This window comes from Paenibacillus sp. E194 (assembly GCF_000935845.1).
In the GTDB taxonomy this organism is placed as follows: Bacteria; Bacillota; Bacilli; order Paenibacillales; family Paenibacillaceae; genus Paenibacillus_B; species Paenibacillus_B alvei_B.
In genome coordinates, this window is record NZ_JMDX01000011.1 from 1 (window position 1) to 49,180 (window position 49,180).

At 47.2% G+C, this 49,180-nt stretch carries 42 protein-coding genes and 2 pseudogenes; 17 read left to right on the plus strand and 27 right to left on the minus strand.

The genetic code is table 11. The annotated features are described in order from the left end of the window. The 11 genes and pseudogenes from AZ66_RS02830 to AZ66_RS02870 form a co-directional block, all read right to left on the minus strand. A partial coding sequence (locus tag AZ66_RS02830; RefSeq protein WP_044353501.1) for a non-ribosomal peptide synthetase occupies window positions 1-3,670 on the minus strand: 3,670 nt, incomplete at its 3' end. Window positions 3,671-3,685: 15 nt separating this feature from the next. Next, window positions 3,686-4,639 carry an isochorismatase family protein gene (locus tag AZ66_RS02835; protein WP_044353502.1) on the minus strand — a complete coding sequence of 318 codons (954 nt, stop codon included), beginning with the start codon at window positions 4,637-4,639 and terminating at the stop codon, window positions 3,686-3,688. A 96-nt stretch (window positions 4,640-4,735) separates the two neighbouring features. Then, on the minus strand, window positions 4,736-4,873 hold the full coding sequence (locus AZ66_RS31195; protein WP_156159879.1) for a hypothetical protein: 138 nt from the start codon (window positions 4,871-4,873) through the stop codon (window positions 4,736-4,738). A 71-nt stretch (window positions 4,874-4,944) separates the two neighbouring features. Continuing rightward, complete coding sequence (locus AZ66_RS02840) at window positions 4,945-6,570, minus strand: (2,3-dihydroxybenzoyl)adenylate synthase (protein ID WP_044353503.1); 1,626 nt, start codon at window positions 6,568-6,570, stop codon at window positions 4,945-4,947. 3 nt (window positions 6,571-6,573) lie between these two features. Further along, window positions 6,574-7,833, minus strand: coding sequence for an isochorismate synthase DhbC (dhbC, locus tag AZ66_RS02845; RefSeq protein ID WP_044353504.1), 1,260 nt, complete (start codon window positions 7,831-7,833; stop codon window positions 6,574-6,576). Between the two features lie 45 nt (window positions 7,834-7,878). Continuing rightward, window positions 7,879-8,664, minus strand: a complete 786-nt coding sequence (locus AZ66_RS02850; protein ID WP_044353505.1) for a 2,3-dihydro-2,3-dihydroxybenzoate dehydrogenase — start codon at window positions 8,662-8,664, stop codon at window positions 7,879-7,881. 15 nt (window positions 8,665-8,679) lie between these two features. Then, complete coding sequence (locus tag AZ66_RS02855) at window positions 8,680-9,531, minus strand: alpha/beta hydrolase (RefSeq protein WP_044353531.1); 852 nt, start codon at window positions 9,529-9,531, stop codon at window positions 8,680-8,682. A 21-nt stretch (window positions 9,532-9,552) separates the two neighbouring features. Beyond that, window positions 9,553-10,587 carry an ABC transporter substrate-binding protein gene (locus tag AZ66_RS02860; protein WP_044353506.1) on the minus strand — a complete coding sequence of 345 codons (1,035 nt, stop codon included), beginning with the start codon at window positions 10,585-10,587 and terminating at the stop codon, window positions 9,553-9,555. Window positions 10,588-10,635: 48 nt separating this feature from the next. Then, complete coding sequence (locus AZ66_RS02865; protein WP_044353507.1) at window positions 10,636-11,853, minus strand: helix-turn-helix domain-containing protein; 1,218 nt, start codon at window positions 11,851-11,853, stop codon at window positions 10,636-10,638. A gap of 159 nt (window positions 11,854-12,012) precedes the next feature. Then, window positions 12,013-12,270: pseudogene (locus AZ66_RS31200) on the minus strand (transposase); the annotation flags it as partial. Window positions 12,271-12,655: 385 nt separating this feature from the next. Beyond that, window positions 12,656-13,072 carry a hypothetical protein gene (locus AZ66_RS02870; RefSeq protein ID WP_052648355.1) on the minus strand — a complete coding sequence of 139 codons (417 nt, stop codon included), beginning with the start codon at window positions 13,070-13,072 and terminating at the stop codon, window positions 12,656-12,658. 550 nt (window positions 13,073-13,622) lie between these two features. On the opposite strand from AZ66_RS02870, the gene AZ66_RS02875 reads away from it, so the two are divergent. Beyond that, complete coding sequence (locus AZ66_RS02875; protein WP_044353508.1) at window positions 13,623-14,321, plus strand: aspartate/glutamate racemase family protein; 699 nt, start codon at window positions 13,623-13,625, stop codon at window positions 14,319-14,321. 724 nt (window positions 14,322-15,045) lie between these two features. Here AZ66_RS02875 and AZ66_RS33690 read toward each other — a convergent pair. Next, the gene (locus tag AZ66_RS33690) at window positions 15,046-15,387 is read right to left on the minus strand and encodes a PH domain-containing protein (protein WP_044353509.1); all 342 of its coding nucleotides are present in this window, start codon (window positions 15,385-15,387) and stop codon (window positions 15,046-15,048) included. Window positions 15,388-15,443: 56 nt separating this feature from the next. Between AZ66_RS33690 and AZ66_RS02885 the strand changes: the two genes are divergently transcribed. The 3 genes from AZ66_RS02885 (at window position 15,444) to AZ66_RS02895 (ending at window position 17,374) form a co-directional block, all read left to right on the plus strand. Further along, window positions 15,444-16,001 carry a BsuPI-related putative proteinase inhibitor gene (locus AZ66_RS02885; RefSeq protein WP_044353510.1) on the plus strand — a complete coding sequence of 186 codons (558 nt, stop codon included), beginning with the start codon at window positions 15,444-15,446 and terminating at the stop codon, window positions 15,999-16,001. Window positions 16,002-16,274: 273 nt separating this feature from the next. Continuing rightward, window positions 16,275-17,150 (plus strand): ComEC/Rec2 family competence protein, encoded by an 876-nt coding sequence (locus AZ66_RS02890; RefSeq protein WP_044353511.1) that lies wholly within the window; start codon window positions 16,275-16,277, stop codon window positions 17,148-17,150. Window positions 17,151-17,155: 5 nt separating this feature from the next. Further along, entirely contained in the window at window positions 17,156-17,374 is a 219-nt protein-coding gene (locus AZ66_RS02895) for a DUF3006 domain-containing protein (RefSeq protein WP_021262216.1), read from the plus strand. 507 nt (window positions 17,375-17,881) lie between these two features. Here AZ66_RS02895 and AZ66_RS31765 read toward each other — a convergent pair. From AZ66_RS31765 to AZ66_RS02930, 8 genes are all read right to left on the minus strand, one after another. After that, window positions 17,882-17,998: a sporulation protein YjcZ gene (locus AZ66_RS31765; RefSeq protein ID WP_197081645.1), complete on the minus strand. Its 117-nt coding sequence runs from the start codon at window positions 17,996-17,998 to the stop codon at window positions 17,882-17,884. A 249-nt stretch (window positions 17,999-18,247) separates the two neighbouring features. Then, a complete protein-coding gene (locus tag AZ66_RS02900) occupies window positions 18,248-19,141 on the minus strand; it encodes a carbohydrate ABC transporter permease (protein ID WP_442950267.1) in 894 nt (297 codons plus the stop codon). A 111-nt stretch (window positions 19,142-19,252) separates the two neighbouring features. After that, window positions 19,253-20,134: a carbohydrate ABC transporter permease gene (locus tag AZ66_RS02905; protein WP_044353512.1), complete on the minus strand. Its 882-nt coding sequence runs from the start codon at window positions 20,132-20,134 to the stop codon at window positions 19,253-19,255. Between the two features lie 83 nt (window positions 20,135-20,217). Next, window positions 20,218-21,561, minus strand: coding sequence for an extracellular solute-binding protein (locus AZ66_RS02910; RefSeq protein ID WP_044353513.1), 1,344 nt, complete (start codon window positions 21,559-21,561; stop codon window positions 20,218-20,220). 193 nt (window positions 21,562-21,754) lie between these two features. Further along, window positions 21,755-23,272, minus strand: coding sequence for a response regulator transcription factor (locus tag AZ66_RS02915; RefSeq protein ID WP_044353514.1), 1,518 nt, complete (start codon window positions 23,270-23,272; stop codon window positions 21,755-21,757). A gap of 31 nt (window positions 23,273-23,303) precedes the next feature. Beyond that, entirely contained in the window at window positions 23,304-25,046 is a 1,743-nt protein-coding gene (locus tag AZ66_RS02920; protein WP_052648356.1) for a cache domain-containing sensor histidine kinase, read from the minus strand. Window positions 25,047-25,345: 299 nt separating this feature from the next. Then, on the minus strand, window positions 25,346-28,672 hold the full coding sequence (locus tag AZ66_RS02925; RefSeq protein WP_231586709.1) for a DUF5704 domain-containing protein: 3,327 nt from the start codon (window positions 28,670-28,672) through the stop codon (window positions 25,346-25,348). A gap of 378 nt (window positions 28,673-29,050) precedes the next feature. After that, a complete protein-coding gene (locus AZ66_RS02930) occupies window positions 29,051-30,274 on the minus strand; it encodes an S-layer homology domain-containing protein (RefSeq protein ID WP_044353515.1) in 1,224 nt (407 codons plus the stop codon). A 470-nt stretch (window positions 30,275-30,744) separates the two neighbouring features. On the opposite strand from AZ66_RS02930, the gene AZ66_RS02935 reads away from it, so the two are divergent. Further along, window positions 30,745-31,296 carry a GNAT family N-acetyltransferase gene (locus AZ66_RS02935; RefSeq protein ID WP_044353516.1) on the plus strand — a complete coding sequence of 184 codons (552 nt, stop codon included), beginning with the start codon at window positions 30,745-30,747 and terminating at the stop codon, window positions 31,294-31,296. Window positions 31,297-31,483: 187 nt separating this feature from the next. Here the strand turns inward: AZ66_RS02935 and AZ66_RS02940 are convergent, their stop codons facing one another. From AZ66_RS02940 to AZ66_RS02950, 3 genes are all read right to left on the minus strand, one after another. After that, on the minus strand, window positions 31,484-31,807 hold the full coding sequence (locus AZ66_RS02940; protein ID WP_044353517.1) for an antibiotic biosynthesis monooxygenase family protein: 324 nt from the start codon (window positions 31,805-31,807) through the stop codon (window positions 31,484-31,486). A gap of 160 nt (window positions 31,808-31,967) precedes the next feature. Beyond that, window positions 31,968-32,615, minus strand: coding sequence for an NUDIX hydrolase (locus AZ66_RS02945; protein WP_044353518.1), 648 nt, complete (start codon window positions 32,613-32,615; stop codon window positions 31,968-31,970). A gap of 29 nt (window positions 32,616-32,644) precedes the next feature. After that, complete coding sequence (locus tag AZ66_RS02950) at window positions 32,645-33,211, minus strand: AAA family ATPase (protein WP_231586710.1); 567 nt, start codon at window positions 33,209-33,211, stop codon at window positions 32,645-32,647. A gap of 280 nt (window positions 33,212-33,491) precedes the next feature. On the opposite strand from AZ66_RS02950, the pseudogene AZ66_RS02955 reads away from it, so the two are divergent. The 4 genes and pseudogenes from AZ66_RS02955 (at window position 33,492) to hemH (ending at window position 37,477) form a co-directional block, all read left to right on the plus strand. Beyond that, window positions 33,492-34,585 (plus strand): annotated as a pseudogene (locus AZ66_RS02955) (FecCD family ABC transporter permease). Further along, on the plus strand, window positions 34,582-35,454 hold the full coding sequence (locus AZ66_RS02960; protein WP_052648357.1) for a heme ABC transporter ATP-binding protein: 873 nt from the start codon (window positions 34,582-34,584) through the stop codon (window positions 35,452-35,454). The pseudogene AZ66_RS02955 and the gene AZ66_RS02960 overlap by 4 nt, the downstream one beginning before the upstream one ends. Next, window positions 35,451-36,476 carry an ABC transporter substrate-binding protein gene (locus AZ66_RS02965; protein WP_044353520.1) on the plus strand — a complete coding sequence of 342 codons (1,026 nt, stop codon included), beginning with the start codon at window positions 35,451-35,453 and terminating at the stop codon, window positions 36,474-36,476. The genes AZ66_RS02960 and AZ66_RS02965 overlap by 4 nt, the downstream gene beginning before the upstream one ends. Next, the gene (gene hemH / locus AZ66_RS02970) at window positions 36,476-37,477 is read left to right on the plus strand and encodes a ferrochelatase (RefSeq protein ID WP_052648358.1); all 1,002 of its coding nucleotides are present in this window, start codon (window positions 36,476-36,478) and stop codon (window positions 37,475-37,477) included. Before AZ66_RS02965 ends, hemH begins: the two co-directional genes overlap by 1 nt. A 313-nt stretch (window positions 37,478-37,790) precedes the next feature. Here the strand turns inward: hemH and AZ66_RS02975 are convergent, their stop codons facing one another. Continuing rightward, window positions 37,791-38,198, minus strand: coding sequence for an NUDIX hydrolase (locus AZ66_RS02975; protein ID WP_044353537.1), 408 nt, complete (start codon window positions 38,196-38,198; stop codon window positions 37,791-37,793). A 338-nt stretch (window positions 38,199-38,536) separates the two neighbouring features. Here AZ66_RS02975 and AZ66_RS02980 point away from each other — a divergent pair, with 338 nt between their 5' ends. The 5 genes from AZ66_RS02980 (at window position 38,537) to AZ66_RS03000 (ending at window position 42,779) form a co-directional block, all read left to right on the plus strand. After that, entirely contained in the window at window positions 38,537-39,118 is a 582-nt protein-coding gene (locus AZ66_RS02980) for a TetR/AcrR family transcriptional regulator (protein WP_052648360.1), read from the plus strand. A gap of 107 nt (window positions 39,119-39,225) precedes the next feature. Beyond that, window positions 39,226-40,050 carry a transporter substrate-binding domain-containing protein gene (locus AZ66_RS02985; RefSeq protein ID WP_044353521.1) on the plus strand — a complete coding sequence of 275 codons (825 nt, stop codon included), beginning with the start codon at window positions 39,226-39,228 and terminating at the stop codon, window positions 40,048-40,050. A 23-nt stretch (window positions 40,051-40,073) separates the two neighbouring features. Continuing rightward, complete coding sequence (locus tag AZ66_RS02990; protein ID WP_021262238.1) at window positions 40,074-40,718, plus strand: amino acid ABC transporter permease; 645 nt, start codon at window positions 40,074-40,076, stop codon at window positions 40,716-40,718. Between the two features lie 15 nt (window positions 40,719-40,733). Further along, the gene (locus tag AZ66_RS02995) at window positions 40,734-41,495 is read left to right on the plus strand and encodes an amino acid ABC transporter ATP-binding protein (RefSeq protein WP_044353522.1); all 762 of its coding nucleotides are present in this window, start codon (window positions 40,734-40,736) and stop codon (window positions 41,493-41,495) included. A gap of 69 nt (window positions 41,496-41,564) precedes the next feature. Further along, the gene (locus AZ66_RS03000) at window positions 41,565-42,779 is read left to right on the plus strand and encodes a M24 family metallopeptidase (RefSeq protein ID WP_044353523.1); all 1,215 of its coding nucleotides are present in this window, start codon (window positions 41,565-41,567) and stop codon (window positions 42,777-42,779) included. Window positions 42,780-43,108: 329 nt separating this feature from the next. On the opposite strand, the gene AZ66_RS03005 is transcribed toward AZ66_RS03000, so the two are convergent. Further along, window positions 43,109-44,500 (minus strand): TraB/GumN family protein, encoded by a 1,392-nt coding sequence (locus AZ66_RS03005; protein WP_044353524.1) that lies wholly within the window; start codon window positions 44,498-44,500, stop codon window positions 43,109-43,111. A gap of 190 nt (window positions 44,501-44,690) precedes the next feature. Between AZ66_RS03005 and AZ66_RS03010 the strand changes: the two genes are divergently transcribed. The 3 genes from AZ66_RS03010 (at window position 44,691) to AZ66_RS29590 (ending at window position 47,482) form a co-directional block, all read left to right on the plus strand. Then, window positions 44,691-45,401, plus strand: a complete 711-nt coding sequence (locus tag AZ66_RS03010) for a LytR/AlgR family response regulator transcription factor (protein WP_044353525.1) — start codon at window positions 44,691-44,693, stop codon at window positions 45,399-45,401. Continuing rightward, entirely contained in the window at window positions 45,398-46,699 is a 1,302-nt protein-coding gene (locus AZ66_RS03015) for a sensor histidine kinase (protein WP_044353526.1), read from the plus strand. Before AZ66_RS03010 ends, AZ66_RS03015 begins: the two co-directional genes overlap by 4 nt. A gap of 159 nt (window positions 46,700-46,858) precedes the next feature. Further along, window positions 46,859-47,482: a hypothetical protein gene (locus AZ66_RS29590; protein WP_052648359.1), complete on the plus strand. Its 624-nt coding sequence runs from the start codon at window positions 46,859-46,861 to the stop codon at window positions 47,480-47,482. A 121-nt stretch (window positions 47,483-47,603) separates the two neighbouring features. Here AZ66_RS29590 and AZ66_RS03030 read toward each other — a convergent pair whose 3' ends face one another. Further along, complete coding sequence (locus AZ66_RS03030) at window positions 47,604-48,458, minus strand: hypothetical protein (RefSeq protein ID WP_044353529.1); 855 nt, start codon at window positions 48,456-48,458, stop codon at window positions 47,604-47,606. A gap of 466 nt (window positions 48,459-48,924) precedes the next feature. Then, a partial coding sequence (locus tag AZ66_RS03035) for a DUF1266 domain-containing protein (RefSeq protein WP_044353530.1) occupies window positions 48,925-49,180 on the minus strand: 256 nt, incomplete at its 5' end.

The following is a 49,180-nucleotide window of genomic DNA, read 5'->3' on the forward strand; positions in this document are numbered from 1 at the left end:
GAACGGGAAGCCGTATCCACGCTGGCGCCTCGCCCCGGCAACGAGCCTCGTACGCAATCGACAAATCACGAGTCATTGGCGTGAGTGACCAGCCATCGCCTGCAATATGATGCAGCAGCAGCAAGAGCACCTGCTCGTTCGCCGCCGTCCGGAACAAGTGAACCCGCAGCGACGGCTCCTCAGAGAGACGGAAGCTGTATCGTGCCGCTTCCGCTAGCCTGTCGTTCAGCCCCTGCTCACTTACGTCCAGCACCTCGAATGGTATTTGTACATCCTTTGAATTTAGTATCAGTTGACTTGAAGTACCATTCTCATCCGGGAAAATCGTGCGCAGTGTCTCATGGCGATCCACCACATCAAAAACAGCTGCCTGCAGCGCCTCGACATTCAACTCACCCGACATTCGGGCAACGAGCGGAATATTGTAAGTAGGCGTTGCCCCCTCCAGCCGGTATAGAAACCATAGTCGCTGCTGGGCAAAAGAAAGCGGCAGCCGCTCAGGCCGCTTGCCTAAGCTCGCACGAATGGCTGGTCTCTGCTCCTGTGCAGGTTCGAGACGCCGCACAAGTGACGCTGCAGTTGGCGCTTCGAACAGGCTTCCGATATTCAGCTCAACGCCGAATGCCTCTCGTATACGCACCATAACACGTCCCGCGAGCAAGGAATGACCGCCGAGAGCGAAGAAATCATCATCGATGCTTACGCGGGGAAGCCCCAGCACCTCTGCGAATAATGCGCATATGATTTCCTCTTGCGGTGTACGCGGTTCGCGTCCCAATGCTGCCGCAGCGCGATCCGGCGCAGGCAGAGCTTTGCGGTCGATTTTACGGTTCGGTGTAAGCGGCATCGCATCAAGAACAACGAAAGCGGACGGCACCATGTAATCCGGAAGCTTCTGTGCTGCATATTGACGCAGTTCCGCAGGTTCTAGTCCAGACGATGATGATGGAACCACATAAGCCGCCAAACGCTGTTCACCCGCATGATCCTCATAAAGGGTAACCGCTGCTTGTGAAATGTCAGGATGGGCACCCAGCAGCGACTCGATTTCACCGGTTTCGATCCGGAATCCGCGCAGCTTCACTTGGTGATCCGTACGTCCCAAATAATCGATCGTGCCGTCTGCCAACCAACGCACCATATCTCCTGTACGATACATTCGCGTACCAGGAGGACCGAATGGATCGGCAACGAAGCGCTCAGCAGTCAAATCCGCACGTCCCAAGTATCCGCGCGCAAGTCCGGCGCCTGCAATATACAATTCTCCCGCTACCCCGGGAGGCACTGGCTCCAATGAACTGTCGAGCACATACAGCCTTGTATTCTGAATTGGCCGCCCGATAGACGGCTTGTTCATTGGACTATGATCAAGCAGCCCCGCAGTCGAATAAATTGTCGTTTCCGTCGGGCCATATTGATTGTTAACCTCGCCGTTCAACTCCTGCAGCGCCAGCTTCAACACGAGCGGCATTGCCTCGCCGCCCGTAATCATCTTGAGCCCGGCAAATCGTTCTGGCCTGCTGTCGGCAAGCGCCTGCCACAGTGTCGGCGTCGCCTGCATGATCGTTGCACCTGTTCCTGCAATCCTGCTTGCCAGTGCGGACGGATCCAGAATCGTTTCTTTGCGGGCAATATCGAGTACAGATCCGGATATAAGCGGCAGCAGCAGCTCCATTACGGATATGTCAAATGATATTGTTGTGACGGACAGCATCCGATCCTGTTCGCTCAGCGCCAACCGGGCCTTCATGTCATGCAGCAGATTAGCCAAGCCGCCAAAGGTAAGCATGACCCCCTTCGGCTTCCCAGTGGAGCCGGAAGTGTAAATGACATATGAAATATGCGATGCTGAAATTGCCTTGATCCTGTCCTCATCCGTAGGATTGTGAGCAGGTGATTGCGCCAGCGCAGCTATCGTTGCCGATTCATCCAGCACGATGGTCTTCCTGCTGCAAGGGGGCAAGCTCGCGGATGTCTCCTTCGTCGCAATCAGACAGACCGGATCAGCATCCTCCAGCATAAAGGCAAGCCGTTCGATTGGATAGTCCGGATCAAGCGGCAAATAAGCGGCTCCTGTCTTGTGGATAGCCAATATAGCGATGACCGCTTCCACCGAGCGTGGGAGAGACAGCGCCACAATACGATCGGGCCCGACACCGCAGGAAATAAGGTAATGGGCAAGCTGATTTGCCTTCGCATTCAACTCCCCATATCGAAGCTGTTCATCCTCGCACACGACCGCAACTGCTTCGGGAGCGCGCTCCACCTGTTCCTCAAACAACTCTGGCACACTTATGCTCGGCACATCATGTGCAGTATCGTTCCACTCCTCAATCACCTGTCGGCGTTCTTCAGACGTAATCACCGGAAGCTGTCCAATAGGCAGATTCGATCCGGCATGCGCAATTCCATCCAATAGATGCAGGAAGCGCTGTTGATGGGCATATAACTCGTCCAAGCTGTAGATTTCGGGATTCGCGTCGAAGTCGAGACGCAGACCGCTGCCATCCGCATGGCTGTAAACGTTAATCGTCAAATCATCGACAGGCCCTGCGGAAAGGTTGCTAACTTTGCCGCGATAGCCTGCGAAGCTGACATCCTCGACAAAAGGCATGACATTAATGAGCGGGCCGATTAACCTGCGATTGTCGCCAAGCAGCTTCAAGTCTCTGCGCAAATCCTGATGGCGATACCCTTGATGGCGCCGAATCATGCGGATCTCCCGTGTCACCTCACGCAGCAGGTCGCCAAGGCTTCTCTCCGGACTTACCTCCACACGCAGCGGAAGCAAATTCATGACCATACCAGGAACGCGCAATGCGGCTGATCCTAGTCGGCACATTACAGGCAGACCAAGAATGATCTCCTCTTCCTGTGTCAACCGATGCACATATATCGCGGTCGCTGCTGCGAGAACATCCGGCCAGCTTGTTCCCGCTTCAGCTGCAATCGACTGCCATCCGCTCACGGTGGCAGCCGGAATATGCGCAGTGCGGCGCACGAAGCGGCGGGCCGTTCGCTGCGCATGTCCTCCTAGACTAACTGCTTCCGGCCTATCGGAGAAGCGCTCCAGCCAGAATTCCCGGTCACGATTCATCTGTTCCGATGAACGATATGCCGCATCCTCCTCCAAAATGGATTGCAAGGAACCGAACGTTCCTGCTCCATTTGGAAGATCGTAGGTTAAAGCTGTATAGTTTTGCGCCACACGCTGCATCAGCAATGCTGCACCGAATCCGTCAATGACAATATGGTGAATGCGCTGATACCAGAGGTACCGCTCGGTCTCGATCTTAAATAACGCCTCCGTGAAGAGAGGCCCCGTATGCAAATCAACGGGCTTCTCCATATCGCGGTTCATCCACGCTCGGGCTGTGCCTTCCGGATCAACCTCTCTGCTTAGATCAATCATGTGCAGCACCCAGTCGTCTGTGGGGACGATCTTCTGCAATGGACCGTCTGCATCCTCTCCAAAACGGACATGCAGCGCCTCCGCCTCTGTCACCGCCTGGCGAAGAGCCGCTTCGAAGCGGGCTGGATCTATCGGCCCGCGGATGTCTACACATTCAGCGGTGTTGAAAATAGGGTTGTCTGGATCGAGCTGCTGCGCAAACCAGATTCCAGCCTGTGCTCCCGATAGCGGCCATCGCCCCTTCTCCTGATCGTGCATGATGATGACCTCCTTTTATATCGAGTAATAATCATAATTAGGCACCGAGTTACTGCTGAGCTTGGCGGACAAGAGCTCCCACCAGCTTGCTACCGTCGGCCGTTCCGCCAATTCCACGAAGCTTACCGCAATGCTGCTGCGCTTCCAACGTTCCACTAAGCTCATAATCCGAATCGAGTCCAGCCCCCATTGCATGATTAGATTATCTTGATCACCAATCGCAGACGGCTCCTCCTGCAGCAGCTGCGCAACCGCGTCGCGCACAGATTGCAGTGTTACCGAACAACCCGCTTCTGCTCCAGCTGTTTCCTCTGCTTGTTGCTCGGCAGCATTCCTGTTAAGAGCTTTCAGAACCCGTTCCGTCGTTGCTACTACTGCACAACGCTCAGCCGCATAGGTTAACGCCATGCGATGCTTATCGAGCGAAAAATCAGCAACCGCATCTGCAATGAGGAAGGGCTGGACATCCTGCATAAATGCCTCGCACGAGGTCATCAGGCAACCAATGTGCGCGTAAATCCCACATACGAGCAGCTGATCCCGTCCGCGTTCCCGTAATATTTCAAGCAAATTCGTTTTCTGAAAGGCACTGTAGCGCCATTTTGTCACGAGAATATCGTTCACCCGCGGCGCCAGCTCGTCTACGAACTTTTTCTGGTATGGCCCATCATTAATGCCCGCCCCCCAGAAGTCTTGCAGCAATCCACGCTGCTCAGGAGTCTGCCCCCCTGGCTGCGCCGAATACACGACAGGTATGCAAAGCTCCGAACAGCGTTCGCGCAGCTCCTTAATATTCGCAATCAATTCAACCAGCGGCGATTCACCCGCCTGATAGGCATCGACGAAATACTGCTGCATGTCATGGATAAGCAGTACGGCACGGCTTGGATCCGGACTCCAGTCGACTCTGTTCTCTGGCAGCTCTGCCTCATTTGGCATGTGATATGGAAGGATAGTAGGAAGACCCATTGTTTCTCCTCTTTTCACTAGTTTTTATGGATAAACTCTGCAACAACACGAGACATTTTCATGAACACGAAACCTCATCACTTACTTTTCACATACTCACAAGAACTTCTTCCAGCGGCTCTTAGACACTTTAGACAATTCTTTAGGCGATTCTTCAAGCGATTCTTCAAGCGTTTCTTCAAGCGATTCTTCAAGCGTTTCTTCAAGCACTTCTTCAAGCACTTCTTCAAGCACTTCTTCTATTGCTACTTCAGTTACTACTTCTAATGCTTCGTTACATCTCTAAATGCATCTTCGCTTATCACTTACTTCTTGCTCAATGCTTCCTGCTTCGCAGCGATCAGCTCCCGCAGCATCTTCTTGCTCACCTTGCCGACTCCTGTCTGTGGAAAGGATTCGACGAACTCTACGCGGTCTGGAATTTTATATAATGCAAGCCCTCTGTCTCTTAGAAAAGCCTTCAACTCGCTGCCCGTTATGGCAGCTTCATATCGAATGACGAATGCGCATGTGCGTTCGCCCAAGAATTCATCCGGCATGGACACAACAGCGGCATCATGCACACCAGGATGGGCAAGCAAATGATTCTCGATTTCCTCGGCTGCCACCTTATCTCCACCGCGATTGATCTGATCCTTCGCCCGCCCTTCAATCACTAAATATCCAGCCGGAGTCATTCTGGCCATATCACCTGTGCGATAAAAGCCGTCAGACGTAAAGGATCTTGCGTTGTGCTGCTCGGCTTGGTAGTATCCGCGAATGGTGTACGGCCCTCGCGTCAGCAAATGTCCCACCTCGCCCGGAGCCACTTCGTCATCCTCATCATCGACGATGCGGATTTCATCATATGGAGACATCGGGCGGCCCTGCGTAGTAATTATCGTCTCCTCCGGGTCGTCGAACCTCGTATAGTTCACCAAGCCCTCTGCCATCCCATACACCTGCTGCAATGTGCAGCCAATCGTCGTTCGCACCCGCTTGGCAGCTTCTGCGCTGAACTTGGCGCCCCCAACCTGCAGCACTTCCAAGTGAGTGAGGTCGTAGCGGCGCGATTCCGCGGCATCCAGCCAAATTAAGGCGAGCGGCGGCACAACGGCTGCAATGGTGACGCCTTCCTCGGCAATAAGCGGGAAAGCCTCATCAGGGCTTGCTCCGCGGGCAAGCACGATCCGCCCTCCAGCATATAGCGTGCCAAGCACGCCGGGAGAGCTCAGCGGATAATTATGCGCGATCGGCAGCACCGCCAGATATACGCTGTGCTCATTCAACGCGCAAACTTCTGCGCTCATGCAAAGGCTATATATGTAATCGTCGTGCGTCCGTGGAATGAGCTTCGGTAAGCCCGTTGTCCCGCCAGATAATTGGAGGAAAGCGACATCCCCGGAGCTCGGCCCCTTAATCTCGCCAATGCTAGGCTCGGCATACAGATCATCCAGCGCTGTATATTCGCCTGGCTCACCTACAACAATAACGCGGCGTGAATCTGGTAGCGTGTCCTTCACCTGTGCGGCGAGCTCGCGATAATCGAACCCCGCATCCTTATCAGGGATCACATACGCGGCAGCCTGTGTGAACTCACATAAGTAGCCGATCTCGTTCCTGCGGTGCACTGGCAAGGAGAAGACAGGCAGTGCTCCGATGCGAAACAGCGCAAATATGACTTCAAAAAATTGCGGAATATTCGGAAGCTGGACAATAACTCGATCCTGCGCCCTAATTCCCAAACGATAGAACCCAGCGGCCAGGCGATCCGCCTGCTCATCAAGTTCCGCATAGCTGACTCGCCGATCGCCGCTCACAATTGCGACGCGATCTCCATATTGGGCTGCACGATGACGAAGCATCGTGCCGAATGTCTCTCCCTGCCAGCATCCTTCCTGTCTATAACGTGCAGCAAACTCTTCCGGCCATGTCGGGCATCCTGCCAGCATCGTTCATCCCCCCTGCATCATCATCGGTTGTTGTTCATTCAGCCCCATCGCTTGCAGCAGTGTGCGAAGCTTGGCGGACGTCTCGGCTAGCTCCGCTTCCGCGGTCGAACCGACTACGATTCCCGCTCCCGCAAAGAGGCGCAGCGAGCTGCCCTCCACTTCCGCGCAGCGAATTGTAACGGCCCATTCTCCGTCTCCATTCGCATCGCACCAGCCGACCGCCCCCGTGAAGAAGCCGCGCTCGAACGGTTCAATCTCCCGGATCAAGTTCCGAGCTGCCTCCGTAGGCGTCCCGCAAATGGCAGGCGTCGGATGCAGCGCTAGAGCAAGCTCTAAGGAGGATATGTCCTGATCCGCAAGCTCCCCGTTTATTTCCGTAGACAGATGCCACATCGTCTTCGTAGAAACAAGGGACGGGCCTTCCGGCACATGAAGCTTGCTGCAATACGGACGGAGAGCGGATACGACCGCCTCAATGACGACCGCGTGCTCATGCAGATCCTTGTCCGATCTTAGAAGCTGGGCGGCACGACGCTCATCCTCGTTCGGATCATCGCTGCGTGCTGCTGAACCAGCCAACGGGTTCACCTTAATGTGCATTCCCCGCTTCGTTACGAGCAGTTCGGGGCTTGCTCCAATTAACGTTTGGGCTGTTCCGTTGGCAGCAACCACACCCTTGTCCTTGCTTGCATGCGGGTGCTCCATCGTTAATGGCACTGCAAACGTATATCCACGAGTGTTTTGACTGAGCAATCGATGCAGCAAGCGCTGCACGTCCACCTCATTCGTTAATGTCACTTCCAAGGATCGGGACAACACCACCTTCTGGAGTTCGCCCGTCTGCAACCGCTCAAGAACCTGGTTAACGCCTTGTTTATACTGTTCTGGCTCCGGGATTGCTCGTACACAATAACTGTCCTGTTCTGGTTCCTGTTGCAAATAATCATGTGCATCTATGCGCAATGGCTCGTACCGATGCACTTCCTTCGGTACATATAGACACACAGGTTCCTCCATGTGAAAAGGAATTGCACCGACAACGACCGGGCAATCACGATCCCCCTGCCGAGCTGCATCCAGCAGCTTCGACACGGCCTGAGGCAAGCTCTCTTCATCCACAGCCTGCCAATCCACCAGCCGCGCCCACTCCCCGTGCGTCAGCAATGCTCCTTGAGGCGATGAGAAAAGAAAGGACGAACCCACCTGATATTGTTCCAGAAGCCGTATCCCCTCAGCTGCGGGAACAGCATCGTACTTTAACATATTCAATCGACTCCTTCCGCAATTTCTGCTCTCCTGACTTCTGCATTAACATCCCAATGTCGCACCGCCGTCGATACACATGTCATGCATTGTGATGTGTCTTGCCTGTTCGGATGACAGAAACACGACAGCATCGGCAATATCCGATGGCTGCGCGATTCTGCCCAGCGGTATCCCGAGGCGGAACGATTCAGGCGAACCAGCAATCATGGCTTCGGCACCGTTCTGTCCATTCCACAGTGAGCGCTGCATCTCCGTATCCGTGGAGCCTGGCGACACAATATTGCAGCGAATCTGATGACGAGCATATTCCAAGCCCAAGCACTTCGTGAACATCGTTGTGGCTGCTTTCGATGCCGCATAGGCGGACATGTGCGTGCGCGGTACACCGGAGGCATTGGAGCCTACGGTCACAATCGCTCCCGATCTGCGCTTCGCCATACGTGTTATGACAGCGCGCGTCATATAGAATACGCCATTGACATTGACACTGAAGGTCGACTGCCAATCTTCATCGCTCAGCGTCTCAATCGGGCCAAGCCGCAGTATGCCTGCCACATTAACAAGCACGCCGATCGGGCCAAGCTCTTCTTCTATCCGCCCCACCGTTCGATTCACGGCCGTACTGTCGGATACGTCGACTGGATAAGCAGCGGCATGATATCCGCCAGCATCAAGTTCGGCTGCGAGGCTGGTGCAACCAGCCTCATTCCGATCAACGACAGCCACGATTGCACCTTGAACGGCAAGCGCGCGCGCCACCGCCTCTCCGATCCCCTGTGCCGCGCCTGTGACAACGGCCACCTTGCCTTCAATTCCTGAATATTTCATCCTGCCAACCTCTCTTTATTTGTCCGGGTGTAGTGCGAATCGCAGCGCCCGGCTCACCAATATCGGAAGTACTGACACATGGCCTTCCTGCTCGAATTCCTTGTATTCTGCCTCTACCCCGATGTCGGCCGATATGGCCGACAGACGGTGCGCCAGCTCGTTCGCACGCTCGCAGTTACGGCATACATGCGTTTTTTCAAGCTCTCCTACACCAAGAAGCACCTGTGCAGGAAATAAGCGTTCTCTCATTCGTGCTTGCGCGATAAAGTTCCGCTCCAGCTCTTGCATGTAGTCTGGATTCCAATGGAGCGATGGACTGCCCGCGATGTAATATTGGAATGCCTCTGGCTTGCTGAACAGCGTATAGATCGTGAACAATCCGCCCAGCGAGTGACCGAACAGCACCTGACGATTGCGGTCAATCTGGAACTCACTCTCGATCTGCGGCTTCAGCTCCTCCTCGATGAATTGCAGGAAAGCCCCCGCCCCGCCTTGCTCGGGGAGTGGTGTACCGTCTGAGCGCTGCTTGAAGTCCGAGGCTGGCAGCGGTGTGAAGTCGTAGAAGCGATCCGGTGCATATGGCCCGTTCGTCTCATAACCGATTCCTACCACAATCGCGGGAAGCACTTCTGTCTTATCCGGTCTGCGGCATTGCAGCCGCAGCGCTTCCACCATCATGCCGAATACAGAATTGCCATCCAGCAAGTAAATAACCGGATAACCGCTTGGCGGAGGCGATCCTAGAGGCTGAGCCACCATTATTCGATACGAGCGCCGCTCTGCGCGTGAACGAAGCACCCACTGTTCTGCAAGTGGAATCTCGATCCTGCGGCGAGAAAGGTCGGTAAGCGTCGGCGTTGTTTTCATTTGTTCCAACCCCTTTGCCCCCTATTCCGTCAACAGGCGAACCGTATCGTCAACGATTTTTTCGTATGCAATCAAGCCGCTTCCGAGCCAGTACTGGTTGTTCACTTCATAGACATGACCCTGTTTGGCCGCAGGCATGCTCTTCCAAATTGGACTGTCCATCATCTCTTTCATGCGGTCGCTTCCTTGATCGTAAGCGTTGATGACGAAAATATAGTCCGCGTCCATTTCAGGGAGGACTTCTAGCGAGAGATTCGCGCTGTTCTCATTGGCCACCAGCTTCGTAATACCAAGTCCCAAATCCTGATGGAGCACATATCCGCACAAATACTTGCCGCCCATCAGACTAATTCCTCTCGGTGCAAACCGAATAATGGCGACCTTCTTGTTCTCAACAGCCTTGCTCAGCTTCTCCTTGGCGTCCGTTACCTTCTGCCGATAGGCCTGTAATGCAGCATCAGCCTCAGTGGATTTGCCGAGCAGGTCTCCTATCGTGACGAGCGATTTCTCGATATTTCCGGACGCATTTTTAAAAACATACGTCGGCGCGATTTTTGCATATTTTTCATAGGTACTTGCATCCTTGGCGTAGGTTTCCGTATGCAAGATGATCAAGTCAGGGTTATAGGACAGTAACACCTCAGGTGAAGGCAGTCCCCCTGACAAGTCCAGCTTCGGAATATCCTTCAGTTCCTCTTGCAGGTATTCATGCCCTTTCTTCCCGTTAAACCATTGCGCTATTGGCTTTACACCCAGCTTCAGCAACGAGTCCTCCATATTCGGAGCAAATATGCGTTTCGGTGTGGAAGGAAGCTTGATCTCATGTCCAAGCTCGTCCGTTACCGTCCGCTCTTCGGTTGTCGCAGTATTCTTCCCCGCTGCTGCGGCTGACACATTGGACGTGGCTTCTTTCGGGCTCTGAGATTCGGATGCGGCATTGCCATCCTCCTTTTTTGCCCCGCAGCCTGCAAGCAAACTTCCGATAAGTACGCAGCACAATAGTGCTGTTAGTCTAAATTTCCAACCTTTTGTCCCTGCATTCCGTCGATTTAGCACGATCCCTCTCCTCCAATGATAACGATTCTCAATCGACTCTGAGTATACTCACGTTGCGAAGGATTCACCATAGCCATAATCCTGAAATGTGTTTGGACAATTTCCAGTAAAGAGCAGTAAAGCCTCATCCAGCATCCGTGCTATCGCAATAGCTGAATATTCGAACCAAGGATCTGCGGTTATCGGGTGTACATGCCCGTTCCGTACCGCTTGAAGCTGCCTCCATTCGGATAAATGCTGCAGCGACAGCCAATATTTGCGGGATGAAGCCTCTGGGCACACGGCAAGTAAAATCCTTTCAGGATTCAGCTCACGAAGCTCATCCATCGAGATCGGGGAATGGCCTTGCAGCCCTCTTTCGCAAGCAGCCTTGAGATGCAAGTCATCGTACAGCACTTCCTCCAAACCTCGATTCTGGTATACAAATAGTTGAGTCTGGTAGATTCGCAGCGCCATAACGCGATCGTCTCCCAGCTGCTGCGCCGCTTGCGCGCGTCCGGCTTGTGCGTTTTTTTCATAATGATCGATCCATTGCTGCGCAAGCTCTTCCTTGTTCAAAAAGAGGGCAATTCCCATAAGCTGCTCTCTCCAGCCCGCTTTACTCGATACATTGTGAACAGGAGCGATCCCATTCAGTTTGCTGCTCTCGCGCATTTGGAGCTGATCTGAAGCAATGATGACGTCCGGCCGTGCCCGGCACAGCTTATCCAAATTAATTTCAAACGTGAATTTATGATAAGGATCAGTTAAAAGAAGATGCATTTTAATTTTGTCGCTGTAGAGGTTGTAATAATAAGGAGACCACTTGGGATCGAGAGGCGCTGCCTCCGGGATGAGTTGGAGCGCAAGCAAGTGGCCTATTGTCGAAGATGAGCATACGGCGATGCTCCTCTTGGAATCTTTGGCGAAATCGGATGGAGACAAGCCGACCTCCTTTTTGAACTTGCGGCTAAAATAGAATTCGTCTCGGTAGCCTACCTTCTGCGCAATGTCTCGCAACTTTGCGTCTGATTCCGTCAGCAAGCGCTTCGCATGCATAATGCGCACATCCGTCAAAAATTCCATAGCACTCTGACCGAACTTTCGTTTAAATAAATCCACGAAATATTTGGGGCTAATATTCGCCATCTCCGCCAATTGTCCAATCGTGAGCGGCTCATTATAATGGCGCTCCATGAACGCTTTGATCTCCTGCAAATCCGTCTTCTGCATGTGGCCCATCACGTTCGAGCCGTTATCTGTATGCGCTGTTTCTGTTGCACGCATAAATATCCCTCCTCTTGAAATGCGATGAAGTTGATGAATAGGTGATTCCACAAAAATAACACTTGATAATGATTCTCATTTTCATCAATAAACTAGCATACCTTTTTAGGGAAGTCAACGAAAATATGGAAATACAAAAAAGGACCCAACAATCGGAGATCACTGCATAAGCCTCAATTTTATTGAGGTGAAAGCCCAAAAAAATGGAACAAAGAGTCTCCTGAGAGAAAAAAAGCAGTCTATCCTCACCCGAGGAGTAGGCTGCTTTTGCTCTATTAGCTTTACCATCCGCTTTGCATTTACAACAAACGCGGTGAGGTAGGCTTGTATTCGCATACGAAAGAGACCTCGATATTTTGCCGTGTCCATACCGTGGAATCTTTTCATTTCTGCATTTTTATGTTCAATGATTGGTCTGCGCTTGATTCGTTCCTTGAACGCATCGATTAATTCGAACTCGATTTGTCCTTGAAATGTTCGGTGATGATTCGAAACGAGTCTTCCGGTACAAGTTTATATAACTCTGCATGAAATGATGCGGTTAATTGTCTGGCCAGCTGCAGCAAATCCTTTCATCTCGCTTTCCCTTTTCTCCCAGTATACAACAAACCCAGCACCGGCGCGGTACTGGGTTGATTTTTACATAAACTGTATTCTTTTGGCGGGAATCTCCATAAGAGGGTCACTTTTTTCAAAGTGTCCTTCTTATGGGTCAAAGTTCAATGCTTCCCTCAGCGGCTCATTTTATTATTTCTGAATAGTCACTTTAAGCAGCATGCAATCCCTGCTGCTGTTTAACAAATCAGGCTATTCTAACTATATTTATGCATGCATTGTCATACACTGTTTCACCAAATTCACCTACTAGAGTTAAGATATTTGGCCCTGTTTTTGTATTTACAATCGCTGATCCTGATAAATTTCCACTTACTCCAGGAGGGAAATTCGAATTAGATGAAAGAGAAGAGTTTAACACCTCGTTATTCAAGCTGAGTATAGTTGTCACCTCATTGTAATCCTTAGGAATAGTCACGCCAATCGAATAACTCACAAAATAGACAGCATTAGGCGAAAGATGAATATCTCCCGTCCCCTCTATGAGAGTAATTCCCTTTCCATTCTTGGCTGTTATCTCATGGAATGCTATAGGCACACCCGCTTTTAAAAGTTGACTTGCACTACTAAACGCAGAGAGACTATTCGCTGTTACGTTATCCATTCAAATGCATCTCCTTTCACAAGAGCTAGTACATCCTATGTTCAAAGAGTCGGACAAGTTCTAGTACATTTCTATTAAATTTTGCAGAAAGGGTTGCACACAGCCCTGAATCCCCTTAATCATAACTCTTCCTTGCATTACGTCCGTGCTGCTCTATTAGATGAATGAGCAATTTGGGATACTTAGAGGAAGTTACATATTCTGCTTTCCATACCTTATAGATACGTTCAACACTAAATAAAGCGGTTCAACATCTCCCAGGAACTTCTCCGTTTCATTTCCTCATTGGTACGTCCAAAACCCTAAAAATGCCACCGCTTCACCCATTCTACCAAACAGACACTTTTACAAATAATCCATATTTTTTTCCTAATTCTAAACATACAAAACTATTATTGAATTGATTCCTTTTAATATCAACGACTTGCCCCTTACTCTTTATTGATTGCTCTTTTCAAGATTATAATATAGTACGCCGTCTTATTCGGAAGAGTAAATGCGGTTATGTATCGCTAGAATAAATCGGGAAAAGTATGAATGGAGGGGCAATATGAAAGTAATTGGTCTGCTTGGCGGGATGAGTTGGGAATCTTCGGTTGAATATTATCGGATAATAAATGAAGAGGTGAAAAGAAAACTAGGAGGGCTGCATTCGGCGAAATGCCTTCTATACAGCGTCGATTTTGATGAAATTGAACAGTACCAGGCAAAAGGAGATTGGGAAAAGGCTGGTGAAGTATTAGCTAACGCTGCTCGTTCATTGGAGAAAGGAGGAGCCGATTTTATCGTTATTTGTACGAATACGATGCACAAAGTTATAGATGATATCCGATCCAAAATCAATATCCCCATTGTACATATAGCAGATGCAACGGCAAATCGAATTAAAGAAAAAGGTCTTCGAACCATTGGGTTGCTTGGAACCAAATATACGATGGAGCAAGATTTTTATAAATCACGCTTAGAGCTGAATGGGATAAAAGTTATTGTACCAAATGCCGATGAAAGAGAACTTATCAATAAGATTATTTATGAAGAATTATGTTTGGGAAAAATTCATCAAGAATCAAGGGACTACTATAAAAAAGTGATCCAGGGGTTAATTGAATTAGGAGCCGAAGGAATTATATTAGGTTGTACAGAGATTGGCTTATTGGTAAAGCCGGAGGATTCCAAAGCTCCTGTATTTGACACAACCTATATACATGCTGTTGAAGCTGTAAATTTATCTCTAAATAAGGGACAATAAAAGACAATAAAATAGCCATATCCCTGGAATGTTATGAACAGGTGGAAGCCTTTCTCAAAGTAGCAACTCTTAATCGGATATGAAGTCCATTCTTCATTGATGGAATTACCTAAGCCTTAGTCAATTGACTAGGGCTTTATGTGTTTATTACAAACATCTCTTTAACCAATATTCTAGAAGGATGCCTAAACTTAGTTCAGGAATACTGAAACTGCAAAACGCATATTTGAATCTTCTTAGGTACGTTAACCCTCCCTTCTCATGGCTCGCTACATGGAAAGAACATCGTGATTTCAATTCCTCACAGGTACGTTCAAAACCATGCGGAAATAAAATCGCCCCGTTGGACGCTTCTGATTTCAATTCCTCATAGGTACGTTCAAAACAAGAATACATGTCAGAAATGGAAGTTGCTAATCTAGTATTTCAATTCCTCATAGGTACGTTCAAAACCCAATAAAACATGTGGTTAAGCCGATTTTAACAAAAGAAATCCACATACTCAAACCGTATATCTCTATATCGAAAACAAGAGAAATCAGATTTCCCTTTCAATTACGCCCTATTTCGCTCGTTTACAGCCTAATACGACTTGTCGTCGATCCCCCGGGATTTTTACGCTATTGGGGGTCGACGACAAACACGTTAAATGAGTCGCTTTGCATTCTTCTTTACAGTTTTTATGTAATCGATGTTCACCTTTAATCTATAACGATTTAGGCCATTACATCCGCTCCATAATATTTCGCTGAACATCTTTTACTCTCTTAACGTTGATTGAATTCAGATATAGCGTATTATGAGCTTTTGTTTCGATCTTAAGCCGACCAGATATACCTCCATCAACCGACACAGACAGAATATCATGGTATAGGATTTGCTTGAACCCGTAACTCGCAACGATCTTATAAGCAAAATAAACTCTCTTATCCGTTACCACGAGTATTCCTGGGCCTTCATCTAGATTCACATTTTCCACGTTCAGAACTTGTTCATCATCCTTGAAATAGCTTTCTGTTTCTTTAATCAGTTTTTCATGAACTCGAATATGTAGTTTGCGATTCAATACTTCAATGCAACAATCTCTCCCACACTCACGTTATGTAGAATGAGGTGATGTGAATGAAAAAATCAATCATGCTGCCACTGGTATGGGCAAGCACGCTTATTTTTCTAGTCGGCAGTACGCAAAGCGCATATGCGGTCAATCAGCAGCAGTTGCAATCGAAGCATCAAGTTCAACAAATCAAGCCGTCGCCCGCCAAGGGCAAGGATAAAAAGGAATCGAAGCAGAAGCCTACATTGCAAACCACTTTATCAGCCGATAAGAAGAAAGATCGCCTGTTCATTCATATGAAACTCCGCAACACGTCTGGCAAAGATATTACTCTCTCTTACAGCTCACATAAATACGAAATCATCGTCAACAACGAAAACAATGAAGAAGTGTTCAACTGGTCTGACAACAAAGCATTCACGCAAGAACTGACCATCCATGATTTGAAAAAGGATGGAGAGCTATCGTTCACAGAGGAGTGGAATCTCAAGGACAAGGCAAAAAAGAAGGTGCCAAAAGGACGGTACACGGTTCAGGTAAAGATGTTAGTAGACGTCCCTTCTGATACTGCTTCCTCAGCTTCTCCGAAATTGATTGCCAGTACGATCGTTGAGCTAAAATAAACCTTATCAATGATTCGAAGTTCTAATTTCCCAAAATAGGAGAAAAATAAAAGCACCTTCTGATGAGTGTTCTTATCGCAAGATAAAACATAATCTTGAAGGTGTTTTTGTGCTTTGCTGGATCTAAATTTCTTCCCATTTTCCACTTGTCGGCATTCCTCGTTAACTTTTCATGTTATACGGAGGCAACAAGAACAAGATAGAGACCAACATCAACCATCCTCATCCCCCATTGCAATATGATAATATTGTTAATAGGAGAAGGAGGCATCTATGAAGAAACTATACATACCTTTCCTGCTTTTGGTCGTATTGCTGACAGCTTGCACACCAACAAGTACGGAAACTCAAGGAAACATCCAGCAAGAGAAGCCCAAGACGCAATCGTCAGACGTATTGAAGGTATACTATCTGGACGTTGGACAGGGAGATTCAACCTTAATTCGCACGCCCAAAGGACAGCATGTCTTAATTGATGGTGGGGACAACAGTCAAGGTGAAAACGTGGTCAATTATTTGAAACAGTACGGGGTTAAACAACTTGATGCAGTCATAGCCACTCACCCTGACGCCGATCATATTGGTGGATTGGATACCGTGCTTAATGCGATTCCAGCCAAATCCGTATATGCGCCCAGAGTATCACACACAACGAAGACCTATGAGGATTTCCTTTTAGCGGTCAAAAAGCAAAAGCTCAAGATCAAATCCGCAAAAGCAGGGGTCGAACTCCCGCTAGATGGCGTAAAAGCTGAGTTCCTTGGCCCAGTCGGAGACTACGGGAAGGACTTGAATGCATGGAGCGCAGTTCTCAAGGTTACATACAAAAATACATCGTACTTATTCTCTGGGGACGCTGAGCGCAAAAGCGAAAACGACATGGTCAACAGCGGTGCGAATTTAAAAGCAGATGTATACAAAGTCGGCCACCATGGGTCGGATACGTCTACCTCAGCTGAGTTCCTAAAAGCAATTCATCCAACGTATGCGGTAATCAGCGTTGGCAAGGATAACAAATATAATCATCCGAAAGATGTCATCATGAAACGCCTCAAGAAAGCCAATGTCAAAGTGTTCAGAACTGATAAAGAAGGTACTGTCATTTCTATAAGTGACGGAAAATCAATAACATTTGAGAAGGCGAGGTAACAACATTGATTCAAGGGGTAATCGACCAGATTGAATGTGATATCGTAACCATTGAAGTAGAAGATGGACATACCATCGAATATCCGAAGCATCTGCTCCCCGCAGAAGCTGAGGTTGGAGATGTTGTTCATATTGTCGGAAATGTAATCACGATTGACAAACAAGCTACAGAAGAACGCAGAAAAGAAGTCGGCCAGCTGATGGATGAGTTATTTGAAGACTAATCTTATGCTTTCACAATAGAAAACGAACTGCGATAACCTGCAAGCATCCTTAGCCTGGGATAGATATTCCCCTGCTACGGATGCTTTTTCTTTTTCCATGACTACGACACATAATCTCTCACAGGACTGTAAGCGGTATAAATTGTGCTCTCGTTCGTAAAAAGCTAAGAAATGATTGATCACCGCCACATAAATGGGTGTAGCTTACACATCCATTTTACTCAGTCGATTTCGGACTTGCCAGCATACTCTAGTAAAGTAGTTAGTAAACCTGTCAAAAGGCAGCAGTACAAGCGGTACAGATCAATACAAGCACAAGCAATACAAGCAATACAGATCAATACATGCAGCTACAGATACTACGGGATGCAGCGGCTTCAGGGTTTCCCCCGTATTGAACGAGAGCTACTCCCAACTAATAAAAATAGCCTTGCTTCATCAGCAAGGCATAACACACGATGATGTCGATCATTGGAGTCGGTAACGATATTGATTAGTAATACCATATTATATAAAGCAAGAGCTCAAGATGATAACCAACAAGATAAACAGGACTAAGATTGCGCCTGTGCTCGTGAAGCCTCCAAATCCACAGCTTCCACCGCTTCCAGCAAATTCACCCATTGAGATGACCTCCTTTCGCTAGGTACACAACATAGTATGATGCAGCACAAGGATAGACACGGCGCTTTGCCCATGCGGAAATAATTAGGCATTCACACAAGACAAGCAGCGTTTGTCCCTTAGCAAGACTCATTTACACTTTTCTACTGCAACCAAGAAGCAAGAACAAATACCGCCAACGAAATTCGTTGGCGGTACTGTTGTGTATATTGCAAGTAAGCATAGCTGCCTTCCCGACTCTACCCACTGTTACCCCTTCACTGCCCCCGCCAGCATCCCCTTCATAATCTGCTCTTGGAAGATCAGGTACATAATGATCGTCGGAACGACCGACAGGCTGAGTGCTGCAAGGGTCAGACTATAGTCCGTGCCGTAGCCGTCCGCGAAGATGGAGAGGCTGAGCGGCAATGTCTTCAACAGCGGATTGCTAATGAAGACGAGCGGGAATGCGAAGTCGTTCCAGAAGCGCAGGAAGCCAAGTACAGCTACGGTTGCGAGCGCCGGCATCGACAGCGGCAGAATAACCCGCAAGAAGATCCCTGTATATCCCGCACCATCGATCAATGCGGCTTCCTCCAGCTCTTTCGGGAAGGAGGTCATATACGCGGACAGGACAAATATTGCAACTGGCAGTTCAAATGCTGTATAAGGCAGTACAAGCGCCGCATAGGTGTCGAGAATGGACATTTGCTTCATCATAATGAACAGTGGAACCAGTGTACTGTGAATCGGAATGAGCATCCCGAGCAGGAACAATCCCATGATGTACGGCTTCCACTTGAACTTGAATCGTGACAATACGAACGCTGCAAGTGCGCCGATCAGCAGGGTGGACACGAGTGAAAGTACCGTAACAGCCAGAGAATTGCCGAAGGCAACATTCATGCTCGCTACATCCCATGCTCGCACGAAGTTATCCCATCTCCACTCGCTTGGCATGCCAAATGGAGAGGAGAAAAACTCTTCGTTGCTCTTGAAGCTGCTGATGAACAGCCATAGCAATGGATACAGTGTCAATAATGCATACAGGGTTAGCAGCAACCAGACCAGTCCGGCTACCCCTTGCTTCCACACCCGGTTAGAATCGCGTCTCCTTGTAGAGGAAGACATGCGGCCAAGCTGTTGAACGGGTTGATTCCCCATGTTCCTCTCCTCCTATCTTCTTGGACCTATAAGTGGTAACCATCGAAGCATGATCGTGTCTGATCGAAATCCGCTCCTATGTTACTCATCATGTTCGAGTCCTTCCTCTACTTAGAGCGCATCCTTCTTCCGATTCATCAGCAATTGACTGACTACAATCAGGATTAAGCTTAGAATGACAATAGATGTCGATACGGCACTCCCATACCCATATCGGAAAATATTGAACGTGTTATTGTACATATACGTGGCCAGAAGCTCGGTTGAGTGTGCCGGACCGCCGTGCGTCATGATAAAGATGAGATCGAATGCCTTCAAACTTCCCGAGATGCAAAGAATAACAGCCACCTTAATCATGCCCCAAATCATCGGCAGTGTAATGAGGGACAGCTTCTTCCACCCTTCAGCACCATCCAGCTTGGCCGCATCATTCACTTCGCTCGGAATATTTTGCAATGCTGCGATAAATAAGATTAGATACGGCCCGATATTGCTCCATATAATCGGCGGCCCAATCGACAGCATTGCCACCTTCGGATCGGATAGCCAGCCGAGCTTCCAAGAAGACAGTCCAAGCGAATCCAGAAGGAAGTTCAATATCCCGATCTGAGGATGATAGATATATCCCCATACTAAGCCTATTACGACCGAGGACAGCACCATCGGCATGAATACCGAAGCGCGGATGAACTTCTCGAACCAGCGATTGCGCACGAGCAGCAGCGCCAGCAGCAAGGCAATTGGCACTTGACCGAGTACAGAATAACCCACGATATACAGATTGTTGCGGAATGAGCCCCAGAAGATTGGATCGCTTAGAACTTCTATATAATTTTTCAAACCAATGAACTTCATATCGCCCATGCCTTTCCAGCTAAACAGGCCATAATACGATGACCAGATCACCGGAATGACGACGAACACCAAATAAATAAGAAGCGCGGGCAGCAAGCCAAGCATGATAAACATCCGCGCTCGCGATGCAGCGGTCATAGTCATCTATCCTTTTCTTTTGTTAGGCTGCATGATCCCAATACATAAGTAGGGTCAATAATGGCCTTACATCCAAACACAAACTACTCCTTCAACCCTTGTTCCTGCGCATCCTGAATCTTCTTCGCGATATCTTCCGCCTTCCCGCCGAGAAGCAGCTCCTGCAAGCCATTGTTGACGACCTCTGTTGCTCCAGACGTTAATTTCGCATCATAGACAGGTGTGCGCTTCACTTGATTCACGAGCTCATACAGCTTGGCGAACAATGCGTTCACTTTGCTCTTATCGAGATCTACCTTGAAGCTGACGAGCTGGTTCGCCTCTAATGTTGTCTTCTGAGCTTCCGGACCAGCCAGCGCCAAGATAAGTTCCTCTGCTACCTTCTTCTTATCGCCCTCTACTTTGCTGCTCAATGCAGGTCCAACCCCGATCGCGCCGGACACCGAGTTCGGATCTCCCTTACCCCCCGGAATGGAAGGCAGCACAGCTACGCCTGTAGCGTCTAGTATCTCTTGAGGCGCCGTTGCGACTAGGTTCGTTACCGCCCATCCGCCTTCAATGATCATCGCAGCCTTTCCCTGCGAATACAATTGTTCCATCTGTGTCGTATCGATTGCATTGAAGCCATCCTGGAATGCACCTAACGTAGCAAGCTCCTGCAAATGCTCGAGCGCCTTCACGAATTCAGGATCTGTGAACTTCGCTCCGTCTTGTGCAACCGCCTTGTTGAACCATTCTGTGCCCGTCACGCGATCTGCCAGCGAGCTGAGAATACTGGATTGTGCAAGCCATGGAGCCTTATTGCCGAGCGCGATTGGAATGATGCCTTTAGATTTAAGCGTTTTAACCGAGTTCAGCAGTTCATCCCAAGTCTTCGGTACAGTCAGACCATTATCCGCTAATATTTTCTCGTTGTAATACAAAATAGACGTTGGAGACAATCCCATTGGCGCACTGTATATTTTCCCGTCAAACGTGAAGTCATCGAAGGAGTTCGGCATGTAGCCGTCTTTCCAATCCTTATTCGCATCAAGCAATCCATCAAGCGGCTGAATCAAGCCTGCAGCTGAGAACTCTTTGGCAATCGTGCCAGGATGCATAATGAATACGTCCGGCATTTCATTTGCAGCGGCAACCGCTTTCAATCGTTGGCGGTACGCATCCGGTGGAATTGCTTGAATCTGCAAGTCTACATTCGTGTTATCCTTCTTGAACTGTTCAATAATCCCCCGCATCGCCTTGGCGCGCAAATCTTCCCCAGTGAAGTTATGCCATAGGGTAAGCTGAATCTTACTCTTCGGATCTACTTTGGCCCCTGAGCTCGAATCTGATGGGGATGTCGATCCACCTCCGCAGCCTGCCAGCACCAATGTAAGCGCCATCACAAGCATAACCATTTGGCTCCAACGCATTTTGTTTTTCAACATGTGCAGCCCTCCTCATGACTTCAGTTCATTTTTCACAAACGTATTTGCTCAACAGTACCATTGGCCCTCTATCCACGCTGTACACTATCTGTCGAAGTATTGCACTTTTATGATCTATATCTCTTAGGTATCACTATAAAAGAAAGACATTGGTAAAGCAGGTGATATTCTTCGGTGAAAGGGGAGACTTTTTTCAGTTGTCCTGACGATACTGAGAGGGGGACACTCCCATATGCTTTTTGAACAGCTTGCAAAAATACTTCACATCCTCGTAGCCACAATCGCTTGCTACCTGACTTATTTTCCGCTCCGATCCCGATAGCAGTTCCTTCGCAAGGCCCATTCGCTCCAATGTTACGAAGTCAATATAATTCATGCCGGCTTCCCGCTTGAACACCTCACTGAAATGATTCGGATTCACATGTACATATGCAGCCACCTGTTGTAATGAGAGACTCTCATGCAAATGTTCTCGAATATAGAACATCGCACGCTGAATATAGGAATTCGCGCGATTCCGATCATCGTATTGCTGATAGCGTTCCATGATGGCGCAGCAGGCGCGATACAATCCCGCTTCTACTTCCTGATTCGGCAGAAGACGATGGCGAAATTCACTGAGCGTACGTTCTCCGGGCACCATTCGCTCCAGCCAGCGGCAGGCTGACACCAATATAGACTGCAGATAGGCCAGCAGCGATTCAGGTGTTGTCTGTTCGTCTAAGACTTGCGCCTTCACAATCTCTTGAATCCAGTGTGCCAGCGTCGCCCGATTGCCTTGCGTTAATATCGTGGCGAGTTCATTCTCTTCCTCCCGTGTACATACCGTTCTACCGCCTGTTCGATGCTGAATGTCTTTATACTGGATGACCCTTCTATCGCTAACGATATGCGCATAGGCCAATGCTCGCTCGGCTTCCACGTAGGATTGCCGTATCTTCTCATAGTGAGGAACAATAGATCCGAATGCCGCGAAGATCGAGCATTTCAGAAGATTCTCACAATTGGCGAACGTCGTTGACAGCATTCTCGTCTGCTCATACTCCGTATTCTGCTTCCATAATAGAACCATGTGATAAGGACGAAGCGAGATATCACAATGCAATGCTTCGCCTATAATATTTGAAGCTGCAAACAGCAGCAGTTGTTCGTCCTTCCAACCAGATACAGTAAGGAAAATAACCTGATATGCTCTGCTCTCCTCCTTAAGCTCCAGCAACTCCAATACTTGTCCGCGCGCAAGTTGTTCTTCCGGCATTCCTTCCGTCAACAGCTGTTCCAGCAGCTGCTTCTTGAGCAGATGGACATTCAAATGTCCGATCCGATCGTGCTGCTGTCTTGCTTCCCATCTCTGCTTCGCCTTCAAGACCGCCTCCATGATCTCCTCTGGACGGCTCGTCTTCAAGATGTAATCCTGCGCTCCTACGCGCATCGCTTGCTGTGCATAGGCAAAGTCATCATACCCAGACAGCATGATTACCTCTGTTGCTGGATATTGATTTCTCACTAAGGACGCCAGCTCTAACCCACTCATCGCCCCCATTCGAATGTCCGTCATCACGATATGGGGCTGATCATTATGAATCTGCTGCCATGCCTCTTCTCCCGATGCAGCAGGCTGCAAAGCGGTGATCCCGATCGCAGACCAATCAATGACTTGATGAATGCCTGTACGAATAATAATCTCGTCATCCACGATTAGCAGCTTCATTGTCTTTCAACCTCCTTTGCGATTAAAGGAATTATAAAGGATACGGTCGTCCCCCACCTTCTACGCTATGAATCTGCAACCCAGATGCCTCCCCATAATGCAGCTTGAGCCTCTGATTCACATTGCGCAGTCCATAGCTGTGTTCTGGCTTGCGTGTCTGGTCTAGTGGAAGTTCAATCTGCTGAAGGAGTGCGTCCAACTGTTCCTGCGGCATCCCTTGTCCGGAATCTTCAACGGTGAAGTGTATATGATCATTTGCAGTGTGTTGTGCAATTACGGTAATCCGGCCTTTTGATCGCTTGCCAAGTATTCCATGAATGATTGCATTCTCGATCAGCGGCTGAAGAAGAAGCTTCAGCATCCACTGCGATTCAAGCTCAGGACTAATATGGAACGTGATGTCGAATTGATCCGGATATCGAATCTGCTGAATCGATGCATAGTGCTGCGCATGAAGCACCTCCTGCGTGACCTGACAGTACTCGCTCCCCTTATTCAAGCTGAAGCGCAAGAAATCGCTTAATGCCCCGACCATCTGCGCGATTGTGGCATCCTTGTTCATGAGCGCCATCCAATGGATGGATGCCAATGTGTTGTACAGGAAGTGAGGGTTGATCTGCGCCTGCAGCGCCTGCATATCGGCTTCTTTCTTCATAGATTCATGCCGCTTCACCTCTTCCATCAGCACATGGACACGTTCTCCAAGCTTGTTATAGCTATGCACGAGCATGCCAATTTCATCGGATGAGGTAATCGGGAGCGCAATGACATCCTCCTCGGGACGAAACCCCTTCAAGGAGACTGCCACCGTCTGCAGCGGCCTCGTTACCCGCATGATTAAGAACAGCACGATACCCGCGATGATAACCATCGCTAGTCCAATCGTAATGGCCGTCACCGTTACGACATATTGATTCTGCGCCTGATACTGCTCATATGGAATCACTGCCAGCAGACGCCAGTCTACATGCGGAACTGTCGTGTACACGATTGTTTTCTTGTCTTTCCCTTCCCCATAGGTGACAAATCCCTGTCCCTCTTGCATTCCTGCTACATCCCAGTTCGGAAGCAGTTCCGTCACGGACTGCGACAAACCATCCCGAATCGTACCTGAGAGAATTCGATTGTCCCGATCTACAAGCAGCAAGCTCTCTCCACTGCCTAGAGCCGGCTTCATCATAAAATCAGCAATCGCTGCTTCGCTTATGCTGATGGATAGCATCCCCTTAGGCTGATAAGTCGTAGTGCTCCCTATCGGCCGTACGAAGGAAATAACCTTCTCTGCTCCGTTCGTTGTCACGTTCGTGTAGAGAGAGCTCCACCATTTATCCTTTACCTGTTGTTGGATGTTCGTGTTCTTGTTGTCTGTGAAGAGTCCGTTGTTGAAAATCGTCGTGTTGGATAGCGTATGATTGCCGTTGTTTGGATAGATGGAGATATTGGAGATGTACGATTTGGAAAAAGCAAAGTTCGATAAGAATCCCATCAGTTTAATTTGCAGCCCGCTGCCCTGAGTCGTAGACGCGAGATAACGCTGGATGTCCTCCTGTGCAATCAGGAAAATGGACATATTCTCAACGTCCTGCACGATGAACTCCAGATTTGTCTTGATCTGATCCAGCAGCCCCAGACTGGACTGCTTTGTTCGTTCTTCGGCCTCCATCGCTGCAATGCTGTACAATACAAATCCCAGTGACAACAATGGCACAAGGATGGCACCTAGCAGCATAATCGATAACTTGCGCTTCAATGACTTGCCTAACCAACGCTGCATAATGAAGCATTCCTCCTAATATCGACATTTCAGTTAGGTAAAATTATACAAGGTATGGCAAACTAAAATATACCACAGCCGCTCTACTATACAATCCATCAATTTCCTGCAGATTAAATAGCCGAGAAGACAATCTTCGGGTACCGAAAAGAAAATAACCCGCAAGAGGAGCCCTCTATTTTGCAGAGCGTCCGTCTTACGGGGTCTTTGTCTTTCAACTAATTGTCGTTGAACGATGATTAGCGAGCTAGAGATGAAGTCAGTCACAACTCGTCGTGCATTCCAGAAACACCGCCGAATTAATGCGTTCCTGTTATTCCAAAATCATCTACCGAAGATTGATCCGCTCGGTAGAACATGACATCCCCATCCTTTAGTTGGAACGTAACGCCGTACGGATCTGTGAATTGCGGGTGGGAACCCTCCCGCTTCCATTGATTCGTGAGCGGTGCTTTTATGTATTGCAAATGCGGCTTGTCCTTCTGTCCATCCCGTACCGTCTCAATATCAAAGTTCACGATGAGGAACCCATCGCGCAGGAAGAATGGCGCCTTGTCGTTAAAGCTGAACTGTTTTGATAAATCAAAGCCCTTCGGCACGATATACAGCTTCGCGGGCAGATTGTATTCACCATACCACTGTTGAATCGACGAAAATGCACGTGCTTCCGAGACACCAGTTGGCACATTTGTCGGCCCCATAAATGTCCGGACATGGTACGGCAGGAAGAGATCACTGTAGCTGCCAATTGTCGTCGGCTTCTTCGCTGCCCTTGCCCATTCCTCGATGTAAGCTTGACGGCTTGTCGACATGCTGCTGGCGAACAGCTCATAGAAGGCACCCGCTGCATCCAAGATGCGCTGCTCTGGCACATTGCGAAGTCGCGCATTAAGCTCCATACTCCGTCTCACCTTGTCCTCTGCCGATCCAATTCGGATAAATTTCCGTTCATCAGTATGGTAGTAGACGTCTACTTCCTGCCGCTTCTGCCCCTTGCTGTCCGTGAAGTAGAAGGTAGGCTTAAGATGGATGCCATCTCCTGAGCCGAACATATTCCCCTTCGTCTTCAGGTCGAACTTGAACGCATATCCCGTCTTCACAGCTACATTTTTAAATGACGAATCTGGGTGGCTTCCTTTGCGGACAGGAAGCTCATAAGGAAAGGCATTGCCGCGCGCTTCTCCGTCAATCCCTTTGCTCCCCACCCAATAGGAGTTTCCAGTAGGCTCACTGCTTCCCTTCTGCTTGCGGAATACCGTCTCCCAATTGAAGTCCATAATGTCCGTCACGTGGAAATCGTACACCCTGCCAATGACCTCGACCGCGATTTCATGGGTCGCTACATGGTTCTCCCAATTCGTATTGGCTGTTGGCTGATGCGTGAAGGAATCCGGCGTATTTTCCGCAATCGTGCGGTATAAGACCGAATAATCCCCCTCATCGACCCAGACAGGCAGGAAGAATGTCGTATCTAATTGGTTAACCGGTATGTCCGTCCACGTGCGCTTCGGGATAAATTTGCTGCGATCTGCGGTATAGACATCGAATGGGAACCATACCTGCTTTATTCGGAAATATTTCGCATAATCACGGTCGCCGTATCCTGGATAATTCACATGCTGCCCGTTCGTAGGCATTCGGACGGTAAATGGCCGCTCCAGTATCAAGGCGGCACGATTATAGTTGGGTGTTGTCTTCTGGTTATGTTCACGATCGTCCGTAATCGAGGAATAATTCACAACAGGTGTATGTACGGTAACGGTATTGATGCCGTTGATTGAGAAATGCTTGTCACTGCCGCCATTTATGTTGCCGGGAACAAGATTGTAGTAGATCATGCCTGAGCTTGGGGTGTTGGCCGCATTGACGAGCTTGCTGCTAATAAGCATACCGCTCCGATAGAGAACATTTTGACCAATGATCGTAGGTGAAGGGATACTTACAGGTGTCGTTCCATGTTTCGTCGTCCAGCTATTGCTCATAATCGTTGTGCCGTTGAAGGTCACAAGATCATTTCGTACTTCTGGCTCTCCCGTTTGTGATTCGGCCCTGCTTTTGAGTTGTGATTCATCATTTGGCACGCTCGGCCTTGTATACATTCCTGGTACTGTTGCTGGTGTAAATGAAATTGTACCACTATCCTTCGGCTTGACGTGAGCCGATACATCCGTGTTGTGATTCGTTGAAAGAGAAGGGGCTGAGTACCCTGATGTCTGCAGCGTCACTGTCCCATTAGGCAGTGCGTAATTGTTCATGTTTGCTCGTTGAATTCCGTACACTTCGATGTTGTTGATCTTCCAATACGAATAGTCACGTTGGAAGGAAAAGCTGTAGGTCTTAGATTCTGTATCTCTCATCGTCAAATCCGGTTGCGGCGTACACACACGCTGCCCTCGATTGTTCGTCGTGCACACATCTGGTTGCTTCTGCTTCCACTCCAGCGCATAGGTAACCTCTACCTGGCACTGATAGTTCACTTTGCCTGACATTTTAGCAAACGTATGTTGGAATAGATACGGATTCGCAAACACATTGGCATATAAGTTCTCAGAGGTTGGAATCCCTCTGAGTACATCGAATTTCTCACTGCCACGGTTGTCTGCTTTGATCATTCCTGTTACAGCTGGATTCATCTTATTTCCGGTTACTGTGCTTCCCGATGAAGGAGCCGCAATCGTATACTTGCATTGCCCTGTCCCTCCACCAGGGTTCCCTCCGCTGTTATCGTCGGTACAGGAGTTCCCCGTTCCCACGGTCATAGAGAAATCTGCCTTTTCATCTAACGCTTGAGTGGAGTCAGCAAAATGAGCAGTCATGGTTGATGTTCCAGTAGATGCCACAGCTGTAACCAGACCTGAATTGTTGATGGTCATCACACTAGCATTTGAGCTTGTCCACGTTAGTTTTGCATGGTTTTTCAGCTCCCAAGTGGTGCCATCAACTTTCGTTAATTTGGCAACCAATTGTGTAGTCCCACCAGGGTCAACACATTTGTTCCCCGTAATCTCTAGTCCCGATGTTCCATCGGCATATGTAGCGATAAGTAATTTGTCTTTGTATCGGAATGTAACTGAGTTGAAGTCAACAAAGAATTTAGAGAAGTACCAGACCTGCTTGGCCCCTGGATTTGCCCAGTATTTATTGTAGGTATCGTTATTGAAGGTTTGCTCGAAAAAGATTGTGATTTGGTCTAAATCTAATAGCCTAGCTACCTTGCCCCCTACTGTACTAGGATCAGTTTTACCAGTGGATCCATGTACATCATATATATTAGTAGTTCTATCTATGTTAACGTTTGAAGCAGTAACATCTTTCAGTTCTTTAGAAATTGCAGATGTTTTTATCCAATCTCCAAGCATCGGATCATTAGATTCGTTAATCTTGAATGGCTGATTTCGCGGAATATCCGCTTCTAAATATGGATCCGTACAACCAGGATACCTTGGCAATAGATGACCATTTATATTTTCTTTTGGAACATTAGCATCACACCCTCTGCTATCTGCAACACTAACTCGACCAGCACCAGCACGCCAATGCTTACCATCCCAGTTACCAGGATCATTGATAGACCAACGATCCCAATAATATACACCACCGAAGTTAGTATTTCTTTCAGATGTCACCTTCAATCGAGTCCCTTGCAAGGTATCTTTTAATCCATCTGTACTTTCATATTTTGATTTACCTGGTGTAAAACCATTTACAGTTCTAAGAACAAGCTTTGTTTCTTTATCAATCCACTCTAGTTTTTTTAAAACTTTTCCAGGCTTCGAAGGCACAATAATTGGATTTGTTTCAAGAGATGATTTAGACGAGAACAAATATCCTTTAAAATCATACTCATCAGCGGAGGCATTGAAAGAGAATAAGATTTCCTCGGTTACTTCCCCAGCAGCAAAAATACGAGTGTAATCAAGTAATGATATAGATAAGTTAAGAAAAAGTGTGAATAGAACTGTTATTGATGTTATTTTGACATTCCACTTCAAACCATCACACCTCTACTTCAAACAAAGTGATGTTGACAAATTACTAGAATATAATGGAGCATTAAAAGGGATAGTTTCAGCCATGATAAATAATTTTCCATTTGTTTTGAAGTTATCTTTTGGTATTACTAAACCATACACATTCTTGTTTAGATCGAGTGATTTAATGGCAATGGACTGATTGATAATTTTAAATTCACCAGTATACCCTACTATTGAGAGAGATAAACGATTAACAGGATATGCCTTTGGTTTCTTATTAACTACTAACTGTGAGTCAATAAGAACTACATAAACCTTCATTTCATCGGTCATTTTAATCTGCTTACCTGCTAAATCTAAGACCAGCTTATCTTTATTAGGCAGTAGTTTTCGATTTGGATCCTTTGGATCGTTCCAGTCAATTGCTGTAAGACTATTAACTTGACCGACCACTGAATTATTGGGGGCTGCCACGGTTAGACTCTTTGTTTTCCAAGAATAAATACCGAAGTTCCCTTTCGTATACTTTTCATTCTCCGGAGAATTAAAAATCTCTTCAGCGACCGTGAAAATATTCGTTTTGTGCCAGTACATCTCGGCTGCCGCGACAGCATATTTATCGACGGCTAAATTGTCGCCTTTCTTTGCGGACAGCAATCGTTCAATAACGGTAATCGCTTGTGCTCGCGTTGTGCTCCCCTTAGGTGTTAATTCTCCCGGCGCCGTACCGGACATAATGCCATTTTTCGTTGCGAGGTACATCCACTGCTTATCCTCTACTTGTCCTATGCCCAATGCTCTCACTGCCATCTTCGACATTTCTTCACGCGTCAACGTTTGGGTCCAATTCGTATCTTCCAAGTCACCAGCCTTATATATCCCCGCTGCTTCAGCTGCATGTACATAGGACTCATACCATTTCCCATTCGATTCACGTACTTCAAGTCCCAGAGCAGAGATGGTCATCTTTACGAATTCCGCACGAGATACATTCTTATTAGGAAGAAAATTGCCATCGGGATAACCTTCCACATATCCCTTATTGATCGCTTGCATAATACTGTGTTCTGCCCAGTGTCCGGAAATGTCCAAAACCTTCGACGTTGTTGCACGATTTGAACTATTATCATTACCGCTTGAGGTGATATTGGGTTTGTCTACTTGTGGAGATGCATTCACTGTGACGGGATTTATGGAAGCTTGCGCGGTTAAAAGCAATAAGGCTGCCGTTCCTATTAACAATGACTTTTTCATGTTATCCTCCTAATTCATAATTTCAATTTCCATTTCTCGTGTTCCTCATGTAAATACTCGTATCTCTTTTATGCAGCCTCCTTCACTCCGATAATAGTGAAACGGTTCGCACCGAATAGGATCATCACCCTAATATTTGATATCAGACACAAGTCCTGATTTTATAGGGTAATTATACCAAATTATCTTGATTTTCGGAACAATTCGACGGGAATAGAGGAAATATTTTACCCATCCACGTATAAAAGTGGATAGACAAAGGAAATCAAAATAAAAAAACGTGGAAGTTGTTGCTTGCTTAAGAAGCCCTTACGAAAGTACAAAAGTTACTTCTCTTAAACTTAGGACAATTATCCTTTCGATTGCTTATATCATGGAATTTTGAAATAATTGTTATTAAGTGAAAGGGTGCAGTTTTATAAAAAGGGTATGTAAAATAATCTAATGTTAATAGAGAGTAGGAAAATTTAATGAAACAAGAATTTCCGATAATTGAAACGGAAAGATTAATTTTAAGAGAAGTAGCAACAGAGGATGCTAATGATATGTTTACCTATTTATCTGATAAAGATGTTGTGAAACATATGGGGCTAGCACCTTTCCAAACCGTTACAGATGTTTGTGATGAAATTAATTGGTATAACTCTATTATCGAAGAAGGCACTGGCATTAGATGGGGAATTACATTAAAAAATTTTGGGAAGATTATAGGAAGTTGTGGCTTTCTTAATAGGGTTACCAAGCATCATCGAGCTGAAGTTGGATTTGAATTAAGCAAAGATTACTGGGGGAAAGGAATAGCTAGTGAAGCATTAGAAGCAGTTATTAAATTTGGGTACCATCACTATCAGTTGGAAAGAATTGAGGCTTTAATAGAACCTGCAAATCTCCCGTCACAAAAATTGGTAGAGAAGCAAGGGTTTATAAGAGAGGGGTTGCTAAGACATTATGAATATACTTGTGGTAAATTTGATGATTTATATATGTACTCAATCTTAAAAGGAGACCTCAATCTTTTGTAAGGAATGTATTTAACAAATACCAGCTAATATGAGTAATATGATTATTCTAGAAAAGGGTGCTTTAATGGAATAAAAAGGAGAAAGCATACTATATATGTCTAATATGTTTTCTCCTTTATTTTTTATGGATTTTTATAAGTTAGGTCTTGAAAACTACTAGGCTGCCCTCATTAACTATGATTAATCGTTATGCTTTCACAAAAGTCTTGATGCCCTTAACTTCGTACACAGCGTGTTGCGATCCCAGAATATGCTCTGGCTTCGGCTTGCCGCGGCTCTGTCTGTGGCCTTCAATATGTGCCTCGCTTGTCTCCCATTTCTTCCACGCTTCTTCAGATTCCCAGCGAATGAGAATGACGACTTCTTCATCTCCTCTGCTGACCTTCTTGACGCAAATGCTCAAGTCAATAAAGCCCTCGGATTTCTCAATGACTCCCTCTCCGCTGAACCTGTCGACCACGAGCTGTGAAGTCCCTTCCTTCACTTGGATGGTTTTCGTTTCGATAAACATATCTCTATCTCCCTTCATCGCATGATGCATTCTATAGAATGATCTTCGTCCATACCCTTGAAAAAGTCTCCATTCTCCCTATATTACAAAAAGAGTGCACATGAAATCCATGGAATATTTCCTGATCAGAAATGGAGATTCGAGCTATTTTCGTCTAATCCTACTGATTAACTTCTTGATTGGCTAGGCTTGCAATTTGTTCGAGTACATACTCATAATAGTTTGCTCTGGAAGGGACAAAGTCCTGTATCGTTAATTCTACCTTGATCCCACTCTCTCCGCTCGACGGTACGAATTCCTCGCCAGTTATTTGCTGTGCCTCACCTGCAATCAGCTTGCGGAATTGTTCTGCTTCCAGCATGACTATGGATACCACTTCATCTCCCTGCAATCGAAAATCGGTAATATCTCCTGTATATTCATGAAGGAACACATGACAAAATTCATTATCTATTAACTGTTCCTGTTCAATACTGCTTGGTATAACACCACTGTACGTAAGCTGGGCGAACTCAATCTCGAGTCCTAGCTCCTCTCTTAACTCCCGAATGCCGTCCATTGGCGATTCCCCTGCTTCTAGATGACCAGCAGCAGTAATGTCCAGAAGACCCGCATAATCTAGCTTCTGAGGATGCCGGCGTTGGAACAGCAAGATTGGTTCTCCGTTCTCGACCTTCCATAACCAGCAATGAAACGTTTGATGCCATATCCCCTTGGCATGCACTTCATCCCGTGACCTGATACCGGTGTACTCCATTTCGCTTGTAAAGGTATCGACGTATTCTTTTGCAACTTTGTGGGCAACCATTCATGGATCCTCCTGTTATCTATAGTCTGCTATCTATTATCTATTTTCGCTTCTGTCCACGCTCTGCGCATGATTTCATCGACGGTGTCTTCCGGTGTCATGTCTGAGCTGTCCAGCCACATGCCGATTCGAGGCGTGCCCTGACGAAGACCATCGTCTAAATCCTGAACAGTCCATAGCCCATACCCTTGCTTGCCTCGCGACGCTTCACGTTCCGCCACAATATCAGGCCGTGGGCAGAGTACAACGAGGTAGAGAGGACGAGTCTGAAAATTCTGAATGAACGTCTGCAGGATATCACCGATTACAACATCTTGGATCACTGTCGTAAATCCGGCTTCCACATATGCATCCGCAGTTCCTGCAGCCAGGCGATAACGAAGGTTCAACTGCTTCATCGCTTCCTCTGGAGCATTGGGTGACATTTCCTCGCGACCATTGACGATCATGCGACGGAATACGTCACCACGCACATGAACACCTTTTGCAAAGCGTTCCGCCAACAATTGTGCGATGGTGGATTTGCCTGACGCCATAATACCCGTAATTACGATTAGGCTCGGTGTATGGGGATCACAGATCTCAACGTTCATCATTCATCCTCCTAACCATTTTTCTTGATGTTGCATCTTCCTATATTCATTCAATGTACCATATCCAACCATGAAAAAGCAGGCTTTCTAAAACAGAGCACTGCAAGTCCTCCATTCCTGATAGACCTGAGGGATAATTTTTGATGAAACGCTCCCATTCGATAAATTGGCCTGCATTTCGGATTGACGACGATCACAGTCTACGCTATATTAATAAATGTTTACTTAGTGCAACTTATTTATATTTAGCTAACATTTTTGCAACAAGGAAAGGAGGTCATCCATGAACACCACGAATGAACTGAAATACAAAGGGCGAGATTCCCGATTTCGTCCCCGGCAGGCCTCCCAACTTTTCCGGATTTCAGTTCTAGCAGCCACAGGATTGGCAGTTCTGCTGTTATCCATACTCATCGGCAGTTCGGTCGGACCTGTGTCTATACCGTTGAAAGAGACGTTCGCAGCCATGCTTCATGCAACAGGCTGGCTGGAGCACTTTCAGATTGCAGAGCGGAATCTTACCATCATTCTGGATATCCGTCTGCCTCGTGTCATCGTAGGTGCATTAGTCGGAGCTGGCTTGTCCATCGCGGGCGCAGCGATGCAGGGAGTGTTCCGCAATCCACTCGTCGAGCCCGGATATTTGGGAGTATCGTCAGGCGCAGCCGCTGGAGCTGTCTTGTGCATCGCCTTAGGGCTTGTTCGTCATTCGGCATTCGCCTTCCCTTGTCTGCCTTCGCAGGTGCACTTGTATCCGCTGTACTCATCCTGGTCATATGGCGGGCTAGTGGGAAACCGAATGTAACCACTCTACTGTTGCTCGGAATTGGCATGAACGCGCTTCTGTCGGCGGTCATTAACGTGATCATCGCCAGCGCGCCACATGAACAGCAGCTGCGCAGTATCGTGTTCTGGCTGCAGGGTGGACTAGAAGCGCGAACATGGGAGCATGTACATATTATCGCTCTGCCGATTCTTATCGGAGGCGTTCTGTTGGCGTTATTTAGCCGTTCATTGAATTTGCTGCTGCTCGGTGACGAGCATGCACAAGCTTCCGGTGTCCCTGTGCAAATCACCCGCTATACGATTTTACTGCTCGCTTCATTCTTGACCGGCACAGCCGTGTCGGTAAGCGGAATTATCGGTTTTGTCGGCTTGGTTATTCCGCATCTCGTTCGCCTAATTGTCGGCTCGGACCATCGCCTGCTGCTGCCGTTCAGCGCACTATTCGGGGCATCGTTCCTCGTTCTGGCTGATTTAGCCTCGCGCATGGTGCTGCAGCCGATCACACTGCAGGTCGGCGTCGTCTGCGCTTGCATCGGAGCTCCACTGTTCATGATGATGCTGCTGCGCAAACGGAAGGAGGGTTCGACATGAAGACAAGTCGCAAGACATCATTGGGCATTCCTGGAATGCTTGAAGCCAAGCAATTGACCTATTCGATTGATGGGCGAACAATCATCGACAATCTGTCCATGAAGCTGCAGTCAGGTTCCTTCCTTGGCATTATTGGACCGAACGGCAGCGGAAAATCTACATTGCTTCGCATGCTTTGTGGACTTCTGAAGCCCACTCAAGGCTCCCTGACACTTGAAGGAAAGCCCTTCAAGGCATTCTCCACGAAGGAACGAGCGCAAATGATCGGCTATGTACCGCAGGATTGCTCGCTTGATGCAGACTTCACGATTGAGCAAATCGTCGCGATGGGACGCCACCCTTATAGCCGCTTGTTCGGCGGATTAACAAGTTCAGATGCACAGCAGGTCGAACGGGCGATGGAGCAATGCGGCGTCGATCACCTGCGCGAGCGCTACATTCATGCCTGTTCAGGCGGACAACGCCAGCTTGCATTCATCGCTAAGGCACTTGCACAGGAGCCGCAAATTCTCCTGCTGGATGAGCCTATCTCCGCACTCGACATTCGTCACCAGCTTCGCACGCTTGCGCTACTTCGCCAGCTCGCTGACGAAGGATATGCTGTGGTCGCTTCACTGCATGACCTGTCGCTAGCTTCTCGTTACTGCGATCGTCTTCTGCTTCTGCATGACGGGCGCATCGAAGCATTCGGCGAACCGGAAGATGTGCTCTCAGCAGATGCACTTTATGATGTGTATGGCGTTCATGCCGTCATTCGCCAAGAACCAGGAACGGAAGGCCTGTCAGTCATTACATTTGAACATGAAGCAGAAGAGCAGAAATGGTATACCCATTACGAAAAAGAACATCTTGGAGGAATTACACAATGAGAAACGTACAAACTCGGCGAAAATCCACTTTTCGCATGCTCTGTATGAGCCTGATCACACTTGTTGCCGCTGTCGGGTTGACAGCCTGCACCAGCAATTCACAATCCGATAGCGAGAAATCGTCCAGCACCATTTCAACCACGACCAGTTCTAAAGCCGCTGCATCCTCTGACAATGGGAAGATAGAGGCTGCACCGAAGGTTGCTGCGGTTTCTCTCGACACTGCAGATGCCGTACTTGAAATCGTTCCTCCGGAGCATGTCGTTGCCGTGCCGAAGAGCATGGCAAATCCTTATTTGGCTGTCAACGAGGAGAAGGGCAAGCAGGTGTCCGGTCAAGTCGGCGGTGCGACTGGATTGGATCCCGAAGGAATTTTGGCATTTCATCCAGACGTTGTCCTCATCACGAAAATCCATAATAGCGAAAACGATGCCGAGCAATTGCTCAGCCAAGCAGGCGTCAAGGTTGTCACGTTCGATCAATGGGGAACATTCGAGCAATTGATTGCGAACTTCCGCGCAATTGGTGAGGCTGTTGGAGCTGTCGATAAGGCAGAGGAAGTTGCCAAGGAAATTCAGGGCAAGCTGGACGATGCCGCTAAGCGAACTGCATCACTTGCAAGCAAGCCGTCCGTTCTCGTACTGTCGCCTGTCGGCCCGAATACTGGCCCTTACATCATGGGGCCAGGGAACATTTCTTACGATATGATCCGTCTCTCTGGAGCTAAGCCCGCTGCCGAAGCACTCGGGATTAAGAAATCGACAAAAGCATCAATTGAGGATGTCATTAACATGAATCCGGACTATATCGTGCTTGGAGATTGGGACGGTACGGGAGATGAATGGCTGAAGGATTTGAAATCTCAAGCGGCGTGGAACACACTGGACGCGGTCAAAAATAACCGTATTACGACGATGAAGGCGAAGGAACTGCTTGCGCCGAACCGTTATACGGTAGATGGAATGCTGGAAATGTCGGCATGGCTTCACCCGGATTTATGGAAAGGAGACGCAGCGAATTAATGAGCGAATTCCTAGCAAACGGGTTTACACAGCCCACACGGCTTCCGCAAGAAATATCGATGGACACGCCGCGCCGTGCCATCCTTCTTGCTTCCTACAGCGCTTGTGCCAGCATTGATGATGTGCCTGCCATGTACCATCATATTTTGCGCGGACACGGCTCTGCTTCGGAGGCCATCGTGCAAGGCGTTATTCGGTACAGCGATACGGGCACATGCGACCCGCTTTACTCGGTAACGAAACGGCAGGCCGAAGCAATTACACGGTTGGTAGAGGCAAAGATCGGTGAAGTGGTTCCTGTCTACATCGGCTGCAAGCATTCGCATCCGTTTGTAGCCGATGCCATTCAGCAAGCGATCAGAGACGGCATCACGGAGCTCGCCGTGCTGCATGCTACGCCTTTCTTCACAGCCTCGGGAACAGGAAGTTATGTTCAAGATGCCAAGAAGGCGATCGCTGCAGCCAACAGCGATATGAAATTGACGGTCATTTCTGAGTGGCAAGCACACCCTGACTTCATTCAGCTAATGGCGCGCAGATTGCGAGATGCTTACGTCTGGATGCCTTCCTCGATGCTGCCGAAGACACGGGTCATCTTTACGGTGCACAGCAAGCCTGGTCTTCCCTCTGCGCATGATGACTTTATTGCGTCATACAAGCATGTTGCCGGATTGATCGCGGAGCAGGCCAATATCGGGAAATGGGATATTTCTTATCGCAGCGGCATGCCTGCACCACAGCGCTGGCTTGGACCCGATATTAATGAGGTTATTCTAGGCGCAGCTTCCGATAAGGAAGAAGCTGTCGTCATTTGCGAACTGACCTCGCTTACCGAAAATATTGAGGTCTATTACGACATTGGCCAAGAAGCCAAGCAAACGGCAGAACAGTGCGGGATGCAGTTCGTTTGTACTGAATATCCGAATGATGCCTATGATTTTATGGACTTTTTATCCAACATCGCAGCTGCTCATTTTGAGCTGAAGGCCGCACATTCCTGAAGCACGAAGCATGTTCTCAGTGGGATTGTCTCTTCCACCTCTCATTGAGTCACTATCCCTTTCAGTCAGGAGAACATGCATGTAATACTGTGAAGCCAACAATTGTACGGTGAGGTTGCAGGAGCGGAAATGCAGATCGCTCCGTGCATTAGCTGCGTATGATCATCAATAGTACCAATGGATTAAGGCTGAGCAACCTGTTTGCTCGGCTTCTTTTTTTACTGCATGCTTTATGTGAGGCATACCTGTTACGATTCTTAACCATGATTTTCGTTAGCCGATATGCCAACACATCCTCGATCTATTTACAAAATTAAAACTCCACATAAAAAGGCTGCTGTGATGCATCCAAGCATTTTTCAATCCGCTCGCGGAAGTTTTTCCACGTAACCATTTGCAAAGCGTCATTTATCGAAAAATACCCCACTTCCAGCGCTTCCTCTGTCGTCGTTAGCTCACCGCCCACCTGCTTGGCTAGAAATAACGTATTGCAAATTCCGCCGGATACATTTTGATAAATGCCACAGAAGCGAACAATCTCAATATCGATTCCCGCTTCTTCCTTCGTCTCGCGAATGGCCGCTTGCGCTAGTGATTCTCCTTCTTCCACTTGACCACCCGGCATCTCCCACCCTCTTCGAGGGCCTCTAATTAACAAGATCTCATTATTTTCATTCACAATAATTGCTGCTGCGGACACGATATGCTTCGGAGGGTTCATCTCATTCGCTTCCTTTCCATGTTCAGCTGCGATCCTATATATCTGGGATTCCAGGTCATAACTGCCTACATCACAAGTTATGATTACTCCACTTTTCCTATTATCCTGCTTGGAAAATAATAAAGTCAATTCCTGCGATATTCTCTTTCTCACCGCGATTTTTTTCATTTTCCGACTATTCCAATTTGATTTAATCCTTGACACCAAGCCCATTCGAAAGTATAGTAATCGCATCGGAATTAAACTTGACTGACGAATCAGTTAAGAAGAGAGGGCGATGCAAACTGCCTAAGCTGCCTACCGTACCAAATCAAGAACAAGATAGACGTCAGCAGCTCATGAACGCCGCACTCTATCTCTTCGCAAGCAAAGGATACCATTGTACGAAGATTTCGGATGTGGTGAAGACCGCTGGTGTGTCACAAGGAACGTTCTATTGGTATTTTCATAGCAAAGAACAGATCATCCTAGAGTTAATTCACGATGGTAAGGAGAAACTAACCAACGTCATCGCTCAAGGCTATCGCAAGCATGGCGGTACAATAGATGATATGGTGAGCTCATCCGCACGACTGCTGACCGAACTATTCACGTTCGCTGATCAGAACCGGAACTTGATGGCACTGCTTCTCATGAAGGGGCAAGGTGCTGATCCTGCAGTACGAGAGGCGGTCTCACAGACTTGGACCACTTTCGAAGAAGCATTCAAGCACAATATACAACGGGCGACAGACTTGGGCATGCTGCCGAACACAAATGATTTGTCGCTACGCGCCAATATTCTCGTCTGCTTGATTACTGGAATATTGTCCAAATGGCTCTTCGGGCCAATGCATGAGGTCGATTATCAATCCAGCTACTCACCAGCAGAAATCGCTGAAGCCACGGCCAAATTTGAATTTCGAGGGCTGCTCGGATAACTTCGCTCATAGCCATTTTCATAGACGTGTTCAATACAAAATAAAGAACTTACTTATAGCACTTTGTTCGTGCAAGGGAAATCCCTACATTTAAGGAGGCAACAACGATGTCAGTCCAATTAAAAAAATTTCTGAAAGCCACTACTCTGCTAACCGTTCTTGCAGTCGCGCTTGTCGGGTGCGGAAGCAAGTCATCATCCAATGCAGGTTCCGCTAACGCGCTGGAACACATCAAGCAATCCGGAAAGATTAGAGTTGGGCTTATGGGCACCTATGCCCCATATAACTTCATCAATGATAAGCGCGAGGTCGATGGCTTCGATGCCGATATCGCCAAGGCAGTCGCTAAGCATATTGGTGTGGAAGTTGAGTTCATTACTGGTGAATTCTCGGGTCTGATCGAAGGATTGCAAAAAGATAAATACGATGCACTGGTCAGCCAAGTAACCATTACTGATGATCGCAAGCAGAAGATGGACTTCTCCACTCCGTATGTGAAAAATGCAGTTAATGTCATCGTCAAGAGTGACAATACGTCCATTCAGAAGCTCGAAGACTTCAAAGACAGGAAGATTGGTGTCGGGCTTGGAACCAATGATGAGAAGTATTTGCGTGATGTAGCTATGCCTAAGGTTGGAAACTTTGAAATTGCCACATACAACGACGTCATTACATCCTTGCAGGATTTGAATGTTGGCCGTATTGATGCGACGATTAACAATGTATTTGCACTCAAGCCGTTGATTGACAAAAATCATTTCGACGTGAAGGCAGTTGGAGAGCCAATTAAAGAGGATGTAGCAGGTATCGCGATTCGTAAAGATAACCCAGAGCTGTTAGCTGCCATTAATAAAGCACTAGAAGAAATGAAAGCAGACGGTACATTCAAAGAAATCTTCAAAAAATGGTTTGATGTAGAACCTAACATTTAAGCCAGTCCGGGAAGGTGCAAGAGATGGAACTCGTTATTCAAAACCTAGACTTTCTATTAAAAGGCGCTTATTACACACTGCTGATTACGATCGTATCCATGTTCTTTGGACTCCTCATCGGATTGGTTGTCGCCGTAGCTCGCTTAAAGGGAAATAAGTTCGTCCGCAATGTCGCAAGAATATATGTGTCCATCATTCGCGGAACGCCTGTATTGGTGCAAATCTTCATTATCTACTATGGACTACCCGACTTCGGGATCACACTCGGGCCGCTCAACGCGGCCTTTATTTCACTTAGTATCAACATCAGCGCTTACTTGTCCGAGACGTTCCGCGGTGCCATTCTTGCTGTATCCAGCGGACAGACAGAGGCTGCTCAATCCCTTGGGTTGACGCCGTGGCAGACGATGTGGCGCGTTGTGCTGCCGCAGGCTGCACGTGTAGCGATTCCCCCAATGGGCAATACGTTCATCGGCATGCTGAAGGAGACCTCGCTCGTATCGATCGTTACGGTAACCGAGCTTCTCCGCACCGCGCAATTGTTGATTGCGCAGTATTACGTGGCGATGCCATTTTTCATCGCGATTGCCATTATGTATTGGGTAATGAGCCTGAGCTTCTCAGCGATTCTGAACCGAATCGAAGCTCGCTTGTCGAAAGCCTACTAAGGACGTGAGATCATCATGATTCAGGTAAAAAAACTAGGAAAAAGCTTCGGCGAACTGGTCGTGTTCCAAGATATTGATCTGCAAGTCCGTTCCGGTGAAATCGTCGTACTCGTCGGGCCCAGCGGTTCTGGCAAGAGCACGCTGCTGCGCTGCTTGAATGGCTTAGAGATTCCTGATTCCGGGTACATTCAGATCGGTGATGCGGTATGGAATGCTGCGCTGGACGCCTCTTCCAAGAAGAAGGCCGTACAGCGCATTCGTACATTAACCGGAATGGTATTTCAGTCGTTCAACCTATTCCCTCATATGACCGTGTTGGAAAACGTCACCATGGCTCCGACCATTGTGAAGAAGATGAGCAAGGCTGACGCCGCAAATATTGGAGCGACACTTCTTGAAAAAGTAGGCCTCCTCCACAAAAAGGACGAGTATCCATCCCGCCTGTCTGGGGGTCAGCAGCAGCGTGTCGCCATTGCTCGCGCACTCGCGATGCAGCCGCAGATAATGCTTTTCGATGAACCAACTTCTGCACTTGATCCCGAACTGACAGGTGAAGTGCTGGCGGTGATGAAGAAGCTAGCAGCAGAAGGCATGACCATGATCATCGTGACACATGAGATGAAATTCGCAAGAGAAGTAGCGAATCGCGTCATCTTCATGAGCGACGGTGTTATTCAGGAGGAAGGAACTCCTGAACAATTTTTCGATCAGCCTAAGACGGAGCGTGCCCGCAAGTTCTTGCGTCAGCTCGCCAGTGAACCGGACACGATCTCATAAGGCGACTAGAACCTCGAAATGTTCTGGTCGTTACGATTAGATAAGAATTCTGCAAAGGGAGTGTACAGCATGAAGTTCGACAGAGCTGCGCATCTGGCCAGTGTCGCGGAGCGGGCTCGTTCCATTATGGAAAGAGAGAACATAGAAGCGATTGTGGCATCAGGCTGCGAAAATTTCTATTACTTGTCGGGCCACCCCAGCACATTCATGTATACGCTGCGGATGAGCGAAGTCGCATTGGCCGTTATGTTCCGCGATCCAGCGCGCCAGACGGTCATTATTATGAATGAGTTCGAGGCGGCTGGCGTTCCGAATGATCTTCCACGATGCGAGCTTCGAACGTACCCGACCTGGGTCGATGTCGATGATCCACTTGGCTTGCGCGGTGATAAGTATGAAGGCAGACGCCCCGTCAATCATCAAGTTCAGGAGATGTTCGGCTTGCTCCAACACGTGCTCGCTGATTATGGAGTAAGTACAGGCAAGATTGCAGTTGAACTAGGCTCCATGAAATACGGAGCTGCACAGGCACTGCAAGAAGCTCTGCCGAATGTCGAACTGACGGAAGCCAGCGCGATCTTCACCGAACTGCGTATGCTCAAGACTCCATGGGAGGTTGAACAGCTCCGCCAGAGCTGCGCATATGCCGAGATTGGCATCACTGAAGCGAGCAAGGGCATTCACATCGGCAGCTCAGCAGCTGAGATCGCGGATGTGTTTCGGATCGCGCTGCTGACTCATGCGAACGGCTCCCCTTCCCGCTTCCATATGATATCTGTGGGTGACCATTTCGCACCTGCACATATTTTTGATACAAGACCCGGCCAAGCTGGTGACGTTATAAAGTTCGATGTTGGTGTAGATGTTGGCGGCTACGGTTCGGACATCGCCCGTACCTTCGTGCTCGGCGAACCATCCGATACAGTAAAGCGTATCTACAACGCGCTGCGAACTGGACATGATCATCTATTGAAGATTATCGAACCTGGTATGCCGATGAAGCATGCATTCAACGATGCCATGACTATTATCCGACAATCTGGTCTGCCTACCTATAATCGAGGTCATTTAGGACACAGTGCAGGTCTTAGCTTGGCAGCTGAAGAAGCTCCATTTCTAAGCCCGTTCGAGAACACAACATTCCAGCCCGGCATGGTGATTTGCTTGGAGACCCCTTACTACGGGTACGGCATCGGTTCAATTATGATCGAGGATATGGTGCTCATTACAGACAGCGGAATCGAGCGGCTGAATACGTTATCCCGGGATCTGATAGTTCTGTAATTCTTAGGCCCAGCGTCTGATACCAGCAGCTTGGCTGCATACCAATCAAGGTCAGGAACTCAGCAGTCCGCTGTATCCTGACCTTTTTATATCCCTGCAATATATCCCTACATATCAATATCAATTGATCAATTGTTCATCATTGATGACCATATGCCCGCTTTTCATCTCTACAGCACAGCCTGCTTCAACTACTGATGCAGTTCCTTCCCATTACCGAAGACCGCAGAATAATGATTCAATCAGAGGAACGATGTCTCTTACGAGAAAAGAGGCCTCTCCTCGCCACCAGTCAGTGACATAAGGATCAGCCTCTCTATTCCACTATTCTATTTCACGAATTCTACTTGATACCCGTTCGCCTTCAACTGATCAACGACCATATCTTGAACCACGTAATGAGCTGCGCCTACAACGACAAAGTGCGTCGAGGATCCTTCTTTATCAAGCAGCTCCATCAGCTTCTTCGCCATGTTCTTGTCGCGTTCGCCTAACAAGCGTTTTGCCGAATCCGTTGTCATCATTTCTTTCGAGCTTGTGAAGGATTGCTTGAACTTATCCAGATCAGCCTTCACCCACAGCTTCTGCCAAGATTGTAACAGCTCCATGGACTCATCCGGCTTGCCTGTCGGTGTCAATATATGATCCAAAGCATCATTCAATTCCTTCTCTTGTGTCGCAACTGGAACTTTATCGAAAATATCGGCTTGCAGCTTCAAGCCTTCCAACTCGTGAATTGGCTTGCCAGCAAGCAATGCTGAATTGGTGAAGTAAGCATCAATGCCAAGCGCAGCAGCTTGTGCCATCTCTTCTGCGGCCCCAGTCATGCCAGCAAGCGTAAGGTTATTCGATACGGCCCATGGCTTGAAGCCGTCAAAGACATCCTTCGGCAGCTGCATTTTCTCCAATACCTGTTGCAGCTTCGCATAGGTTTCCTTCGAGACATGATCCTTCAATGTTGTACCGTCAGCATACGCCATCGATTGTGTGAAGTAGTCCATATCTTTGTTGCCTAGCAAATTAACTTCAACCCACAACGAATCTGCCTGCTTGAAAGCATCCCGCACACTCTTCTTCATCGGATACATATCAGGAGTGCCGACATGAATCGATCCGAGCAAGTAAAGTGTATTTTGACCTTTCGTTGCCTTCCACAGAAGCCCCTTCGCTCCACCGTCAACAGCATCATACGTGTACTCTACAAGACGGCTTGCCATAACAACCGCTTGCTCAACCGTACTTGGCTTGTCTAGATCAAGGCCTTTGCCTGTACCGTTAACGATCCCTTTCTTCTGGAAGAAAGCAATTGGCTCGTCCGTGCCAATGTTCATCGATTCTGGCAATTCATATTGATCCAATACCCCGTATACTGCATTGATTACTGATTCTCTCGTAATGACTTTCTCGGTTGCTGGTACAGTCAACGTATTCTTTTTCTTTAATTCCAGTGCATCCAGCTTCGCAGAAGTTGCCTTCAACAGTGCTTGGAACTTATCCGTTGATATTGGCTGTTGGAAAGTACCGTCTGTGTACCACGTCAGTGGAAATATTCCGTACTTTTCTCCCTCATTCAGAACGCTGATCGACCAAGAACTTACTTGCGGAGCTTCGACCGGCGCTTGATTCGCCTGTGCCGGAATGACAAATCCGAGCATTGCAACTGAAGCAACTAGACCGCTGGCCAGACTACGTTTGATCTTATCCCATTTGCTAGTCTTCACCAAGATTCCCCCTTTATAGCATATATGTAGATCTACAAACCCTACCGATTATAGCGCTTAACCTATCGGAAGGCAATATTCTCCTAAGAGATTTGTAAACAAAATATGAACTATCTATATGTAACAAAATTGTAGGCTTCCTAAAAATATTATAGAATTAAGTTATCTGGTTATTAATGGAGTGGCTGTAATGAACGTAGCAATATGTGATAATGATAGAAATGTTGCAAATGATATAGAGGATCTACTTTCAAACATGTCCGGAATGGAATTCTCCAGCGATGTGTATTATAGTGGCGCTGACTTGCTAAGATGCTTGCAGGCTGGGTCACATTATCATATTTATCTGCTTGATATTGAAATGCCTGGCCAAAATGGAATTGAAATTGCTTCGGTTATCCGGGAGCAGGATCGAAATGCGATCATTATCTTTATCACAGACCATAAAGAATATGTATATGAAGTTTTTGAAGTTTTGCCGTTTCGCTTTTTAAGAAAGCCTGTAACTGCTCAAAAGTTGTCCCCCATCTTGCTGGATGCTGCGGAACACATCAAAGTGTCGAAGCAGCTATTCTTTTTTCAGATCGGGCATGACAAATACCAGCTTCGCTGCAGTGACATTCTTTATTTTGAAGGGGCAGGAAGAAGGGTAATTATCCATACCAATCGAGATACCTATGAGTTTTACGGAAAAATCGCGGACATCCTGTCTGGGCTGGATACGAATCTGTTTTGCCGGATTCACGCCTCATTCTTAGTGAATATGGAGTACATCCGCTCCATTAACAAAATGGCTATTCATTTGCAAAACGAAGCTCAATTGCCGATCAGCAAGCGCTATCTGAACGAGGTGAAACAAGCACATCTGTCCTTCATAGAACGGAGAAGCGGCAATCCATGACTTATTTTCAGACAACTACCGATGCGATCATTTTTGGGCTTGAAGTCGTTCTTAGCATGATCGAGATTCTATTTATACTGCGTCTCTTTAACAAAGTGTTTGGAGAGGCTCGGATCAATCACCTCAAGCTGTATGCAGCAGCTGCTATTGCGATGCTGGCTATAACATGCGGTTTGCGAATGGTTCTGAATCCCGTCCGCCCTGCGGCGCTTCCACCCATCACCGTACTATGCAGTATGTTCTTTTTACTATGCTATCCGCCGAATCGCCAAAAAAAGGTGTTATATATCGGGATACTTTTAACGGTATCCTATTTCTGGATTCTATTATACGATTTGATCGTTACACCAATCGAAGATAAGAGCATTTGGCTAACACTTATTCTATGTCACGTAGGTTTTTATCTGTTATTGGAACTTATCCGAAAAACGGACAATGGGAAACAGTGGTCTATCCCTTTTCATCTTTGGCTTTTACTTATGGCCATTACCTTAGCCAGTACGGCAGCGCTAGGCGTTATGGAATATTATATTTCTAACAGGGAGGATCCCTACTCGCTGACCGTGGAAATTCCAATTAGTCTCATATTCTTGTTCATTAACCTTTCACTGTTTGTGGTTTTTGACAAATTCTCTACTCTAATGCATACAGAACGGGAGAACACCATGCTGGAACAGCAGGTGCAATTACAGCATAGGTATTACAAGGAGCTAGAGGCCGCCCATCAGCAGGTTCGGGCACTGCATCATGATATGGGGAATTATATCAGAACTGCCGAGCAGCTGGCGGCAAAGCAGGACAACAACAACGAACTCATTGGCTTTTTAAACGCTGCATCCGGCCAGCTCAAAGAAATTGAAACCGTGATTTCAACCGGGAACCAATACTTGGATTCCATTTTGAACATCAAAATCGCCGAAATGCTCCACGAGGGCGTAACCGTCGAGACAGATATTCATGTACCTTCCGGCTTAAAGCTGTCATTTGAACAAGCCGTCATTATCGTAGGGAATCTGATGGACAATGCGAGAGAGGCGTGCAGGGAATTACAGAGTGGGGAGCGGTGGGTTCGTATGAACCTGTCCTACATCAACCACACGCTATTCATCCGCATTGAGAATTCAGCGAGCCCCATCCAGATATGGGACAACGGATTGCCTGTGTCTACGAAGAACGAACCGTTTATCCATGGATTAGGATTAAAGAACGTGAAGAAAGCCGTGGAGGCACTTGGTACCATGGATGTAGAAAGCACGACCCATTCTTTTCTTGTCCGGATTGCTTTGTATGACAGGTAACCCAATTATGACAAAAACCCCGTCGATTTTTTACAAGTGCATAATTTCAAAAGGATCGAGTGCTACAATCTGAATGGTTGCAGCACTCTTTTGTGTGCGAACGATTTTGTTTGTAGGTTATTGATTATTAGTTTGGCAAAAAAGGAACGGGGGATAACGATGCGTAACAAGAAAAATATACTCCTGATTGGCGGACTGGCGGCAGCATTGCTTCTGGGCGGTTGTTCATCAGGCATAATAACAAACCAGATTGTAGAAAGTGTCCAAGGTCTTGAGGAATTAGAAGATACAGCTGATTTCGTAAATGAGACCGTACAAAACGCTATCTGGGATGAAGTCGCTACAGAGATTGAAGAAGATGAAGATCTGCAAAATATAGAATGGGACGATGTCAAGGATCGTATGGCACTAAAAAAACAGAAAATAGAAGTCCACTCCATTACCGATGGCAGCCTATTGCATACGATCGCAGACAATAAGCAAATCTTCGAATTTACAAAAAACCTCCATATTGAGCGTTGGAAATACCTTCGTTCCATCCCGGAAGATGCGAAGGACTTGCTTGTCTATGTAACGTGGTCGGAAAAGACGAAAACGGTGTTTGGCAAAAATACGGGTGAACTTCACGAAACCAGCCGAAACACGTTATACAAAAATAAGGATGGATACTATGTGGTAATGGAACCTCTACCTTCCCTTTCCCCCATCCGCAAGTTCTACTCTAAAGTGCCTGCGAATGTGGCAGAATATCTGCTTTCTCTGGTAGAGGCGGAAAATAAATAAACGAACTCTGTTAAACTGACCTGAGAAGCTGGAACAGCGACAGCTAAGGACGAGAAAATAAAGTCCTAGACTGTCGCTGTTCCATTGCGTTAACGTGTCCCGTTAGTGTAATAGATTCTCGTTAGTTTGTTGCGTCAAAATATTCTGATAAAATCCCCACTAAAACTTGCTTATAATCGTTAATATGATAGGAAGAGTTGTCCACTTTTTTCTTAGCTATATGTAAGCCCTTAAATATTTCTTCTTCTAATTCCCTTCTTGCCTTAAGAACCTGCAGAGTTCCTTCTAACCCTTTGTAACTCTGCTTTTTTCCATACCCTTGGCTTGTATAATATTCTATAAATCCCTCTGACCATTCTTGAGGTCTTTCTTTTACAGCCTTTCTGAAAGAATGTTCAAGATCGTTCTGTTCTACGTAAATCAACAATGGATTCAGTTGCTCCACAATTGTTGCCAGTTCTATGACATAACTTATAACGTCTTCCTTCTTTGCAGCATATTTAATCATCCCCATAGTTACAGGGTTTTGTATAAAACAACAATCAAAAACAAAGGTGTCTGTACCATTCAAAACACTCTCCGTAAACTTCTTCCATTTCTCTGTTATCAGTTTCCTGTTCAGATCTAGTGACAATTCATACACATCATTTTTGAAAACTGCATGTAGCAATTCATCTGGAAAACGTGAATCGTATTCGTTTTTTACTTTCCGATATTCTAGGAAGTAATTGTTACCATCTTTAATCATACGATTACTCAACAAATCTTTGAACTTTTCATGGGTACTCAATAATTCATCGAATTCATTTTCCTTAAAAAAGGCGACTCCGTCATAATCAGCAGGATGATCTAGATCTCCTTCTAAAAACAGCTGAGATTTAATGTTCATTTCCGTAAGAATTTCATGAACTAGTTCAGCAGTTGTTGTTTTCCCGGATCCTGGCAACCCCTCAATCAAGACTAACTTCGATCTCATAATATAGTTCCTCCATTCGTTATTAGGAGGATAAGCAGGTAAGAATCAATAGAGATGCGGTTTCCCGCGAAAATAAAAGCGGATACCATCAGGTATCCGCAGAATGGGTTTATGATATACCTTTCCCTGCATACCCTGTAAGATTAAAGAAAAGCATGCCAAATAACATAGTGTAGCACTATTACAGGCATCTTTTCGAATTGTTAATCTTTACAGAGTAATCAACATGATAAGGTTTAATGCTCCTTTGTTTGCATCTCTATTGTTCAGATTAACATTACGCATAGATAAATACAAGTAGGGGCTTTTCATACAACTTAAAGCGAAGAAATCGCTGGCTGTTTTTGCGCAGAATAATTATTTCCCTATGATTTAGTCATTTATTTAACCATCGACTTAACAATGTACTCGCGTACAAAATCCAAAGGTCTGATGGTATTGTCCAACGTGCTTGTAAACACGATAATTACCAGTCTTTTTTCAATGGAAGATGAAAGTCTAAGCTATATGGGCCGTTTTCTAATTTTAATAACATTTCATGAATATCTTTTCGTTCTCTTGCATCATTCGTTTTTCCATTCAAGTCCTCTTTAGACCAAAAACTATATCCAAGCAAGTAGCTTTGCCCCATTTCATCAAAACTCGAATAAACTCTTTGCAGTATTTCTGCAGCTTGTAAACATAGATCCAATGCTTCTTCTTTCGTATAGATACCTGCAATA

Coding starts and splice junctions, on each gene's coding strand:
- AZ66_RS02980 (WP_052648360.1), top strand. CDS start 38,537: ATGAACGCCGCACTCTATCTCTTCGCAAGCAAAGGATACCATTGTACG.
- AZ66_RS02995 (WP_044353522.1), top strand. CDS start 40,734: ATGATTCAGGTAAAAAAACTAGGAAAAAGCTTCGGCGAACTGGTCGTG.
- AZ66_RS02885 (WP_044353510.1), top strand. CDS start 15,444: ATGAAAAAATCAATCATGCTGCCACTGGTATGGGCAAGCACGCTTATT.
- AZ66_RS02940 (WP_044353517.1), bottom strand. CDS start 31,807: ATGTTTATCGAAACGAAAACCATCCAAGTGAAGGAAGGGACTTCACAG.
- AZ66_RS03010 (WP_044353525.1), top strand. CDS start 44,691: ATGAACGTAGCAATATGTGATAATGATAGAAATGTTGCAAATGATATA.
- AZ66_RS02965 (WP_044353520.1), top strand. CDS start 35,451: ATGAGAAACGTACAAACTCGGCGAAAATCCACTTTTCGCATGCTCTGT.
- AZ66_RS02850 (WP_044353505.1), bottom strand. CDS start 8,664: ATGAAATATTCAGGAATTGAAGGCAAGGTGGCCGTTGTCACAGGCGCG.
- AZ66_RS02985 (WP_044353521.1), top strand. CDS start 39,226: ATGTCAGTCCAATTAAAAAAATTTCTGAAAGCCACTACTCTGCTAACC.
- AZ66_RS02900 (WP_442950267.1), bottom strand. CDS start 19,141: ATGGGGAATCAACCCGTTCAACAGCTTGGCCGCATGTCTTCCTCTACA.
- AZ66_RS03015 (WP_044353526.1), top strand. CDS start 45,398: ATGACTTATTTTCAGACAACTACCGATGCGATCATTTTTGGGCTTGAA.
- AZ66_RS02945 (WP_044353518.1), bottom strand. CDS start 32,615: ATGGTTGCCCACAAAGTTGCAAAAGAATACGTCGATACCTTTACAAGC.
- AZ66_RS02920 (WP_052648356.1), bottom strand. CDS start 25,046: ATGCAGCGTTGGTTAGGCAAGTCATTGAAGCGCAAGTTATCGATTATG.
- AZ66_RS03030 (WP_044353529.1), bottom strand. CDS start 48,458: ATGAGATCGAAGTTAGTCTTGATTGAGGGGTTGCCAGGATCCGGGAAA.
- AZ66_RS29590 (WP_052648359.1), top strand. CDS start 46,859: ATGCGTAACAAGAAAAATATACTCCTGATTGGCGGACTGGCGGCAGCA.
- AZ66_RS02835 (WP_044353502.1), bottom strand. CDS start 4,639: ATGGGTCTTCCTACTATCCTTCCATATCACATGCCAAATGAGGCAGAG.
- AZ66_RS02870 (WP_052648355.1), bottom strand. CDS start 13,072: ATGGATAACGTAACAGCGAATAGTCTCTCTGCGTTTAGTAGTGCAAGT.
- AZ66_RS02950 (WP_231586710.1), bottom strand. CDS start 33,211: ATGATGAACGTTGAGATCTGTGATCCCCATACACCGAGCCTAATCGTA.
- AZ66_RS02910 (WP_044353513.1), bottom strand. CDS start 21,561: ATGTTGAAAAACAAAATGCGTTGGAGCCAAATGGTTATGCTTGTGATG.
- AZ66_RS02975 (WP_044353537.1), bottom strand. CDS start 38,198: ATGAACCCTCCGAAGCATATCGTGTCCGCAGCAGCAATTATTGTGAAT.
- AZ66_RS02930 (WP_044353515.1), bottom strand. CDS start 30,274: ATGAAAAAGTCATTGTTAATAGGAACGGCAGCCTTATTGCTTTTAACC.
- AZ66_RS02935 (WP_044353516.1), top strand. CDS start 30,745: ATGAAACAAGAATTTCCGATAATTGAAACGGAAAGATTAATTTTAAGA.
- AZ66_RS02840 (WP_044353503.1), bottom strand. CDS start 6,570: ATGCTGGCAGGATGCCCGACATGGCCGGAAGAGTTTGCTGCACGTTAT.
- AZ66_RS03000 (WP_044353523.1), top strand. CDS start 41,565: ATGAAGTTCGACAGAGCTGCGCATCTGGCCAGTGTCGCGGAGCGGGCT.
- AZ66_RS02890 (WP_044353511.1), top strand. CDS start 16,275: ATGAAGAAACTATACATACCTTTCCTGCTTTTGGTCGTATTGCTGACA.
- hemH (WP_052648358.1), top strand. CDS start 36,476: ATGAGCGAATTCCTAGCAAACGGGTTTACACAGCCCACACGGCTTCCG.
- AZ66_RS31765 (WP_197081645.1), bottom strand. CDS start 17,998: ATGGGTGAATTTGCTGGAAGCGGTGGAAGCTGTGGATTTGGAGGCTTC.
- dhbC (WP_044353504.1), bottom strand. CDS start 7,833: ATGTTAAAGTACGATGCTGTTCCCGCAGCTGAGGGGATACGGCTTCTG.
- AZ66_RS02855 (WP_044353531.1), bottom strand. CDS start 9,531: ATGAAAACAACGCCGACGCTTACCGACCTTTCTCGCCGCAGGATCGAG.
- AZ66_RS02875 (WP_044353508.1), top strand. CDS start 13,623: ATGAAAGTAATTGGTCTGCTTGGCGGGATGAGTTGGGAATCTTCGGTT.
- AZ66_RS02960 (WP_052648357.1), top strand. CDS start 34,582: ATGAAGACAAGTCGCAAGACATCATTGGGCATTCCTGGAATGCTTGAA.
- AZ66_RS02915 (WP_044353514.1), bottom strand. CDS start 23,272: ATGAAGCTGCTAATCGTGGATGACGAGATTATTATTCGTACAGGCATT.
- AZ66_RS02905 (WP_044353512.1), bottom strand. CDS start 20,134: ATGACCGCTGCATCGCGAGCGCGGATGTTTATCATGCTTGGCTTGCTG.
- AZ66_RS02990 (WP_021262238.1), top strand. CDS start 40,074: ATGGAACTCGTTATTCAAAACCTAGACTTTCTATTAAAAGGCGCTTAT.
- AZ66_RS02865 (WP_044353507.1), bottom strand. CDS start 11,853: ATGCGTGCAACAGAAACAGCGCATACAGATAACGGCTCGAACGTGATG.